Origin of the sequence: Aeromonas sp. QDB03 (assembly GCF_027707985.1) — a bacterium.
GTDB lineage: Bacteria > Pseudomonadota > Gammaproteobacteria > Enterobacterales > Aeromonadaceae > Aeromonas > Aeromonas hydrophila.
This window is the reverse complement of record NZ_JAPCJG010000003.1, coordinates 56006-112016: the sequence shown is the minus strand read 5'-3', so window position 1 is coordinate 112016 and position 56011 is coordinate 56006. Positions and strand designations below refer to the sequence as shown.

The window sequence follows — 56011 nt, the reverse complement described above, 5'->3', positions numbered from 1 at the left end:
TTGCAGTGGCGAGGCCGGGAGCGCAGAATCCGCGCCCATCTTTCGCCCCACCTGATGGAGTCCCTATGATTGCCCTGCTCGGCATCCTGAGCATTCTGGCCGTGGCCACGCTCTGCTCTGATAATCGTCGTCGTATCCCGTTGCGAACAGTGGGTCTCGCCCTCTGCCTGCAGATCCTCTTCGCCGGCCTGGTGCTCTGGCTGCCCGCCGGTCAGCACGTGCTGAACGGGGTGAGCGAAAGCGTCAGCAGCGTGATTGGCTACGGTCAGGAGGGGATCGCCTTCCTGTTCGGCGATCTGGCCAAGTTCAAGCTGGGCTTCATCTTTGCCTTCAACGTGCTGCCGGTCATCATCTTCTTCTCTGCGGTGATCGCCATCCTCTACCACATCGGCCTGATGCCGAAAGTGATCGCCCTGCTCGGTGGCGGCCTGCAGAAGCTGCTGGGCACCGGCCGCGCCGAGAGCCTCTCCGCCACCGCCAATATCTTCGTCGGCATGGTGGAGGCGCCGCTGGTGGTCAAACCCTATCTCTCCAAGATGTCCGATTCCCAGTTCTTCGCGGTGATGAGCTGCGGCCTGGCCTCGGTGGCCGGTGGTACCCTGGTGGGTTACGCCAGTATCGGGGTCGAGCTGAAATACCTGATCGCGGCGGCCTTCATGTCGGCGCCGGCCGGTCTGGCCATGGCCAAGATCCTGGTGCCGCCTGCCGCGGAAGAGCAGGACCATCATCAGGACGTGGTGATCCCGCGTGCCACCAACGTGATTGAAGCGGCCGCCGATGGCGCCATGTCCGGCCTCAACATCGCGGTTGCCGTGGGGGCCACCCTGCTGGCGTTCGTCGGGGTGATCGCCATGCTCAACGGCCTGCTGGGCTGGGCCGGGGACCTGGTAGGGCTGGAGCTGAGCTTCCAGATCATCCTGGGCTGGCTGTTTGCGCCCGTCTCCTGGCTGATCGGCATTCCCTGGGAGCAGGCTCAGGCCGCCGGCGCCCTGATCGGGACCAAGATAGTGGTGAACGAGTTCGTCGCCTTCATCGCCCTGGTGCAGGATCAGACCCTGAGCGAGTCGAGCAAGGCCATCGTCACCTTTGCCCTGTGTGGTTTTGCCAACATCTCCTCCATGGCGATCCTGATCGGCGGCCTGGGCGCCATGGTGCCGGAGCGCAAATCCTTCATCGCCCGTTACGGCATGCGCGCCATCCTGGCGGGGGTGCTGGCGAACCTGATGAGTGCCTCGCTGGCAGGCTTGTTCCTCGCCCTCTGATTGACCCTGAAGCTAGCACCTTCCGGTCAGAGCCCGCTTCGGCGGGCTTTTTTGTGGCCGCTTGCCGGCAAAAAAAAGCGCCTCAGGGAGGCGCGGGGAAAAAGACAGATTGGAAGCGTCACATGGGTGCCACTTGAATGAGGGATGAGCCATGCCATCCAAGTGTGAAGCCATGATGCCTGATGCTGTCTGAAGCCCTTCTGAGGCGATTCTTCATACTATGTTCATTTTGCTAAACGCAATGCGGGCTGGCTGGTCAGGGAGTCAGCACGAAGTCGTCTGCGGTCTGTTGCTCCAGCGCCGGCAGCCAGCGGTGTGAGCGGGATTCCACTGGCTGGTCAGGGGTCAGCACGACATCGTCAGTGGGGCTGCTGGACCGGTGTCTGCGCCCGTGTTGTGAACAGGGTGTCTCTGGTTGGTCAGGGAGTCAGCACAAAGTGATCGGCAGTCTGCTGTTCCAGCGCCAGCAACCAGCGTTTGATGGGAATGCCGCCGGCATAACCGGTCAGCTCGCCGCTGCGGCCGATCACCCGGTGGCAGGGCACTATGATGCTGAGCGGATTGCGCCCGTTGGCTGCACCCACTGCGCGAACTGCCTTGGGATTGCCGATGGCCTGGGCTATCTCGAGGTAGCTGACGGTCTCGCCGTAGGGAATATCGCCCAGGGCGCGCCACACCGATTGCTGAAAAGGGGTGCCCCGGGCGGCAAGCGGCAGATCGAAGCGGCGCAGGCGACCGGCGAAGTAGGCCGCGAACTGTTCGATGAAGGGGGCCAGCGCCTGATCGTCGCGCTGCCATTCATCGGTCGGGGTCACCGGCTGCTCGCCTCGTACGAATTCCACATAGCGCAGCCCGTCCCGGTCGATGGCGATGAGCAGGGGGCCGTGGGCGCTGTCGCAAAAACTGAATTTCATTCTGTCATCCTCGGGCGTTGGGCAAGGGCCCGGCTAGTCCACTACCGGCTTGCCGCGGGTCGATTTTATCTCCCCCTTGCGCTTCTTGGCATCGACCCGCTTGCGCTGGGAGCTGCGGGTCGGCTTGGTGGCGTGGCGGGCCTTGGGGCGCCACGCCGCTTTCTTCAGCAGCTCCACCAGACGGTTCATCGCCTCCTTGCGGTTCATGTCCTGGCTGCGGTGGGTCTCGACCCGGATCATGATGAAACCGTCGTGAACCCGGCTGTCGCTCAGCTTGTCGAGCCCCTCCTTGTAGAGCGGGGTGAGGCTGGGGGAGTTGCGGTAATCGAAGCGCAACCAGACGGCGGAGTCGGTCTTGTTGACGTGCTGGCCACCGTTGCCCTGTGCCCGCATGGTCTGGAATTGCAGTTCATGCCAGGGCAGGGTAACGCTGTTGGAGATGACTAACATACTGCGGTGCTCTTGTTTGGTGCATCGGCTGTGGCTGGCTCAGCTTGGTGCCTCATAATGGGGCGAGATGCGCTCCCTTGGTGATGCCGGGAGAGTCCTGCTCCAGACGTAAATGCTATCTTTTTGAAATTAAACAATAAAAAGACTTGGCACAAGAATTGATTCCCCATTCATGACATACCATGGATTGGGAGCAACCAGATGAAGCTGATTACTGCGATTATCAAACCCTTCAAGTTGGACGACGTGCGCGAAGCCATCGCCAACCTGGGGGTCGAGGGTCTGACCGTGTCCGAGGTCAAAGGGTTTGGCCGCCAGAAGGGGCACACCGAATTATACCGGGGAGCCGAGTATCAGGTCGACTTCCTGCCCAAGGTAAAGCTGGAGATAGCGACGGCCGACGATAACGTCGAAGGGGTGATCGAGGCGATCTGCAAGGCTGCCTATACCGGCAAGATCGGTGACGGCAAGATCTTCGTCTATGACCTGCTGCAGGCCGTGCGCATTCGGACCGGTGAGAGCGACGACGAGGCGCTCTGATCGCGCTGGATGGGGCGAATGATCGGTACGTTGTCGCTGATTGACTCCATGGTGGGGCCGGATAGGATTCTATCCGGCCCCTTTGTTTGAACAGGGTTTAAATATGTGATCCCGCCACATCAGGATTTCTTGATCCGGCTGTCGAGCTCAATGCAAAATGCAAACAGCAATGGTTCTCACTCGATATAGCAACTCAAGGAATGGATGATGAAAATGAAGATGTTGGCACTGGCTTTCTCTGCGTTGGCGGCTCAGTCGGCATTGGCGGCAGGGGAGGTGAATGTCTACTCCAACCGGCAGGATGAGCTGATCAAGCCCATCATCCAGCAGTTCGAGAAGGAATCGGGCATCAAGGTCAACGTGGTGTTCGCCAAAGAGGGGCTGAACGAGCGTCTGGAGCGGGAAGGCAAGCTCTCCCCGGCGGATCTGATGCTGACCGTCGACATCAGCCGGCTGACCGATCTGGTGGACAAGGGGCTGGTGCAGCCGGTGGACAGCAAGATCCTGCAGGAGAACATCCCCGCCATCTATCGCGATCCGGACAACCGCTGGTTCGCGCTGACTACCCGGGTGCGCGCCATCTATTCCAGCAAGGATCGTCTCGGCAAGCTCGATACCATCAGCTACGAAGATCTGGCCAAGCCTGAATTCAAAGGAAAAATCTGCACCCGCAGCGGCAAGCATGAGTACAATGTGGCGCTGGTCTCCTCCATGATCGCCCATCACGGCATGGCCGAGACCAAGAGCTGGCTGGAAGGGGTCAAGGCCAACCTGGCGCGCAAGCCGCAGGGCAATGACCGGGATCAGGTCAAGGCGATCAAGGATGGTATCTGTGACCTGTCGCTCGGCAACAGCTACTACCTGGGCGCCATGTTGAAGGACCCGGCGCAGAAAGCCTGGGCGGATGCCGTCTACATCAACTTCCCGAACCAGGCTGACCGCGGCGCCCACGTCAACGTGAGCGGCGTGGCCATGACCAAGTACGCCAAGAACAAGGCCGAGGCCCAGAAGCTAATGGAGTTCCTCGCTGGTGACACCGCCCAGCACATGTATGCGGACGTGAACGCCGAGTATCCGGTCAAGGCCGGGGTCGAGCCTTCCGCCATGGTCAAGTCCTGGGGCAGCTTCAAGTCTGATGCGCTACCGGTCAGCGATTACGCCAAGCACCGCAAGGACGCCTTGCAGTTGCTGGATGAAGTGAAGTTCGACTTGTAATCAGATGGGGCCAAGGGCCCCATCAATCTCTGTGGTCTCATGAAAAATTTTGGATGGATTACCGGCAGCTGGGCAACAGCCCTGCTGCTGGCTTTGCCGGTGCTTGCTCTGGTCTTCTCCGCCTTGTCGGCCGACGGAGATCTGTTTGGCCACCTCGCCGATACAGTGCTGTTCGACTATCTGGCCAATACCCTGGGGCTGGTGGTCGGTGTCGTGCTGCTCAGCCTGCTGTTCGGGGTGCCTACCGCCTGGCTGGTAGCCATGTGTCAGGTGCCGGGGCGGCGCGCCCTGCAGTGGGCGCTGATGCTGCCGATGGCGATGCCCTCCTATATCGTCGCCTACGTCTATACCGACCTGCTCGACTACTCGGGCCCGCTGCAGGCGGGGCTGCGGCAGCTGTTTGGCTGGAGCGGGCCGGCCGACTACTGGTTCCCGGCCATCCGCTCCCTCGGCGGCGCCGCCTGGGTGCTGGCACTCGTGCTGTTCCCTTACGTCTATCTGCTGACTCGCGCCTCTTTTCTGGAACAGTCGGTCAGCCTCATTCACTCCAGCCGCCTGCTCGGTTGCTCCCCCTGGCAGAGCTTTCGCCGCCTCAGCCTGCCGCTGGCGCGCCCCGCCATCATGGTGGCGGTATCGCTGGTGGCGATGGAGACGTTGGCGGACTTTGCCACCGTCCACTTTTTTGCCATCAATACCCTGACCACGGCGGTGTACGACACCTGGCTCGGTTACGGTAGTCTGGCTACCGCCGCCAAACTCTCCTGCCTGATGCTGCTGGCAGTGGTGCTGCTGATTGCGCTGGAGCGCCGCTCGCGCAGCCGGCAGCAGGTGTTCCAGAAGTCCATGGGTCACGAACAGCCGCTGCGCTACCCGCTCAAGGGGATGAGCCGGGCTCTGGCCGGGCTCTGGTGCTGGGGACTGGTGCTGGCCGGCTTCGGTCTGCCGTTCGTCATCCTGCTGGACTACGGCGTGCGCTACTTCGAATTATCGTGGACGCCGGAGTTCGTCCGCTTTGCCGGCAACAGCTTGGCTATCTCGGCGCTGACCGCCCTGCTGGCCATGGGCATCGCTCTGCTGCTTGGCTTCTGTCGTCGTCTCGATGGCGGAGTCAAGAGCCTGTTGCCGCTGCGCATCGCCGCCATGGGTTACGCCATGCCGGGTACCGTGCTCGCCATCGGCGTGCTGGTACCGCTCACCGCCCTCGATTTTGCCATCAACGATCTGGCCGAGTGGCTGGGGCGTCAGGGGCTGGGGCTGCTGCTGACCGGCACCATCACCGCCATCGTGTTCGGCTATCTGGTGCGCTTCGTGGCCATCGCCATTGGCTCGGTGGAGAGCAGCATGGGCAAGATCTCCCCCAGCCTTGACATGGCGGCCCGCTCCCTGGGGCAGGGGGATGGCGCCATGCTGCGGCGGGTGCACCTGCCGCTGGTGCGGCGCGGCCTGTTTGCCGGCGCCATGCTGGTGTTCATCGAATCCATGAAGGAGCTACCCGCCGCCCTGCTGCTGCGGCCGTTCAACTTCGATACCCTGGCGAGCCACGTCTACCAGTTCGTGTCGGACGAGATGCTGGAGCGCGGCGCGCTGGGGGCCATCGTCATCGTGCTGGTGGGGCTGCTGCCGCTGATCTGGGTCAACCGCAACCTGGATGGGGCGGGGCACTGAGTCGCCACGTCGGCCAATGAAATTGCATGCAGTGTGCTGAGCCGAAAGGCCGCACACCGCCAGAAATGAGAGGAAGTCAGCCTTGTCCTGTTTGCAGGTTGAAAATGTCAGTTGCCGTTACAACGGCCGCAATGTGCTGGAGCAGCTCTCCCTGACGGTGGCAGACAACGAGATCGTCTGCCTGCTGGGAGCGAGCGGCTGCGGCAAGACCACGCTGCTCAAGGCCATCGCCGGCCTGCTGCCGCTGGCGGAGGGCACGATTCGCCTCGGCGATACCCTGCTCGACGGGCCAGATGCCAGCGTGCCGCCCGAGGCGCGCAACATCGGCATGATCTTTCAGGATTACGCCCTCTTTCCCCACCTGACGGTGGCCGACAACGTCGGCTTCGGTCTGACCAGACTCGATCGCCGTGCCCGCCAGCAGCAGGTTGAAGAGGCGCTGGCGCTGGTCAATCTGCAGGGGCTGGGAGATCGCTATCCCCATCAGCTCTCCGGTGGCCAGCAACAGCGGGTGGCCATCGCCCGGGCGCTGGTGTGCAAGCCGAGATTGATGCTGCTGGACGAGCCCTTCTCCAACATCGATACCCAGGTACGGATGAAGTTGATCCTGGAGATCCGCGCCCTGCTCAAGCAGCAGGGGATCGGTGCCATCTTCGTGAGCCACAGCAAGGAAGAGGCCTTTGCCTTCGCCGATCGGCTGGCGCTGTTTCGCGCGGGCCACATCGAACAGGTGGGACAGCCGGAGCAGCTCTATCGCCGCCCGCAGAATCGCTTCGTGGCGGAGTTTCTCGGCGGGGTCAATTACCTGGCGGCCGAGGTGGTGGACAGCCACTGCGTGCGCACGGCGCTCGGGGTCATCTGCGGCAGCGAGCCCCATGGCCGGGCAGTGGGTGAGCTGCTGCAACTGATGCTCAGGCCACAGCAGCTGCTGTTGGAGAGCGCCGCGGATGGCGAGCTCAAGGTGGTGGAGCAGCAGTTCCTCGGCCATCACTGCCGGGTGCTGTTCGAGAGCGGTGAGCTGCGGCTGGAGGCGAGCATCGGCGAGCCGCTGGAGGGAGCGCGGGCGCGGGTCAGGGTGACGCCCCACGCGCTGGTGTTGTTTGACCCTTTACCCTGAACGCGTGATATTGTCGTGAAATCAATGAACTGGAACCGCGCTGGTTTATAATCGCGCAACGCTAACCGCCCATATCGCCAATGTCTGTTCAGGGGAGAGATATATGAAAGCCCAAGCCGGGATCTGTGCCGAGCCCAATCTGCACGCCCTCTATCTGATGTTCAACCGTACCGGTGACGCCGCCGAGCTGGTGGCCCGTCTGGCCAGGTTGCCGGCCCTGTGGGAGGCGGTGGCCGCCGATTTCCCCGCTGCCGGCTTCAGCGGTCTGGTCGCCGTCGGTGCCGATGCCTGGGATGGCCTCTATCCTGCCGCCCGCCCGCCCCAGTTCCGCAGCTTCATGGCGCAATCCGCCAACGGCCAGGAGGCGCCCAATACGCCGTTTGATCTGTTCGTGCAACTGCGCGCCGATCGGGTCGATGTGCTGCACCATGCCGGTCAGCGCGTCATGGCCCTGCTGGCGGGCTTGGTGGCACTGGCGGAAGAGGTGCGCGGTTTTCGCAACCTCGACTGCCGCGATCTGACCGGTTTCGTCGACGGCACCGAGAACCCGCAGGATGAGCACCGCGCCGAAGTGGCGCTGCTGGACGGCGGCGAGTTTGCCGGCGGCTCCTACATCCACGTGCAGCGCTGGGTCCACGCCATGAGCGACTGGGAGAAACTGGCACTGAAGGAGCAGGAAGACATCATAGGTCGCACCAAGGTCGACAACATCGAGTACGAGTCGGCCGACAAGCCGCTGACCGCCCACATCAAGCGAGTCAACCTCAAGACCCCGAAGGGCGAGTCCATGGAGATCCTGCGCCAGAGCATGCCCTGGGGCACCATGACCGAGCAGGGGCTCTACTTCATCTCCTGCAGCCGCACCCCGCAGCACTTCAACGCCATGCTGGCCAGCATGTACAAGGGGGAGGGCAGTCACTTCGATCACCTGCTGCGCTTCACCAAAGCGGTGACCGGCGCAGCCTTCTTCGCCCCTTCAGAAGATTTTCTGATGGCGGAGGGCAAATAAGGCTCGCCCACCCGCAGATAACAAAAATCCCGGCCTTGGCCGGGATTTTGCGTTTTGGCGGGACCGCGATGAGGCGGCGGCAACCATTACGGCGTCTGTTCGAACAGCTCGAGGGCGGAGAGGTAGAGCTCTTCGATGTCGGTGTCGCTGGTCGGGGTGATGAAGATGGTGTCGTCACCGGCGATGGTGCCGAGGATCCCTTCGGCCTTGCCGAGGGAGTCGAGCAGGCGGGCGATCAGCTGGGCCGCACCCGGGCTGGTGTGGATCACCACCAGGGCACCGTTGTGGTCGACATCCAGCACCAGATTCTTGAGCGGGCTGGAGGTGGTGGGCACGCCCAGTTCCACCGGCAGGCAGTAGACCATCTCCATCTTGGCATTGCGGGTGCGAACGGCGCCGAAGCGGCTCAGCATGCGCGATACCTTGGACTGGTTGATGTTTTCGAAGCCCATCTCTTGCAGGGCAGTCACTATCTCTGCCTGGGAGCCAAATCGTTCTTCTTTCAGCAAGGCTTTAAAGGCCTTGGCCAGTTTTTCTTGCTTGTCGTTATGCTTCATCTTGGACTCACGAATGAGGAGGTTTGGCTGCCTGTCACGCTCAGGCGGCAGATATGAACAGCGTGCCCATTTTGCATTCATATGCCTATTTTTGCAAGGAAGCGGCGCTTGTTCTGCATATTGATTCAAATATAGCTTGCATCCACCCATGCCAGCGTTAGAATCAGGACGAAATTTTGAAAACTTATTCAATTGGGCTGTATGGGTATTGAATTAATCGGTATCGAAAAATCCTGGCACAAGGTGCCGGTACTGCAACAGGTCAGCTTTCGGACCGCTCCCGGTGAGACCTTGGTGCTGCTGGGCCCGAGCGGTGCCGGCAAGAGTTCTCTGCTGCGCATGATGAACCTGCTGGACACCCCGGATGCCGGTGTTCTGCGCATCGGTGAAAGTGAATTTTCTTTCCCGTCCAGCCTCTCCACCGCCGAGTTCAATCGCCAGACCCAGGCGCTGCGGCGCAAGGTGGGCATGGTGTTCCAGCAGTACAATCTGTGGCCCCATCTCACCGTGATGGAGAACCTCATCGAGGCGCCGGTCAAGCTGCTCGGCATGAGCAAGGCGGCGGCCATGGAGAAGGGGGGCTATCTGCTGGCCCAGCTGCAACTGGCGGACAAGCGCGACGCCTGGCCGGCGCGGCTGTCCGGTGGTCAGCAGCAACGGGTGGCCATCGCCCGTACCCTGATGATGGACCCCCAGGTGCTGCTGTTTGACGAGCCGACCGCCGCCCTCGACCCCGAGATCACCAAGGAAGTGGCGGAGATCATCCGCAACCTGGGCCAGACCGGCATCACCCAGGTGGTGGTGACCCACGAGGTGGAGTTCGCCCGCAAGGTGGCCAGCCAGGTGATCTATCTGGAGAAGGGGCGGATCATCGAAGCTGGCTCCGCCGCCATTTTCCAAGCCCCGCAAACCAGCCGGTTTGCCGAATTCTTGATGCATTGATATTCAAATCGATAAGGAAGCTGTCATGAAAAAGAGTCTGTTGCTGGTCGCCGCCATGGGCCTGCTGAGCACCTCGGTGCTGGCCAAGGAGATCAAGTTCGCCACCGAGGCCACCTACGCGCCGTTCGAATACCTGGACGACAAGAACGAGTTCCAGGGTTTTGACATCGATCTGGCCCGCGCCATCTGTGAACAGGCCAAGCTGGAGTGCAGCTTCCACAACCAGGCCTTCGACAGCCTGATCCCCAGCCTGAAATTCCGTCGTTATGACGCCGCCATCGCCGCTATGGACGTGACCCCGGAGCGGGCCGCCCAGGTCGATTTCTCCGACATCTATTACCAGAACTCCGCGGTGTTCGTGACCAAGAAGGGCGCCTTCAAGGGGCCGGAAGAGCTGGTGGACAAGACCGTCGGCGTGCAGAACGGCACTTCCCACCAGTCCTATCTGGTGGACAACTGGGTGAGCAAGGGTCTGCTGACCGTGCCCTACGCCAGCTACCAGAGTGCCTTCCTCGACATGATGAACGGCCGCACCGATGGCGTGTTTGCCGATACCGCGGTTGCCGCCGACTGGCTCAAGCAGCACAAGGAGTATGCCGTGATCGGCACGCCGGTGACTGACGCCAAGTACTTCGGTACCGGTTTTGGCATCGCGGTGGCCAAGGGCAATCAGGAGCTGCTGACTCAGCTGAACAAGGGGCTGGCCGACATCAAGGCCAACGGCACCTATCAGAAGATCTACGACAAATATTTCGCGCACTAAGCCATGTTGAGCCTGTTGTTGGATGCAGCCTGGATGACCCTCGGGCTGGCCTTGGCATCCCTGGTCGGGGGCATGGTGCTGGCGCTGGTGTTCAGCGCCGCCGAACTGAGCAAGCAGCGCGCTCTGGTGTGGCCGGTGGCCACCCTCACCACGCTGATCCGCGGGTTGCCCGAGCTGCTGGTGGTGCTGTTCATCTACTTCGGCTCGACCCAGGTGCTGTTCCTCATCACCGGTGAGTACGTGGAGTTCAGCCCGTTCGCCTGCGGCGTACTGGCGCTCTCGCTACTGTTCGCCAGTTACGCCACTCAGACCCTGCGGGCCGCCCTCAATGCGGTGCCCGCCGGGCAGCGGCTGGCGGCGCTGGCGCTGGGTCTTGGCAAGGGGCACATCTTCTTTCGCATCGTGCTGCCCCAGGCGTGGCGGCACGCCCTGCCGGGGCTCGGCAACCAGTGGCTGGTGTTGCTCAAGGACACCGCACTGGTCTCCCTCATCGGGGTGAACGAGATGATGCGCCAGGCCCAGATGGCCTCGGCCAGCACCTATCAACCCTTCACCTGGTATGCCGCGGCGGCCCTCATCTACCTGGCCATCAGCCTGGTGAGTGAGTTCGGCTTGAAGCAGGCGTCCCGTTACACCCGTCGTTACGGAGGCTGATCATGCAGGATTACCTGATGACCCTGCTGGGTGGCCTGGCGATTACCCTGCAACTCACGGCATTCAGCCTGCTGCTCGGGGTGCTGATGGCGGCTGCCATGACCTGGGTGCTGGAGCGTCGCATTCCGGTGGCGACCCAGCTGGTGCAGCTGTGGGTGCTGATCTTCACCGGCACGCCGCTGCTGATCCAGATCTTCCTCATCTACTACGGGCCGGGCCAGTTTGCCTGGCTCAAAGAGGGGCCGCTCTGGCCGCTGCTCAAGCAGCCCTGGTTCTGCGCCGTGCTGGCGCTCGGCTTTAATACCGCCGCCTACTCCACCCGGTTGTTCAAGGGGGCGCTCGATGCCATCTCGGCCGGTGAGGTAGAGGCCTGCCGCGCACTCGGTTTCTCCGCTAGCCAGACTTTGTGGATGAAGGTGCGTCACGCCGCCCGGCGGCTGGTGCCCGCCTATTCCAACGAGGTGATCCTGGTGCTCAAGGGGAGTTCGCTCGCCAGTACCATCACCATCATGGATGTGATGGGGCTGGCTCAGCGCCTCAATGCCCAGACCTATGACACCCTGGCGGTGTTCACCGTGGCCGGTGCCCTCTACCTGACCATGAACGGATTGTTAACAATTGGTTTTCGTTGGTGTGAACGCAGGGCGTTGGCCTTCCAGGGCTGAAGTCGGTAGATCTACCTATTAATGGTGAGGGAAAGTGCAGGAAATCTGTGCTTCCCCTCCAATTTTTTGCATTTCCCCCCATTTTTATTCGCCGCCTGTTTATTGGCTCACAGAACCTGTGATTACAACTGTTATCAGATTGTTTTTTAGGGGGGGATCCTTTAAGGTTGGGCGCACAACAAGAAACAACCTTAAACCTACGCTTAAACATGGAGTTGATCATGAAAGTTGCCGTTCTGGGTGCCGCCGGTGGCATCGGCCAAGCCCTCGCTCTGCTGTTGAAAAACCGTCTGCCTGCTGGTTCCGAATTGAGCCTGTATGACATCGCTCCGGTGACCCCGGGCGTGGCGGTCGATCTGAGCCATATCCCGACTGACGTGAAAGTAAAAGGTTTCTGCGGTGAAGATCCGAGCCCGGCTCTGGTCGGCGCCGATGTCGTGCTGATCTCCGCCGGCGTGGCTCGCAAGCCCGGCATGGATCGTTCCGACCTGTTCAACATCAACGCCGGCATCGTCAAGAACCTGGTGGAAAAGTGCGCGGCCTCCTGCCCGAAAGCGCTGATCGGCATCATCACCAACCCGGTCAACACCACGGTCGCCATCGCGGCCGAAGTGCTGAAGAAAGCCGGTGTCTATGACAAGCGTCGCCTGTTTGGTGTCACCACCCTGGACGTGATCCGTGCCGAGACCTTCGTGGCCGACGCCAAGGGTCTGAACGTCGACAAGGTGCGCGTCAACGTGATCGGTGGCCACAGTGGCGTGACCATTCTGCCGCTGCTCTCCCAGATCGACGGTGCCAGCTTCACCGCCGACGAAGTGGCCGCCATGACCAAGCGTATCCAGAACGCCGGTACCGAAGTGGTGGAAGCCAAGGCCGGTGGCGGTTCCGCTACTCTCTCCATGGGCCAGGCTGCCTGCCGTTTCGGCTTGTCGCTCATCAAGGGTCTGCAGGGTGAAGCCAACGTCATTGAGTGCGCCTACGTGGAAGGCGACGGCAAACACGCCACCTTCTTCGCGCAGCCCATCCTGCTTGGCAAGAACGGTGTCGAAACCGTGCTGGACTACGGCAAGCTGAGCGCCTTCGAACAAGAGGCGATGGATGGCATGCTGGCCACTCTGAAAGCCGATATCCAGCTGGGTGTCGACTTCGTCAAGTAAGGCGTCCGGATGGACAGCAAGGGGAGCTTCGGCTCCCCTTTGTCGTTATGGTGACGGATGCAGGCGGCGCCGGCCTAAGGGGATGCTGCCGGCTGCCGATAACAGGGTGCTGCAGGAGATCCTTATGATGAAACCCATTACCCTTGTCGGCCTTCTCTGTTTGCTGACGCCCCCATTGCTGACGAGCCAGGCGCAGGGGGCCGAGCCTTCCGCCTCTGCCGCCGCCGCGACGAGCGGGGCCGTGGCCGCCTCCGCACCGGCCAGTACGCCGGCGCAACCGGAGGCGGCGGTCCCATCTGCTGCAGCCGCGGTGCCGGCGGCCACGGATACCACGGCTGCGCCATCGACCAGCCCGGCGACGGCCGATGCGCCGGCAGCGGCCCCCATTCCTGCACCTGCCGCCACGGATAGCGGGCGCTCACCCAATAGCCGCCCCATGACCAGCACCCCGAGCAGCAGCAGCGGCCTGAATGTGGACAGTGGCACACTGCAGGCGGTGCCGCTCTATCGCCAGGACGAGCTGCTCAACTGGATTGAACAGGGGCGTCACCTGCAGCAGGTAAAGCAGGACAGGTGCCAGCTTACCCAGGATATCGAGGTGCGGGCCGAGGTGATGAAGGTGCCTGCCTATCAGTTTCTGTGGGGGGACATGCTGGCCTGGGGGGTCTGCATCAAGCCCAACGCGGAGCTGGGGGTCAAATTCATGTGGGAGGCGGCCAATCAGGGATTGGCGCCGGCGCTGGAACAACTGGGCCGTTACTACTGGAAAGGCACGCTGGTGCAAAAGGATCTGCTCAAGGCCGAGACCCTGATGCGGGAGGCCGCCAGCCTGGGCTTCCAGCGGGCACAGATAGAGTGGGTGGAGATGCTGCTGCAGGGAATGGGCAGCCCGCTCGACTATGAAGAGGCCTACCACTGGTTGCACAGCACGGTGATCGGCGACAAGGCGCTGCACCAGAAGGCGACCAGCCTGCTGAGCCGGCTCGGCAACCGGATGCCGGCCAATGCCATCGCCCGCGCCAAGGCGATGCACTGAGCCAAAAAAATGACCCACGGATCTGCATCCGTGGGCCGGGAGGTGCCGGCCGCCGTGCCGTGACAGGCTGGCCCCTCAGCTGGTTATAGTGATCAGATCGCCTTACAGATCTTGGTGGGGACCAAAAACTTCGTAATGGAGCTGGCCGGCCGGAATGTCTGCCGCGATCAGCTGCTGCTTGACTGCCTGCATGAAGCCGACGGGACCACAGAAGTAGTAGTGGGCCTGCGGCGTGATGCGCTCCTTCACTGCAGTCAGGTCCATGGTGCCGGCAAAGTCGTAATCTTCGCCCTGCACATCACTGGCCTGGGGCTCCCGATACCAGACCCGGCTCAGCAGGTTGGCGTTTTGGCGGGATTTTTGCTGAATATCCTCCCTGAAGGCATGTACGGCACCCTGTTCACAGGCGTGCAGCCAGGTGATGTCGGCCTGATGGCCGTTCGCCAGCAACTGGTTGAGCATGCTCATCATCGGCGTGACACCCACACCGGCCGAGAGCAGCACCACCGGGGTATGGCCATCGGCTTTCAGGTAGAAATCGCCGGTGGGGGGCATGACCTCAATCTTGTCACCCGCTTGCAGATGATCGTGCAGCAGGTTGGAAACCTGGCCCTGCGGCTCGCGTTTGACGCTGATGCGGTAGTGCTGGCCGTTGGGGGCATCGGAGAGGGAGTACTGGCGGATCTCCTGATATTCCAGCTCGGGGTGGACCAGCTTGATGCTGAGGTACTGGCCCGGCTTGAAGTCCAGTACCGGCTTGCCATCTACCGGCGCCAGCAGGAAGGAGGTGATGAGCTCGCTTTCGAGCCGCTTCTCCTTGATCAGGAAGGGGCGGGAACCCTGCCAGCCACCTGCCTGGCTCGCCTTCTCCTGATAAATCTCGCTCTCGCGGCCGATGAAGATGCTGGCGAGCACACCATACGCCTTGCCCCAGGCATCCAGCACCTCGTCGGTGACCGCACTTCCACCCAATTCTTTGAGCGTGGCCAAGAGATGACTACCTACAATGTGATATTGTTCTGGCTGGATCAGGAAACCCGTGTGCTTGTGGGCGATACGCTCCACGGCCCCGGCCAGTGCCCCCAGGTTGTCGATGTTCTTGGCATAGGCCGCCACCGCATTGAACAACGCCAGCGGCTGACCGCCGCTGCGCTGGTGCGCCAGGTTGAAAATGTCCTTCAGTTCCGGGTTATGGCTGAACATGCGCTGGTAGAAGTGCTGGGTGAGCGCGGGGCCCGCCGATTCGAGCAAAGGGATGGTGCTTTTGATGACGGCGATGGTGGCTTGGTCTAACATAGGGGGTCCTTGCTAATTGAACATCTAAAATGTCACTTAATAAGCTGCATCCTAGATGTTTATTTGATCTGAATCAATAATCAATTTCCGCGCGATGCGCCACAGGCACTATGAGACTAACTAGCTATACCGATTTTGGATTGAGAGCCCTGCTCTATCTGGCGACCCTGCCGGAGGGCGAATTGTCGAGCGTGGCCAAGGTCTCCGCCTTGTATGACGTCTCCCGCAATCACATGGTGAAGGTGGTGAACCAGCTGGTGAAACTGGGCTATCTGCAGTCCCAGCGCGGCAAGAATGGCGGGATCCGCATGGCTTGTGCGCCGGAGACCGTCAACATCGGTCAGGTGATCCGGGCGCTGGAAGGGAATCTGGACGGGATAGATTGCGGCTCGCCGGCCTGCCACATCGTCTCGGTCTGTCTGCTGAAGAATGCCCTGAAGGAGGCGATGAACGCCTTTCTGGCGGTGATGGACAGCTATACCCTGCAAGACCTGCTGGCCAATCGCGACGAGCTGCAGAAGGTATTTGGCGAATTGATTCCGACTCTGGTGCTGGAGCCGGATGAAGAGAGCGAGTGAGCAAGAAAAAAGGCTGCCAGTGGCAGCCTTTTTTCAATCTTCAAAGCCAGACTCGTTACGGTATAAATCAGGCATGATCCGCGCCATCTTCACCATGTTGTTCTCCACTTCCAGGATCTCGATGGGGTAACCGGCCAGCCGCAGGCTGATGTTGGGCTGGGGAATCTCCTCCAGGTATTCCAGGATGGCGCCATTGAGTGTTCTGGGCCCGTCGATGGGCAGTTGCCAGCTCATCTCCTTGTTCAGCTCACGGATGCTGGCGGAGCCCTCCACCAGGAAGGAGCCGTCCGGCTGGGGGTGAATCTCGTCGCTGGGAGCGGGGGTCATGGAGGTGGTGAAGTCGCCCACTATCTCTTCCAGAATGTCGTCCAGGGTGATCAGTCCCTGAATGTCGCCGTACTCGTCAACGATGAGGCCGATCCGCTCCTTGTTGCGCTGGAACTTGGCCAGCTGCACGTTGAGCGGCGTTCCCTCCGGGATGAAGTAGATCTCGTCCACCTCTCGCAGCAGGCTCGACTTGTTGAACTGATCCCTGGCCATCAGCCTCAGTGCGTCGCGGGCGTGCAGAAAGCCCACCACGTCGTCTATGTTGTCGCGATAAAGCAGGATCTTGGTGTGGGCGCAGTGGGCCAGCTGGCGCAGTATGGTTTTCCAGTCATCGTTGATGTCGATGGCGTAGATCTCGCTGCGCGGCACCATGATGTGCTCCACCGTCATCTTGTCCAGATCCAGAATGCTGAGCAGCATCTCCTGATGGCGCTGGGGGATGAGGCTGCCGGCCTCGTTGACGATGGTACGCAGCTCCTCGGTATTGAGGGCGTCATCCTTGCTGGGGTTGAGCCGCAGCAGCTTGAGCAGGCCGCTGGTGATGCCGTTGATCAGCCAGACCAGCGGCGAGAGCGGCACCATCAGCCCCTTGAGCACCCAGGAGGCCGGGTAGGCAATCTTCTCCGGGAACATGGCCGCCAGGGTCTTGGGGGTCACTTCACCAAACACCAGCACGATCAGGGTCAGGCCGAAGGTGGCGATGGCCACCCCGAGATCGCCGAAGACGCGGATGCAGACGATGGTGGCGATGGCCGAGGCGAGGATGTTGACCAGGTTGTTGCCGATCAGGATCAGCCCCAGCAGGCGATCCGGGCGAGAGAGCAGCTTTTCTACCCGGCGGGCGGCCTTGTGTTTGGTCTGGGCCAGATGCCGCAACTTGTAGCGGTTGAGGGACATCATGCCGGTTTCGGAACTGGAGAAAAAAGCAGACAAGAGGATCAAGATAACGAGAACAATCAGCAATGTACTCGTTGAGATACTGTCCAAGAAGGGCTCCTGTGGGAGTGGGTGATAAAAAGGGTAGCGGTCAGCTCAACAAGACTTCTTTGACGAACCGGCTGCCAAAATAGGCCAGGGTCAGAATGAAGCTGCCGATCAGGCTCAGGGTGATGACCTTGCGACCGCGCCAGCCACGGGTATGGTGGCCCCACAGCAGCAGCACGTAGACGCACCAGGCCAGGATCGAGAGGATGGCCTTGTGGGATTTGCCCTGGGCGAACATGTCTTCGAGGAAGAACAGGCCGGAGGCAATGGAGAGAGTCAGCAGGAACAGACCCGCCGAGATGAGCTGGAACAGCCGCTTCTCCACCGTCATCAGAGGCGGCATGGCGGGCAGCTGGCTGATCTTGCGCGATTTGAGCTGCCGGTCCAGACAGGCGAGCTGCAGTGCAAACAGGCAGGCGATCATCAATACCGAGTAGGCCATCAGCGCCAGACCAATGTGCAACAGCAGCTGGGGATGGGCCTCCAGATGGGTGATGTAGCGACCGGGAATGAGGGCGCTGGCGGCCAGCAGCAGGGCCGAGAAGCTGTAGACCACCGGCAGCAGGATCCAGCCGTTGAAGCGGCGGGTGACGCAGGTCATGAAGCAGCTGATGATGAGGCTGACCAGCGAGGCCACGTTGAGCATGCTCAGGTTCTGGCCGGAGTGAGTCACCAGCACTTCGCCGGCCACGGCGGTGCCATGGGCGATCAGGGCCAGTCCGATACAGGCAAACAGGGGGGCTTGTCCCACTGGTTTGGCACTGAGCAGCAGGTGCAGAGAGGCAATGATGGCCAGCAAATAGAACGCCAGGGCCAGAACAGAGATCACGATCATAACCGGGTCGTTGTCGAGCAAGCGATTGGGAATAGGAAGGGCAGTATACCTTGCACAAGATGTGCTCGCCAGTTGTGCAGCCGCCGATCCGCCCATATATAGGCAGCAGTCTGCCGCAGCGACGCGCACCAGAAGGCGCGCCGGCACCGGCCGAAATACCAGCCTGGGTTCATTGTGCCTGCCCTTTTGAGGGCAGGTCACCGTCGTGTGCGGCGAATAATCGTCCTCATTGCGCCGGCTGAGGTATAATGCCCCCATTTGTTACGCCAAGAACCGGAATGCGTCATGTTTGAGAATTTGACTGAACGACTCTCGCGCACCCTGCGCAATGTCAGCGGCCGTGGTCGTCTGACCGAAGAGAACATCAAAGAGACCCTGCGCGAAGTTCGCATGGCGCTGCTCGAGGCGGACGTCGCCCTGCCGGTGGTGCGTGACTTCGTGGCTCGCGTCAAGGAGCGGGCGGTTGGCCAGGAAGTGGCCAAGTCGCTGAGCCCGGGCCAGGCCTTCATCAAGATTGTGCATGGCGAACTGGTTTCCGTGATGGGGGAGGCCAACGAGCAGCTCAACTTGGCAGCCCAGCCACCGGCCATCATCCTGATGGCGGGTCTGCAGGGTGCCGGTAAAACCACCACGGTTGGCAAGCTGGCCAAGCTGCTCAAAGAGCGCAGCAAGAAAAAGGTGCTGGTAGTCAGTGCCGACGTCTATCGTCCGGCGGCGATCAAACAGCTGGAAACCCTGGCCAATGACATCGGTGTGGACTTCTTCCCGAGCGATGCCAGCCAGAAGCCGGTCGACATTGCCAATGCGGCCATCGATCAGGCGCGCAAGAAGTTCTATGACGTGGTGATCGTCGATACCGCCGGCCGCCTGCACGTCGACAGCGACATGATGGACGAGATCAAACATCTCCACGCTACCATCAAGCCAGTCGAGACCCTGTTCGTGGTGGATGCCATGACCGGTCAGGATGCCGCCAACACCGCCAAGGCCTTCAACGAGGCGCTGCCGCTCACCGGCGTGATCCTCACCAAGGCGGACGGTGATGCCCGCGGTGGTGCCGCCCTGTCGGTGCGCCACATCACCGGCAAGCCGGTCAAGTTCATCGGTATGGGCGAGAAGACCGATGCGCTGGAGCCGTTCCACCCGGATCGTCTGGCCTCCCGCATCCTCGGCATGGGCGACGTGCTCTCTCTCATCGAAGAGGTGGAGCGCAACGTCGATAAAGAGAAGGCGGCCAAGCTGGCCAGCAAGGTCAAGAGCGGCAAGGGCTTCGATCTGGAAGATTTCCGCGAGCAGCTGGCCCAGATGCGCAACATGGGCGGCATGATGGGCATGCTCGACAAGCTGCCGGGCATGTCCGGCCTGCCGGACAACATCAAGGATCAGATGGATGACAAGCTCACTGTGCGGATGGAGGCCATCATCAGCTCCATGACGCCCAAGGAGCGTGCCCATCCCGACCTCATCAAGGGCTCTCGCAAGCGTCGTATCGCTGCAGGCTCGGGCATGCAGGTGCAGGATGTGAACAAGCTGCTCAAGCAGTTCACCGAGATGCAGCGGATGATGAAGAAGATGTCCGGCAAGGGTGGCATGCGCAAGATGATGGGGCAGATGAAGAACATGCTGCCGCCGGGATTCGGTGGTGGCCGCGGCCCCTTCTGATTGCCGGGTCGTCATGCACACGTCAAGGGCTCACCATGGGTGGGCCCTTTTCATGGGGCCGCTTGTGCAAAAAATGGCTGGCTTGGTTGCAATTATTACGAATCCAAGTAGAATTACGCGGCTTATTTTAAGCTAGGGTCCGCGTGTTTGCGGGCCTTGTTCATTAGATGTTAATGAGGACGATATGGTAACCATTCGTTTACAACGTGGTGGCGCGAAAAAGCGTCCGTTCTACCAGGTAGTAGTTGCTGACAGCCGTAACGCCCGTGACGGTCGTTTCATCGAGCGCGTTGGTTTCTTCAACCCGGTTGCTTCTGGTAACGCTGAAAAGCTGAACCTGGACCTGGCTCGCATCGAGCATTGGGTTGGTACTGGTGCCGCTGTTTCTGACCGCGTTGCCAAGCTGATCAAAGACGCTGCCAAAGCTGCTTAATCAGCCAAACGGTAAGGAGTTAAGGTGGAAAAACCTGTAGTTCTGGGCACCCTGGGTACCGTTTACGGCATCAAGGGCTGGCTTAAAGTGAACTCCTTCACCGATGTTGCCGAAGCGATTTTCGATTACAACCCCTGGCTGATCAATCAGAACGGGGTGTGGCGTGAAATTCAGGTTTCATCCTGGAAGCGTCACAACAAGGGTCTGATCTGCAAACTCGATGGTATCGACGTGCGCGAGGATGCCCTGGCATTGACCAATGTCGAGATTGGCGTAGCCGCCGATCTGTTGCCTGCGTTGCCTGAGGGCGAGTTCTACTGGCGTGACCTGATTGGTTGCTCGGTAGTGACCACCAAGGGATACGACCTGGGCAAGGTGACCGAATTGATGGAAACCGGCTCCAACGATGTGTTGGTGGTTGAGGCCAATGTAAAAGATGCCTTTGGTGCGAAGGAGCGGTTGATTCCGTTCCTGGAAGAGCAGGTGATCAAGAACATTGATCTGACTGCTCGAACAATCGAAGTTGATTGGGATCCTGGTTTCTAGTTTCCCGCGCTAACACGGGTGCCGGAGGTTTCTTATGTGGATTGGGGTGATTAGCCTCTTCCCTGAAATGTTCCGAGCCATTACCGAGCACGGGGTAACGGGTCGGGCCGTCAAGAGTGGCCTGCTGCAGATTGAGTGCTGGAACCCCCGGGACTTTACCCACGACAAACACCGTACGGTCGATGATCGTCCTTATGGTGGTGGGCCCGGCATGTTAATGATGGTTCAGCCGCTGCGTGACGCGATTCATGCAGCCAAGCAAGCGGCGGGAGACGGAGCGAAAGTCATCTATCTCTCTCCTCAGGGACGCAAGCTGACTCAAGCGGGCGTGACCGAGTTGGCGACGAATCAGAAACTGATTCTGGTCGCCGGTCGATACGAAGGTATCGATGAACGCGTGATACAAACCGAAGTCGACGAAGAGTGGTCTATCGGGGATTACGTGTTAAGTGGTGGCGAGTTGCCTGCCATGACCCTGATCGATGCGGTTTCGCGTCTGGTCCCTGGGGTTTTGGGCGATCAGGCCAGTGCCGAGCAGGACTCCTTCACGGATGGCCTGCTGGATCATCCCCACTACACTCGGCCGGAGTTGTTGGATGGATTGGCGGTGCCAGAGGCGCTGACAAGCGGCAATCACGAAGTGATTCGGCGCTGGCGGCTCAAGCAATCGCTCGGACGAACCTGGCAGAGAAGGCCGGAACTTATTAACAACCTAGCTCTGACTGACGAGCAAGAATCACTTCTTGCCGAGTATGTCCGCGAAGTGCGTGACAGCGTTAAGTAGAGTTTTCAGTTTATCCTAGGTAAGGAAAGACAATGAGCAAGATTATTCAGCAGCTTGAACAAGAGCAACTGCGTACCGACATCCCGGCTTTTGCCCAGGGCGACACCGTACGTGTTCAAGTTCGTGTTAAAGAAGGTGGTAAAGAGCGTCTGCAGGCTTTCGAAGGCATCGTTATTGCCAAGCGTAACCGCGGTCTGCACTCTGCTTTCACCGTTCGCAAGATCTCCAACGGCGAAGGTGTTGAGCGTGTATTCCAGACTCACTCTCCGCTGATCCACAGTGTAGAACTGAAGCGTCGTGGTGATGTTCGCCGCGCCAAACTGTACTACCTGCGCAACCTGTCCGGCAAAGCTGCTCGTATCAAAGAGAAGCTCAACTAATCCGATTCGAATTGGTGTCGGTATGTCGGCGAAAAGCTCGACAGGTAGTGAAAAGGCTCGCCAATGGCGAGCCTTTTTTGTATCCGCTTCGGGTGTGTCGGCTCAACCTGGCTGGCTGACCCGCACCACCGAGTTGTCCCGTCCGAAGGGGCCGGGCACGTAGTCATCCGCCGCCCAGTCGTTGTCGTAGTGGGTCTCCCCGTTGGGTTGCACCAGCTGGTAGCAGTACTCGAAATGAGCGGGACCGTCGGTCGGCAGATTGAGGGTGGTCTTGAACTCACCGCTCTTCATCCGCTTGAGCTCGATGGGTTGCCACTGGCTGAACTCCCCCAGCAACAGCACCTGCTCGGCCTCTCCTGCGGCCTCTTTTTCCACAGCAAAGGTCACCTTGACCTCGGGGCGGGACTTGAGAAATTGCTTGTTGATCGGCATGACGCCTCCTTGTCCTGATTGCGAAGAAATAGCTTCTGGCTATTTTTATATCACTTTATGACAAGGATGTTGATAACCGAGATCAAGCGGGCAGGGCAAAGTGGCGCTGCAGCAGCCCGTGGGTAAAGCCTATCTTGAGGTAAAAGCCGCGCGGTAGGGTCATGATCGGCTGGCCATTGCGGCCGATGGCCCGGGTCAGAGCCTTGTTGTTGGCCGCCTTGGGGCGCAGTTGCAGCACCTGGCCGTGGCGGGCGCTGATCTGCTCCACCTCTCCCAGCACTATCATGTCCATCAGCTCTTCCCAGTCCTGGCGCAGCAGCCGCTCCTCCTCTTCATTCGGACTCCACAACAGCGGCATGCCGATCCGGCGCTCACCGATGGGGATCTCGCGGCTGCCCTCCACCGGGATCCAGAGCACGCGGGATAGCTTGTTGCGCACATTGGACTGTTCCCACTGCTGGCCGCTGACACCGATCAGCGGTGCCACGCAGACGAAGGTGGTCTCCAGCGGTTTGCCCTGAGGATCGATGGGGATCGTCTTGAGTTCGATGCCGAGATCCGGGAAGTCCTGTTCGGGCTTGCTGCCGGCGCTGGCCCCCAGCTGCCACTCGATCAGCTGACCAACCCAGCCCTTGTCACGACGCAGATCCGCCGGCACGGCGATGCCGGCCGTGGCGGCCAGCTGGGCCAGCGTGAAGCCCGCCATGGCATAGGCGCGGGCCAGCAATTCCTGCTCGGACTGGGGGTTGGTGGGCATGGGTCACTCCTGCAAAGGGGAATTATTCTAGCAACTCTGATCCTCGCTGAGGATCGCTGTTTTTATAACCGATCCTGGCAGGGGTATGCACAGGGGGGGCTGTTTTGTGAGTAAGTACTTATCATAATGATTTTAAACAAATTTGTCTCTATGCCGTCGGTCATTGACCGGCAGGATCCAGGCTCAAAATAGTTGTCCAAGGGTTTGCTCGCGCTGTTGCACACAGTTATCCACAGAAATCTTGGATAACTGCCGGCAAGTGCTAATAGTTGGCTCATTGTTACAAAAAAATGTGAAACAGCACCGATTTCAACGGCGATTCCAGCGCAGATAGTGTGCCACCCCTGTGGATAAAATAGCCGTGGTGGATCTTTGAACAGTCGAACTTGTTCACAATCGAGATCCCGGATCGCCGGCCGTGAAAGACATGGATCTTGATCCAGCATTGATTGTTTAACATCATGTATTTAAATACATATTCTGTTTTTATCAACATGGGGTATGCTGTCGCTTGGTTTGGAACAGATAAATGAAACTACTGTATATACCTGCTTGCTCACAGGCTTATGCACAGTCTGGGTGGGCAACTTGGTCCAGTTGATCCTTGGATTTGTTTATAAGTCGGCTTGAAATTGAAAGTTATTCATGAGTGGGGGATCGCAGTCCCTGTTTGCTGCCACGAGGTGAATGTGGAACAATCCCCTTATAGATTCAGCCTTTATAAGGTGATCACGTGATAGATGGCGACGGGTTTCGTCCCAATGTCGGAATCGTGATCTGTAACCGTGACGGACAAGTATTGTGGGCTAAGCGCTATGGGCAGCACTCCTGGCAGTTTCCGCAGGGAGGGGTTGATGATGGTGAGACGCCGGAGCAGGCCATGTATCGTGAGCTGTATGAGGAGATAGGCCTCAAGCCCGAAGATGTGACCATCATGGCCACCAGTCGCAACTGGCTGAAGTACCGCTTGCCCAAACGCCTCGTTCGTTGGGACAGTTCACCGGTCTGTATTGGCCAAAAACAAAAATGGTTCTTGCTGCAGTTGGATTCGGGCAGGGAGTCCAGGATCCAGTTCGGCTGTCATGGTCATCCCGAGTTTGATGACTGGCGTTGGGTCAGCTTCTGGTATCCGGTCCGTCAGGTCGTCTCCTTCAAGCGGGAAGTCTATCGACGGGTAATGAAGGAGTTTGCCCCGCTGGCGATGCCGGTGCCGGCAGTTCAGGTCAACAAGAAGGATGGGCGGCGCAATCGCCCCCGTTAAGGAGCACAGATTAGTTGTTAACGGAACTCAGACGCATCGTCGAAAGCATGGCCGAGGCCAATACCCTCGAGCTGGCCTTGCAGGCACTGGTCAGCCAGACCCGGCTGGCCATGATGGTGGACTGCTGTTCCGTTTATGTCTCAGAACCCGAGATGCGCCGCTACCGGCTAGCCGCGACCGATGGTCTGGCCGAGTCGGCGGTGGGCAAGGCCACCCTGCCGTTCGAGCAGGGCATCGTCGGTCTGGTGGGTCAGCGGGAAGAGCTGATCAACCTGGCCGATGCCCCCTCCCATCCCAGCTTCAAGTTCCTGCCCGATGTGGCCGAAGAGGCGTTTCGCTCCTTCCTCGGCGCCCCCATCATGCATCAGCGTCAGGTGGTGGGCATTCTGGTGGTGCAGCAGAAGGAGAGCCGCCTCTTCGATGAGGGGGAAGAGTCCTTCATGGTGACCCTGGCGGCCCAGCTGGCGGCCCGGATCGCCCAGGCCCAGGCCAAGGGCTGGTTGCAGAAGACCGACTGGAGCAAGCCGCTGCGCGGTATTGCCGGTGCCAGCGGCATCGCCATGGCCAAGGCCTGGGTGTGGCGGCCGCGCAAGGAGCTCAACTCCATCACCCCGCGCAAGGATGAGGATCACGCCAGACAGCTGGAACGGCTGAATGTGGCGGTGGAGGAGGTACGCCACGATCTGGAGAGCCTGGCACTGCGGTTTCGCGAGAGCTACAGCCAGGACTCGGTCGCCATCTTCGACATCTACCTGCATCTGCTGAACGATCCGGGCTACATCAAGCCCATTCGCAACAAGGTGAGCAAGGAGCACTGGACGGCGGTATCGGCGGTCAAGCTCATCAGTGACCGGCTGATCGATCAGTTCAAGGGGATGAAGGATCCCTACCTGCAGGAGCGCTCCACCGATGTGAAGGACATTGCCCAGCGGCTCATCAGCCGGCTGGTGCAAAACGAGCCAGAGCATATCGCCATCGGCGAGCCGGTGGTGCTGGTCGCCGACGAGGTGACCGCCACCATCCTGGCCGAAGTTCCCCGCGAGTTTCTGACCGGGGTGGTGTCGCTCAAGGGGGGCACCAACTCCCACGCCGCCATTCTGGCTCGCGCCATGGGGGTGGCGGCCATCATGGGGGTGGATCTGCCGCTCGGCGACATCGGCGGTCGCATGCTGGTGGTCGATGGCTACAGCGGTGATCTCTTCATCGAACCCAATCAGGTGATCCTGACCGAGTACCGCCAGCTGCTGAGCGAGGAGCGGGCGCTCGATACTCTGGTGCGCAGCGTCGACAACCAGCCCTCCGAGACGGCCGACGGCGTGCCTGTCTCCCTGCTGCTCAACGCCGGGCTCAGTGCCGACACCGAAATATCCCTCAATCAGCTGGCGGACGGGGTCGGCCTCTATCGCACCGAAATTCCCTTCATGCTGCAGGACAGCTTCCCCTCCGAGTGGGAGCAGACCGCCCGTTATCGCGGCATTCTGGAGACCTACCGCAATCGGCCGGTCTGCATGCGCACCCTGGACGTGGGCGGCGACAAGCAGCTGCCCTATTTCCCCATCGTCGAGGAAAATCCCTTCCTTGGCTGGCGGGGGATCCGGCTTACCCTGGATCACCCCGAACTGTTCCTGGTGCAGCTCAAGGCGATGCTGCGGGCCAGCGAAGGGCTGGACAATCTGGCCATCATGCTGCCAATGATCAGCAGCGTCAGCGAAATCAAGGCCTCCCGCCGCCTGCTGGATCAGGCCTGGCGGGAAGTGTCGGAAGAGGCGGCCAGCCGTGAGGCGGTGATCCGCTATCCTAGCCTGGGGGTGATGATCGAGGTGCCCTCCGCACTCTACATCCTGCCCGAAATGGCGCCGCTCATCGATTTCTGGTCGGTGGGCAGCAACGATCTGACCCAGTACCTGCTGGCGGTAGATCGCAACAACGCCAGGGTCGCCAACATCTACGATGCCTTCCATCCGGCGGTGATCCGCGCCCTGCAACTGCTGGTCGATGCCTCCCATCGTTACCAGAAGCCGGTGTCGGTGTGTGGCGAGCTGGCCGGTGATCCGGTCGGGGTGCTGCTGTTGCTGGCCATGGGCTATCGCCGCTTCAGCATGAACACACACAACATTGCCCGCATCAAGTACGTGCTGCGTCAGTCCACCCTGAGCGAACTGACGGTACTGCTGACGGATGGCCTCAAGCACGACAACCCGCACGTGCTGCGCGGCCTGTTTGCCCGCTATCTGGAAGAGCACGGCCTGGGCGGTTTGCTGCGCGCCGGTCACAAAACGAAACAGACTGATTGATAATCATGCCTTGTCCCTGCTGACGAATGATCGGAAAATGCGGCTTTTCTTATGACTGGGGCCGCATATGCAGCACGATGGATATTGGGTTTTCTCGCAGATTGATCCCGTAGCATTCAGTTTGGGACCACTATCGGTACGCTGGTATGGTCTCATGTACCTGTTTGGTTTCGCCTTTGCCATGTGGCTGGCGGGGCGCCGCGCGGATGCGCCGAACAGTGGCTGGACCCGCAACGAGGTCTCGGACCTGCTGTTTTACGGCTTCCTCGGGGTGATCCTGGGTGGCCGGGTCGGTTACGTGCTGTTCTACAACTTCGACATGTTCCTGGCCGATCCCCTCTACCTGTTCAAGATCTGGACCGGTGGCATGTCGTTCCACGGCGGCCTGATCGGGGTCATCACCGCCATGGTCTGGTTTGCCCACAAGACCAACCGCCACTTCTTCACCGTGGCTGACTTCGTGGCACCGCTCATTCCGTTCGGCCTCGGCGTCGGTCGCATCGGCAACTTCCTCAACGGTGAGCTGTGGGGCCGGGTCACCGATGTGCCCTGGGCCATCATCTTCCCGGAGGCAGGTCCTGAGCCACGCCACCCATCCCAGCTCTATCAGTTCGCGCTGGAAGGGGTGGTGCTGTTCATCATCCTCAACCTGTTCTGGCGCAAGAACCCACCCCGTGGCGCCATCTCCGGCATGTTCCTGCTGTTCTACGGCCTGTTCCGCTTCCTGGTGGAGTTCGTGCGCCAGCCGGACAGCCAGCTCGGTCTCTACTTCCAGGAGATCAGCATGGGCCAGATCCTCTCCACCCCGATGATCATCATCGGTGCCCTGATGATCTGGGTTGCCTACAAGCGACCGCAGCTGTTCGGTAACCGCGTCAAGGAGGCAAAGCAATGAGAGCCTATCTCGACCTGATGCAGAAGATCCTCGATGAAGGGACCGTCAAATCCGACCGTACCGGTACCGGCACCGTCTCCCTGTTCGGCCATCAGATGCGCTTCAATCTGGCGGAAGGCTTCCCGCTGGTCACCACCAAGAAGTGCCACCTGCGCTCCATCATTCACGAGCTGCTGTGGTTCCTCAATGGCGATACCAACACCGCCTACCTGAAAGAGCACGGCGTCAGCATCTGGGACGAGTGGGCCGACGAGAACGGCGATCTGGGGCCGGTATATGGCGCCCAGTGGCGCTCCTGGCCGGCGGCTGACGGGTCTGTCATCGATCAGATCCAGAAGGCGGTGGACGACATCAAGCACAATCCGGATTCGCGCCGCATCATCGTCTCCGCCTGGAACGTGGGCGAACTGGACAAGATGGCGCTGGCCCCCTGCCACGCCTTCTTCCAGTTCTATGTGGCCGACGGCAAGCTCTCCTGCCAGCTCTACCAGCGCAGCTGTGACGTGTTCCTCGGCCTGCCGTTCAACATCGCCAGCTACGCCCTGCTGACCCACATGATGGCCCATCAGTGTGACCTGGACGTGGGCGACTTCGTCTGGACCGGTGGTGACGTGCACCTCTACTCCAACCACATGGAGCAGACCGCACTGCAGCTCTCTCGCGAGCCGCGCCCGCTGCCGACCCTGGTGATCAAGCGCAAGCCGGACTCCATCTTCGATTACAAGTTCGAGGATTTCGAGATAGAGGGTTACGACCCCCATCCCGGCATCAAGGCGCCCGTCGCCATCTGATGTGAAAGGCGCCCATGAGGCGCCTTTTTTATGCATAAAAACCACAGGATATTCATTCTGATGACTGGGCTTCGAGTGATATCCGTATGGGAGAAAACCTGCTTATAGCAGACATGTTTGATTTTGCCTTCGGTTTTCTCGTTGTATTTCGCAGTAAGAAACGATTTTCCATTAATTGTTATGGGATATAGACTCAAAACAAAGTAATACTGTGGATAATTTAACCATGAGCGACGTAATCAAAAAGTTCCTCAAGCTGGAGGCTGCCTCCGGAATAATTCTGATCATGGCGGCCATGCTGGCGATGATCCTGGCCAACAGCGGCCTGGCCGGCAGCTATCAGGCCTTCCTCGATACCCAGGTGCAGGTGCGCATCGCCGCCCTCGACATCAACAAGCCGCTGCTGCTCTGGATCAACGATGGCTTCATGGCCATCTTCTTCCTGCTGGTCGGCCTCGAGGTGAAGCGCGAGATGCTGGAAGGGGCCCTCTCTTCCCGGGTGCAGGCCACCTTCCCGGCCATCGCTGCGGTGGGCGGCATGCTGGCACCCGCGCTCATCTATGCCTTCTTCAACTACTCGGATGAAGTGGCGCGCGCCGGCTGGGCCATTCCCGCCGCCACCGACATTGCCTTCGCCCTCGGGGTGATGGCGCTGCTGGGCAAGCGGGTGCCGGTCAGCCTCAAGGTGTTCCTGCTGGCGCTGGCCATCATGGATGACCTGGGCGTCATCATCATCATCGCGCTGTTCTACACCCAGCAGCTGTCGCTGACGGCGCTGGCGATCGGCATCCTGGCGACCCTGACCCTGCTGTGGATGAACCGCCGCGGCGAGGATCGGATCAGCCTCTACATGCTGGTGGGGCTGGTGCTCTGGGTAGCGGTGCTGAAGTCAGGCGTCCATGCGACCCTGGCCGGGGTCATCGTGGGCTTCATGATCCCGCTCAACGGCAAGCGCTATGCCTCGCCGCTCAAGCAACTGGAGCATGCCCTGCACCCCTGGAGTGCCTACCTGATCCTGCCGCTGTTCGCCTTTGCCAATGCCGGGGTGTCGCTGGAGGGGATCGGTCTTTCCGCCCTGCTGAGCCCGGTGCCGCTCGGCATCATGCTGGGGCTGTTCATCGGCAAGCCGCTCGGGGTGTTCACCATCAGCTGGCTGGCGGTGAAGCTCGGCATTGCCCAATTGCCCAACGGGGTCAATTTCAAACAGATCTTCGCGGTCAGCATCCTGTGCGGCATCGGCTTTACCATGTCGATGTTCATCGCCTCGCTGGCCTTCGAGCACGGAGGGTTGGATTACGGCAGCTATTCGCGCCTCGGGATCCTGGTGGGATCGACCCTGGCGGCGATCGTCGGTTATCTCGCCCTGCGCATGGCGCTCCCGAACCGGGAGGCCGACCAAAGCACGGAGGGGTTATGAAAAGACTAGGATGGCTGGCCTTGCTGGTGCTGAGCCAGACGGCCTGGGCTGGCAGTCTGCAGGATTGCCAGCAGGATGCGGCCTCGGCCGGCTGCTCGGCCTACCTCAACGGGGTGGTCGACAGCGCCCTGATGCTGGGGGACAAGCAGGCCAAGGCCCAATTTGGCGAGACCTTCGCCGAGCGGGCGCTGAGCAGCCGGGCCGGCGAGCGGGTCAAACAGTCCAACAAGCGTTACTGCGGGGAGCGGATGCCGGATCCGGCCCGCCTCAAGGCCCATCTGCAGGCTCAGTTCGACGCGAACAAGGTTGACTCGATCAGCGACATGTATGACATTCTGGCGGCTGAACTCAGTTGCTACCGGAGTCCGCGCAGCGCGGGAACCCCATCGGATGTCACACCTTAACTACAATCACCTCTACTATTTTTGGATGACTCAGAAGAAGGGCTCCGTCACGCAAGCGGCGGAAGCCCTCTTCTTGACCCCGCAGACCGTCACCGGCCAGATCAAGCTGCTGGAGCAGCGCCTGGGCGGCAAGCTGTTGATGCGTAAAGGGCGCTCCCTCGAGGCTACCGAGCTGGGTCAGCTGGTGTTTCGCTATGCCGACAAGATGTTCAGCCTCTCCTACGAGATGCTGGATATCGTGAACTACCGCAAGGAGAGCCAGATCCTGTTCGACGTCGGCATCGCCGATGCGCTCTCCAAACGCCTTGCAAGCCGGGTACTGCTCTCCGTCATCCCCAACGACGGCTCCATCCACCTGCGCTGCTTCGAATCGACACATGAGCTGCTGCTGGAGCAGCTGAGCGAGCACAAGCTCGACATGATCCTGTCGGACTGCCCGGTGGACTCCAGCCAGCACGCCGGCCTGCTCTCCAAGCGGCTCGGTGGCTGCGGGGTCAGCTTCTTCTGCAAGGCGCCACTGCCGTCGCTCCCTTTTCCCGCCTGTCTGGAGGAACGCAAGCTGCTGATCCCGGGCCGGCGCACCGCCATGGGCCGCCAGCTGACCCAGTGGTTCGAGCAGCAGGGCGTATCGCCCAGCATCCTCGGCGAGTTTGACGATGCGGCCCTGATGAAGGCATTCGGCTTCTTCAACCAGGGCATCTTCATGGCTCCTACCATCTATCGGGAGGAGATCCTGGAAGGGGAGGAGGTGATGCTGCTGGGGGAGACCCAGGATCTGATGGAGGAGTACTACGTCATCTTCGCTGAACGGATGATCCAGCATCCGGCGGTAAAACGGGTATGCGAGAGCGATTTCTCCTTTCTGTTTGCCGGTCAGGAGGATTTCACCACGATTCAACCGGCAACCCTGTCATTTTAAATCGACGGGCCACAGAGTATGATTCTTGCCTCGAACGAGAGGGAATGAGATGCAACTGGAAGAGATGGAGGCAAATGCAAGCCGGGCGGTCGCTCTGCTCAAGGCGCTGGCCAACGAGCGGCGCTTGTTTATCCTGTGTCAGCTGCTGGAGCGGGAGCTGTCGGTGGGCGAGCTCAACGAGCGGCTGGGCTTGAGCCAGTCGGCGTTGTCACAGCATCTGGCTGTGTTGCGGCGGGATGAACTGGTGGAGACGCGTAAGGAGGCCCAGACGGTCTACTATTCGCTGCGCAGCCACGAGGTGCGCGAGATGATAGGATTGCTGCACAAGTTGTACTGCAGCGAACAGAAATAAAAAACCGGCACGAAGGCCGGTTTTTTTAGCTTTGTTCAGCAGATGCTGAATTAAGCCATAGCTTTGATCTGGGCAGACAGGCGGCTCTTGTGACGAGCAGCTTTGTTCTTGTGGATCAGGCCTTTGGTCGCCATACGATCCATGATCGGCTGAGCAACAGCGAAAGCGGCAGTCGCGGCAGCCTTGTCGCCGGAGGCGATGGCAGCGATGACTTTCTTCAGGTAGGTACGGGTCATGGAACGACGGCTGGCGTTGTGCTGACGACGTTTCTCTGACTGAAGAGCGCGCTTCTTAGCAGATTTGATGTTAGCCAAGGTAAAACTCCTAAAACTGTCTTAGCGAGTGTATTGAAAAGGCCCGGAAATATGCCTTCTCAACCACATATTGTCAAATGATTTGTGCAAATAAACACCGCCCCCCGGTGGTGTGTCAGATGGGAGACGGTTAAACTGTCGGCCGATTCTAACAGCATTCTTTTCTTTCCGACAGTTCCAGAGGCCTCGTCTTGAGTAAGAAATTGATCAAATCCGGCATGATAGTGTCCGGAATGACGTTGGCGTCCCGCGTGATGGGCTTGGTGCGCGATGTGGTCATCGCAAATCTGCTCGGTGCCGGGGTGGCCGCAGACGTCTTCTTCTTTGCCAACCGCATTCCCAACTTTCTGCGTCGTCTGTTCGCCGAAGGTGCCTTCAACCAGGCCTTTGTTCCCGTGATGACGGAGTACAAGAAAAAGGGCGACGAGAGCGAGGTGCGCGAGTTGCTGGCCGCAGTGGCGGGCACCCTAGGGGGGATCGTCACCGTGGTCACCCTGCTCGGGGTGCTGGGTTCCGGGGTGCTGACCGCCCTGTTCGGTTGGGGCTGGTTCTGGGACTGGTTGCACGGCGGGCCGGCGGCCGAGAAGTTCGAGATGGCGAGCCTGATGCTCAAGATCACCTTCCCCTATCTCTGGTTCATCACCTTTACCGCCATGGCGGGGGCCATCCTCAATACCTTCGGCCGCTTCGGGGTCTCCTCCTTCACGCCGATCTTTCTCAACATCACCATGATCGCCGCCGCCTGGTGGATTTCGCCCTGGCTGGACGACCCCGAGCTGGCGCTGGCCATCGGTGTTTTCCTCGGCGGTCTGGTGCAGTTCCTGTTCCAGTTCCCGTTCCTGCGCCAGATCAACATGCTGGTGTGGCCCAAGTGGGGTTGGCACCATCCCGGGGTGGTGAAGATCCGCACCCTGATGATCCCGGCGCTGTTCGGGGTGTCGGTCAGCCAGATCAACCTGCTGGTCAACACCATGCTCGCCTCGTTCCTCGCGACCGGCGCCATCAGCTATCTCTATTACTCGGACCGACTGCTGGAGTTCCCGCTCGGCATGTTCGGTGTCGCCATCAGTACCGTCATTCTTCCGGCATTGGCCAAGAAGCACGTGGATGCCGATCCGGCCGACTTCTCCCGCACCATGGACTGGGGGGTACGGATGGTGATGCTGCTCGGCCTGCCCGCCATGGTGGGGATTGCCGTGCTGCGCGAACCCATTCTGCGAGTGCTGTTCATGCGCGGTGAGTTCGGCTTGCATGAGGTGAGCATGTCCAGCGCGAGCCTGCTGGCATCCACCACGGGCCTGCTGTCGCTGATGCTGATCAAGGTGCTGGCCCCCGGCTACTACGCTCGCCAGGATACCCGCACCCCGGTGCGGATCGGGATGATGTCGATGGCGGCCAACATGGCCTGCAACCTCATCTTCATTTATCCGCTCGGTTACGTGGGGCTGGCGCTCTCGACTGCCTGCTCGGGCACGCTGAACGCGGCCCTGCTGTTCAAAGGGCTCCATCAGCAGAACGTCTACCGGCCCTCCCGCCACACCGGGGTATTTTGCCTCAAGCTGTTGACCGCAAGTCTGCTGATGGGGGGCGTGCTCCTTTACCTCTCGCCGGATCTGGCCCAATGGGGCGCCTGGCACATGGGCAAGGCGAGCATGCAGCTGACCATGCTGCTGGTGCTGGGGGGCGCCATCTATGCCGGTGTCCTGCTGGCGCTGGGCATTCGGCCAAAAGATCTGAGAGCGGGGCGGGATGACTGAGTCGGCCCGCCATGGCTGAAGTCCCACCTGAACCAGCAATCAGGGCGGGATGGCTGAAATCGGGTCAGCAACAGGGCTGACCCAGAGTGCCACCTGATATATAATCCGGCGATTTTCATAGCAGCGACGCACAAGGCATTGATGGAGCTTATCCGCGGTATTCACAATATCAAGCCCCGTCACCGGGGGTGTGTATTGACCATTGGCAACTTTGATGGGGTTCATCAGGGTCATCATGCCGTGCTGTCCCGCCTGCAGGAAAAAGCAGCCCAGCTGGGCCTGCCGGCCTGCGTCATGCTGTTTGAACCGCAGCCGCTGGAGCTGTTTGCCGGGGCCGCGGCGCCGGCCCGCCTTAGCCGCCTGAGGGAGAAGTATGAAGCGCTCAAGGGGATGCAGATCGATCGCATGCTCTGCGTGCGTTTCAATCATCGCTTCGCCGAGCAGTCCGCCACCACCTTCATCGAGCAACTGCTGGTGGAGAAACTCGGCGTGCACTATCTGGTGGTGGGCGACGATTTTCGTTTCGGCAAGGGGCGGGAAGGGGACTTCCACCTGCTGGAAGAGGCCGGCCGGCGCTTCGGTTTCGAGGTGATCAGCACCCAGAGCTTCCAGTTGTCCCGTCAGCGGGTCAGCAGCACGCTGGTGCGCGAGGCCCTCGCGGCCGGCCGCATGGCGGAGGTGGAGCTGATGCTCGGCCGCCCCTATACCATCAGCGGCCGGGTGGCTCACGGCGACAAGCTGGGCCGCACCATAGGTTTTCCCACCGCCAATCTGGCCCTCAAGCGCCAGGTGATCCCGGTCGGTGGCGTGTTCGCGGTGGAAGTGTTATGTTCCGGCAAGACCTTCCCCGGTGTCGCCAATGTGGGTGTACGGCCGACCTTGAGCGGTACACAAGCCAGATTGGAAGTACATCTATTTGATTTTTCTGGCGACCTATATGGTCAACAGGTCAAGGTGCTGCTTCGCCACAAGCTGCGCGAAGAGCAGAAGTTTGCCTCTTTCACCGCCTTGAAAGAGCAGATCGAACGAGATGCCCTGGCGGCCCGAGCCTGGTTCGGGCTGCCACTACTCCATTTACCCAGCACTCTTTTAGAAAAGAAGGGAACCCAGGACTGATGAGCGACTATAAACACACCCTGAATCTTCCGGAAACCGAGTTTCCGATGCGTGGCGATCTGGCCAAGCGCGAACCCAACATGCTGAAACGTTGGTACGATCAGGATCTTTACGGCGCCATTCGCCGCGCCAAAGCGGGCAAGCCTTCGTTCATTCTGCACGATGGCCCCCCCTATGCGAACGGCAGCATTCACATCGGTCACTCGGTCAACAAGATCCTCAAAGACATCATCATCAAGTCCAAGGGCCTCTCCGGTTTCGACTCCCCCTACGTGCCGGGCTGGGATTGCCACGGTCTGCCCATCGAACTGAAAGTAGAAGGCATGGTCGGCAAGCCGGGCGAGAAGGTCTCCGCCGCCGAGTTCCGCGCCGAGTGCCGCAAATACGCCAAGACCCAGATCGAAGCGCAGAAGACCGACTTCATCCGGCTGGGCGTGCTGGGTGACTGGGAACACCCCTACCTGACCATGGATTTTGGCACCGAAGCCAACATCATTCGCTCCATGGCCAAGATCGTTGAAAACGGCCACCTGCACAAAGGTTCCAAGCCGGTGCACTGGTGTACCGACTGTGGCTCCGCCCTGGCGGAAGCCGAAGTGGAGTACTACGACAAGAACTCCCCCTCCATCGATGTGCGCTTCAAGGCCGTCGACGAGGCGGGTGTTGCCGCCAAGTTTGACTGCGCCGAAGGCCACACCGGCAAGGGCCCGATCTCTGCCGTGATCTGGACCACCACCCCCTGGACTCTGCCCGCCAACCGCGGCATCGCCATGCACGCCGATCTGGACTATGCGCTGGTGCAGGTGGAAGGGGAGCATCCCGAGCGCCTGATCCTGGCCGCCGAGCTGGTCAAGGACGTGATGGATCGCGCCGGTATCGAGCAGTTCCACAACCTGGGCTACGCCAAGGGCGCCGCACTCGAGCTGCTGCGCTTCAACCATCCCTTCTACAGCTTCGACGTGCCGGTGGTGCTGGGTGACCACGTCACCCTGGATGCCGGTACCGGTGCCGTACACACCGCACCTGGCCATGGTCAGGAAGACTTCGTGGTCGGTCAGAAGTACGGTCTGGAAGTCGCCAACCCGGTTGGCAGCAACGGCGTGTACCTGCCGGATACCGAACTGTTTGCCGGCCAGCACGTGTTCAAGGCCAACGCCTCCGTGGTCGAGGTGTTGACCGAGCGCGGCGCCCTGCTGCACCACAAGGTGTTCAACCACTCCTACCCGCACTGCTGGCGTCACAAGACCCCGATTATCTTCCGTGCCACCCCGCAGTGGTTCATCAGCATGGAGCAGAAGGGTCTGCGCAAACGCGCGCTGGAGGAGATCGAGCGCATCGAGCAAGACGGCATCCAACAGCACGGCCAGAGTGGCTGGGTGCCGGCCTGGGGTAAAAACCGTATCCAGGCGATGGTCGAGAACCGTCCTGACTGGTGTATCTCCCGTCAGCGTACCTGGGGCGTGCCCATCTCCCTGTTCGTCCACAAGGAGACCCAGGAACTGCACCCGGAATCCGTGCGCCTGATGCACGAAGTCGCCAAGCGGGTCGAACAGTCCGGCATTCAGGCCTGGTGGGATCTGGACAAGGCCGAACTGCTGGGCAGCGACGCCGACCTGTACGACAAGGTGCCCGATACCCTGGACGTCTGGTTTGACTCAGGTTCGACCCACTCCTCCGTGGTCGACGCCCGTCCCGAGTTCAACGGCAACCCGGCCGACATGTATCTGGAAGGCTCTGACCAGCATCGCGGCTGGTTCATGTCCTCCCTGATGATCGGCGTGGCGATGAAAGACAAGGCTCCCTACAACCAGGTGCTGACTCACGGCTTCACCGTGGATGGCCAGGGTCGCAAGATGTCCAAGTCCATCGGCAACGTGGTGAGCCCGCAGGACGTGATGAACAAGCTGGGTGCCGACATCCTGCGTCTGTGGGTCGCCAGCACCGACTACACCGGCGAGATGACCGTCTCCGACGAGATCCTCAAGCGCTCTGCCGACGCCTATCGCCGTATCCGCAACACTGCCCGCTTCCTACTGGCCAACCTGAACGGCTTCAATCCGGCGACCGACATGGTGGCGCCTGCCGACATGGTGGTGGTGGATCGCTGGGCCGTGGGTCGTGCCAAAGCGGTACAGGCTGAGATCATGGCGGCGTTCGACGAGTACAACTTCCACGGTGTGACCCAGAAGCTGATGCAGTTCTGCTCCATCGAGATGGGCTCCTTCTACCTGGACGTCATCAAGGACCGTCAGTACACCGCCAAGGCTGACAGCCTGGCCCGTCGCTCCTGCCAGACCGCCCTGTATCACATCGCCGAGGCCATGGTGCGCTGGATGGCGCCGATCATGAGCTTCACCGCCGACGAGATCTGGGCGCTGCTGCCGGGTGAGCGCGGCGAGTTCGTGTTCACCGAGGAGTGGTATGACGGCCTGTTCGGGCTGGAAGCGGGTGAAACCCTCAACGACGATTTCTGGGCCGAGATCCTCACCGTGCGCGGTGAAGTGAACAAGGCGCTGGAAGTGGCTCGTGGCGAGAAGCGCATCGGTGGCTCCCTGCAGGCTGAGCTGACCCTGTTCGCCAAGCCGGCACTGGCTGCGCGTCTTAACGCCCTGGCCGATGAGCTTCGCTTCGTGTTGCTCACCTCCAAGGCCAAGGTTGTCAGCGTCGATGCCGCCCCGGCAGACGCCGTGGCGACCGAGCGCGATGACCTGTGGCTGAGCGTGGCCCAGTCTGCCGCCGCCAAGTGCGACCGCTGCTGGCACCATGTGGAAGACGTGGGCACCATCGCTGGTCACGAAGAGATCTGTGGCCGCTGCGTCACCAACGTCGAGGGTGACGGCGAAACTCGTCAATTTGCCTGATGAACATGACTCACCATAAAAGCGGCCTGCGTTGGCTGTGGCTGGCAGTGCTGGCATTTGTACTGGACCAGGGGAGCAAGCTCGCTGTGGTCAAGCTGCTGCCATTTGGCTACCCGGGGGTGGAGATCACCCCCTTCTTCAACTTGGTCCATGTCTACAACAAGGGGGCGGCTTTCAGCTTCCTGGCTGATCAGGGCGGCTGGCAGCGCTGGTTCTTCGCGGTGCTGGCGTTTGCCATCTGCGGCTTGCTGATCCACTGGCTGCGCAAGCAGTCCGTCGCTCAGCGCTGGAGCGGCATCGCCTACTCGCTGATCATCGGCGGGGCGCTCGGCAACGTGTTTGACCGGCTGGTGCTGGGTCACGTGGTCGATTTCCTTGATTTCTACTGGCAGCGCGCCCACTGGCCGGCGTTCAACTTGGCCGACAGCTTCATCTTCATCGGCGCCGCCATGATAGTGCTGGACGGTTTTCGCAGTGAGAAGAAGAAGGACGTGACGCCATGAGCCAGCCGATTGCGGCAGACAGCAGCGTGCTGTTCCACTTCGCCATCAAGCTGGAAGATGGCTCGGTGGCCGACAGCACTGCGCTGCAAGGCAAGCCTGCCCGCCTGCGGATGGGCGATGGCAGCCTGACCTCCAGTTTCGAGCAGTGCCTGCTGGGGCTGCGCGAAGGGGAGAACAAGAGCTTCACGCTGGCACCGGAAGAGGCCTTCGGCCTCTCCAATCCCGACAATATCTACCATCTGGACCGCGCCAAGTTCGGTGCCGATGTAGAGCCCAAGGTCGGCACCATCATCCTGTTCGACCAGCCCAACGGCAGCGAGCTGCCGGGTATCATCCGGGCGGTGGCAGGGATGTCGGTGACGGTCGATTTCAACCATCCCCTGGCCGGTCACACCGTCACGTTCGAGGTGGAGATCCTGGGGGTTGATGACGAGGAAGCGGTTCACTGATGAATATTCTTCTGGCCAATCCCCGTGGTTTCTGTGCCGGTGTCGACCGGGCGATCAGCATCGTCGAGAGCGCGCTGGAGAAGTTTGGCGCCCCCATCTATGTCCGTCACGAGGTGGTGCACAACCGCTACGTGGTGAACAAGCTCAAGGAGGCGGGCGCCGTCTTCGTCGAAGAGCTGGATGAGGTGCCGGACGACAGCATCGTCATCTTCTCCGCTCACGGCGTCTCCAAGGCGGTGCGCGAGATGGCCAAGTCCCGAGCCCTCAAGGTGTTCGATGCCACTTGCCCGCTGGTGACCAAGGTGCACATGGAGGTCCATCGCGCCAGCCGCAAGGGCTCCGAGGCCGTGCTCATCGGTCATGCTGGCCACCCCGAGGTGATCGGCACCATGGGTCAGTACGAGAATCGCGAGGGGGGCATGTATCTGGTGGAGACGCCGGAAGACGTGGCTAAGCTCAAGGTGAAGAACCCGGATGACCTCTGCTTCGTCACCCAGACCACCCTCAGCGTGGACGAGACCTCGGACGTCATCGATGCCTTGCGTGTCCACTTCCCCAAGATCCAGGGGCCGCGCAAGGACGACATCTGCTACGCCACCCAGAACCGCCAGGATGCGGTGCGGGAGATGGCGGGGCTGGTGGACGCCATGCTGGTGGTGGGGTCGCGCAACTCCTCCAACTCCAACCGCTTGCGGGAGCTGGCCGAGAAGGTGGGTGCCAAAGCCTATCTCATCGACGATGCCTCCATGATCGAGCCCGACTGGCTGGCGGGAGTAGAGGCGATCGGTGTCACCGCCGGCGCTTCCGCCCCCGAGGTGCTGGTGCAGTCGGTCATCACGCGCTTGCGCGAGCTGGGCGGCAAGGTGGTGGCCGAGCATCCCGGTCGTGAAGAGAACGTGGTGTTTGAGGTGCCGCCGGAGCTGCGCATCCTTTGAGTCAGCCATCCCGTGCGGGATAGTGCCACGAGTGCCTGAGCCACCTCCTGTGAGGTGGCTTTTTCATGGGCGATTCTTATGACTCTTGTTGTCCGGTTTGTGGCGAGATTGCCGCGAAATTTGATGATGTATGTCCAAGATCTGAGTAGATTGAATTGCAAGCGAAGGTCTGCGGTCTAGACTGCTGATGATCTTCTCATCTGGCTTGATGGCACATGGATATGCGAACGAGCCTCCCCGACAAAATCAGAGCGAAACAGGATGTTTTTGCGTTCAGGTTTTAGCCTCATCGAGCTGATGGTCACCGTTGCGCTCATCTCTATCCTGCTGACGTTGGGAGTTCCCTCCTTTAGCGCGATATTGCGCAACATGACGCTGACCAGCCAGGCCAACAACTTTGTGGCCGCCATCAACCTCGCCCGCTCCGAAGCCATTCGCCGCAATACCGCGGTCACGCTCTCCGCAACCGCCAGCAACCTGACCCAGAACCACTGGGAATCGGGCTGGCAGATCTGGGTCGACCGCAACGGCAATGGCACCCTCGACAACGGCGAATTGCTGCGGCTCTTTCCCGACATGGGTGCCGGCACCCTGGTCAGCAATACGTCGCTGGTACGCTTCAGTGGCAATGGCTTTCTCGACGGGCGTCAGCAGGTGGCGCTGGTGTTCTCTCTGCAGCCGCCGGAGTGTGCCCAAGAGGCCTCGCGCGACATCACGATCACCCCGGCCGGGCGCCCATCCATCGTGGAGACCAGCTGCATATGAAACGACATCAGGGGGTATCTCTGCTTGAGATCATGATCGCCGTGCTGGTGCTGTCGATCGGCATTCTCGGCATGGCAACCCTGCAGTTACAGGCGCTCAAGAGCAATCAATCGGCGCTCACCCGCACAGAAGCGACCCAGTTCGGCTACATGATCACTGACATGATGCGGGCCAATCGCAGCGCGGCCCTGCTCGGCCAATACAATGTCGGGCTGGGAGAGGCTGTCTCCGGCAGCTCGATGGCGATACAGGATGTGCAGTACTGGAAACAGGCGCTGACCGGCCTGCCGGGCGGTGACGGCGCCATTGCCGTCAGTGCCGGGCAGGCGACCATCACCATCCAGTGGGATGCCAGCCGGCTGGCTACCGAGCCTGCGCTGCGCAGCATGACCCTGAGGACGGATCTGTGAGCGGGCGGCGCACCTTGTTGCGTCAGGCCGGCGTCGGTCTGGTGGAGGTGATGATCGCCCTGCTGCTGTCACTGCTGACGGTCGGGGTCATCATTCAGGTGCTGCTTGGCAACCACAAAACCTATCTGACCGGCGAGGCCATCGCCCGGGTTCAGGAGGACAGCCGGTTTGCCGTCAATTTGCTGCAGCAGGAGCTGCGGATGGTGGGCTACCAGGGTTGCCTCAGCAAGCAGGGGGTCAATATCACCAACACCCTTAACGGTGGTACGGCGCTGCCCTACAACTTCACCGTCCATCTGCGCGGCTATGACAATGTCACTGCGACGCTGCCCACGGCGTTGTCGGCCCTGTTTACCGCTGCCGAGCCCAAACCCAAACCGGGAACCGACGTGCTGCTGGTGCAGGGGCCGACCGGCGCCGGGGTGCCGGTCACTCGCAACAACAGCGCCGCCCAGCTGTTCGTGCAGCAACTCTCCAGCAAGGCCAACTACTGCGGTACCGGCAAGCAGGGCTACAGCGACCTGTGCGAGGGGGACATCGTCATGGTGTCCGACTGTCAGAAGGCGCGGATCTTCCAGATCACCCAGACCCAGGTGGTGGGTGGCGGCAGTGAGATCAACATCGGCCACTCCAACGACAACAAATATACCCCTGGCAATGCCGTCAGCTCCTGGGGAGGTGCCAGCAGCCCGGTCGAAGAGCGCTTCGGTGCCGGCTCGGTATTGAGCCGGATGGAGACCCGGATCTATTACATTGCCCGCCCCTCTGCCAATGCGCCCTATGCCCTGTATCGCAAGAGCGGTCTGGCTGCGGGCATGCTGCTGGTGGACGGGGTCACCGATGTTCAGCTGACCTTCGGCGAGGATCAGAACCGGGATCGGGCGGCGGATCGCTATGTGAGCGCCGCCAGCAACCCGAACTGGGACAACGTGCTGGGGATCGGCGTTCAGCTGTTGATGCGCAGCGGTCAGGGCAATGTGGTATCGGATCCGCAGGCCATCAGCTTTGCCGGCGCCACCTTCCAGGCTGTCGACAATCACTGGTACTGGGTGGCCGAAACCACGGTCGCTCTGCGCAACCGGCTGCCATGAGGAAGGAGGCATGATGGCTCGACAAGGGGGAATGGCGTTGGTGATCAGCCTGATTTTTCTTGCTGTGGTGAGCCTGCTGGCAATGGCCAGCATGCAGAGCGCCCTGCTGCAGGAGAAGATGGCGGGCAACCAGAAGGAGTCACAGCAGGCGCTGCAGGCGGCGGAGGCGGCGCTGCGTGCTGCCGAGCGCTATCTGGAGGCGGGCAGTTCAGGCCCCTACGACAACAGTGCCGGCCTCTATGAGTTCGTCAGCGTGGCGGTGGATCCCGCCTCTCCCTCCACGGCCTGGCGCACCTATGCCAATAGCGGCCTGACCGGACGGGCCCCCGAATATTTTATCGAGCGGTTGCCCTATACCCAGGGCAGCAACGAGAGTCTGGCGGTTGACGAGCCCATCAGCGAGCGCCGCCTCTATCGCATCACGGCAAGGGGATTCGGACTCTCGGACGAGAGCCGGGTGCTGTTGCAATCGACCTACAGCCGCTAGGAGAACAACCCATGCGTGCATCTGGCTACGGACTCTCGGCCCTGCTGCTCTGCTCCCAGGTGCAGGCAGCCCTCGACATTGCCCAGGTTCCCCTCTATCTCGGAACCCGGGCCGAACCCAACATCATGTTCAGTCTCGATGACTCAGGTTCGATGCACTTCGAGTTGATGCCGGAGGGGTTGATCGAGAACAGCGCTCGCTACGTCTATCCCAGAGCCGACAATGTCTATGGCAGCGAGGATTATGACAACCGGACCGTGACCTTCACCAGCAGCAACGACCGCAACGCCTATACCCGCTCAAGCAACAACAACAAACTCTACTACAACCCGCAGCAGAGCTATCGGCCCTGGGCCAAGGCAGACGGCACCCTGATGGCGAATGCCAGCGTCAGCTGTGCACCGCACAACCCCTTCAATACCACGGCCGGCTGTCGAGATCTGACCAAGAACAACCGCTCCAAGTCCCTGCGTTACTACACCGGGTTCTCCTCCACTGACTACAACGACGATGAAACCTTCTGGCCTGCCGTCTACTTTGCCTACAAGGGCAGTGGCGACGTGAAGAAGGTGGGCAGCTATACCCGGGTGGAGATAAAGTCCGGCAGTACCTATGGCGGACGCCCCAATCGCAGCGATTGCAAAAGCGCCCCCGTTTGTACCTATGACGAGGAGATCCAGAATTTCGCCAACTGGTACACCTACTACCGCTCCCGGATCCTGGCGGCTCGTGCCGGGGTCGGCCGTGCTTTTGCAAGCCAGGGGCAGGCCCTGCGGGTGGGGTTTGCCACCATCAATGCCAGCGGCAGCGTGATCCGCGGGGTTGCACCTTTTTCCGGCACCGATCGCAGCGCCTTTTTCAGCGACCTCTACAGCCGCGATATTCCGGCCGCCGGCACACCGCTGCGCACCAGCCTGAAAGATGTGGGGGAGTACTTCTCCCGCACCGACAACAACGGCCCCTGGGCGGCCAGTGCCGGCAGCACCTTGCCCCACCTCACCTGCCGGCAGAGTTACAACATCCTGATGACCGATGGCTACTGGAACGGGGATACCCCCTCGGTAGGGGATCTGGACAAGGATGGTTACAGCAATACCCTGGCCGACGTGGCCTACAAATACTGGAAAACCGACCTGCGTGCCGATCTGGCCGACAAGGTGCCGACCAGCACGGCGGATCCCGCCAACTGGCAGCATCTGGTCAATTTTACCGTTGGACTCGGGGTCAACGGGTCGCTCAATCCGGCCAACGGCATCCCGAACAGCTGGCCCAATCCCCATGATCCGGATGACAAGGAGTACAAGAACGCGACCTACATTCCGGAGTACAAGATCGATGACCTGTGGCACGCGGCACTCAACAGCAAGGGCAGCTTTTTCAGCGCGGGCGACCCCGACATCTTTGCCGCAGCCCTGAGCAGCACCCTGGCCCAGATCGCGGCCCGCAACAGCTCCGCCAGCTCGGTGACCGCCAACGCCACCCGGCTGGACAGCAATACCCACATCTACCAGGCCCGCTACAACAGCGGCGACTGGTCGGGGCAACTTATCTCCATCCCCCTCAACAGCGATGGGTCGCTGGGCAACATGGCCTGGGATGCCGCAACCCTGATCCCGGCACACACCTCCCGCAGCATCTTTACTCGACAAAACGGGGTCGGCATTCCCTTCACCTGGGCCGATCTCAATGCCACCAACCGTGCCCTGTTCAACCTTGCCGGCGACAGCCAGGGGGAAAACCGGGTTGCCTACTTGCGCGGCGATCGCAGTCGCGAGCAGAGCAATGGCGGTCTGTTTCGCAGCCGCAGCGATCTGCTGGGGGACATCATCAACTCGGATCCCGTCTATGTCGGCAGCCGGGATTACGGCTACGGCAGCGCCACCGGCCTGACCCAGGCGGAGCGGGACGGTTATCTGAGTTTCCTCGGTTCGACGGCTATTCGCAGCCGCACCCCCATGCTCTACGTGGGGGCCAATGACGGCATGCTGCACGGTTTCAGGGTTGCCAACGGGGTGGAGACCCTGGCCTACATCCCTGCCAGCCTGTTGGGGGATTTGAATCTGCTCACCAAGCCGGACTACAGCCATCGTTACTATGTCGATGGCACGGCCAAGGTAGGCGATGCCTATCTTGGCAGCAGCTGGAAAACCGTGCTGCTGGGATCGACCGGTGCCGGTGGCAAGGCCGTGTTTGCCATCGACGTGACGGCGCCGGACAGCTTCACCGCTGACAAGATGCTGTGGGAGTTTACCAATGCCGAGATGGGGGTGGCGCTGGCAGCGCCGACCCTGGTTCGGGTCAAATCCGGCAACAAATGGGTGGCGCTGGTGGCCAACGGCTACAACAGCACCAGCCAAACGGCGCGCCTGTTCGTGCTGGATCTGGCGACCGGCGCGGTGATCAAGGAGATAGACACCCAGGTGGGCTCGGCCAGCGAGCCCAATGGTCTCTCATCCCCCTTGCCGGTAGACGAGGATGGCGACCGGGTGGCGGACTATGTCTACGCCGGCGATCTGCAGGGCAATCTGTGGAAATTCGATTTGACCGACAACAACAGCGCCCAGTGGGGGAGTGCCTTCAAGACCGGCAACAAGCCAAAACCGCTGTTTCAGGCGTGCAACGGAACCTGCTCCGCCAGCACGCGTCAACCCGTCACCATGCGCCCGCTGGCCATCCGTCATCCCAAAGGGGGCATCATGGTGCTGATGGGAACGGGCAGCTATTTCACCAATGACGACAAGTTGCTGCCGGCGACCCCTAGGCTGGAAGCCGTCTACGGCATCTGGGATACGGGGGCTAGCGTACTCAGCAGCCAGCTGTTGCAGCAGAGCATTACCCACGAATACTCCGCCAATGGCACTACCATCAAGTTCAACGTGAGGGTGGTGTCCAACACGGCGGTCAACTACACCAGCCAGAAAGGGTGGTATCTGGTGCTCAAATCCCCTGCGCTGAGCAAGGGGGTGGGGGAGCGAGCCGTGTCAGAAATGCTTTATCGCAACAAGCGGCTGATCTTCAACACCCTGATCCCCTCGGCGGACGCCTGTGACTTCGGTGGGCGCTCCTGGTTGATGGAGCTGGATCCTGTCTCGGGAGCGCGTCTGACCTACTCGGTGTTCGACGTCAATGGCGATGGCGCGGTCAACGATGACGACTATGTAGGGATCAAGGACAGTGGCGGCAACGACATCAAGGTGCCGGTCAGCGGCAAGCAGTTTGACGAGCTCACCACGACGCCAAGCGTGGTGGAAGATGCCGACATGGAGCGCAAGTACATCAGTGGCTCCAGCGGCAACATATCGGTCACGCTGGAAGAGGGGGCGGGTGATCTGGGTGGTCGCCAATCCTGGTTGCAACTGGAGTAGAGGTGGAGATGGAACGTGGATTTTCCCTGATGGAGCTGATGATTGCGGTAGCCGTGATGGCCATTCTGACCGTGATCGCCTATCCCAGTTACAACAGCTACATGGCCTCTGCCAAACGGGCCGAAGCCAAGGCCGCCCTGCTGGAGGCGGCGCAATACATGGAGCGACAGTTTACCGCCGACGGCAACTATGATGGTGGCAACCTGGCCTCCGCCGGGCTGGCTACCTTGCCCAGGGATGGCGGGACTGCCTATTACAATCTGGCACTCAATGCCAGCGGCGCCAGCTATACCCTGACGGCGATCCCGACCGGGGTGATGAACGGCGATCCTTGCGGCCTGCTGACCCTTGATCAGGGCGGACAGCAGGGGGTATCGATGGCCAGCATGACGGCAGCCGAGTGCTGGTAGTCTGTCACCAGCAGGCAGCAGGAGTCTTGGTATCGGCCTTGTTGAGGGTCAGGGTATCGCAGGCGGTGCTGCCACTCTTGTCGCCTACCTGTGCCCCCTTGCTGGTGGCGATCAGGGTATAGCCGGTTGCGGTGGCACCTGAAATGGAGAAGTCATAGTAGCTGCTGGTGGGGTTGCCCACTTGGGATGGGGTGGCGCTGTAACTGGTATTGGAAACCCGGAACTCTTCCTGTTTCAGCTGCATGCTGAGCAAGCCCTTGAGCGCTTCGGCCCGGCGGGATTTGCGCAAGCCATCGGTGAAGCTGGGATAGGCAACAGACGCTATGATGGCGACGATGGCGACCACGACGATCAGTTCAAGCAAGGTGATTCCGGACTGTTTGATTCTCATGGGGCGGCATGCTTCGTGAAACAGGTTGATACTATAGGATAGTACTGACAGTAGACCCTACTGGCACGTGCAAAAAGAAAGGAGTCTTGAGCTGATGGAAGGCAGAAAGGGCAGATCCGCCGGTTTTACCCTGATAGAGCTGATGGTTGCCCTGTCCTTGGTCGCCCTGTTGCTGACCGTGGCCATCCCCAGTTATCAATCCCTGCGCCAGGATCAGATGGTCAAGGCGGCCACCCAGGCGGTCTACACCGACATGATGCTGCTCAAGTCCGAAGCGCTCAAACGCAACAGCAATTTGCAAATGATCCTGTTCAACAGCGGCACCGACAGCTGGTGCTATCGCATCAGCATCGATGGCAGTTGCGCCAGTTGCAGCGACACCTGTTCCAGCATCGAGGGACGCAAAGGCGCTGATGCCAGTGAATTTCCTGGGATCATTCTGACGGGCACCTACACGGAGTCCTCAAGCCAGATACGTCCCATCAGCTTCTCCCCCCGGCGCGGTACCTTGCCAAGCGGCAGCATCACGGTGAGCTCCTCGGCCGCCAGTATGAAGGTTGTCACCAACAACCTTGGGCGGGTACGTACCTGTGCCGTCAGCAACCTGGTGGGAGAGGTGGCATGCAACTGAAAATGTGGGGTTTCAACCTGGTTGAGTTGATGGTGGCCATGGTAGCGGGCTTGCTGCTGGTGGCTGCAGTCATTTCGCTGTTTGCCACCATTCTCAAGGCCAATTACACCGCCATGCAGACCAGCCGCCTGAATCAGGAAGTTCAGTTGCTGACGGACATGATGGCACGAGATATCCAGCGAGCGGGGTATGACGCCAACGCCACCCAGTTTCTTGCCGCCCCTTCTGGCAGCCGATCCAGTTTCTATTTCGATGCGGCAGCGGATCTGATGAGTGAAACCGCGACGGGCTCTGGCCTGTATACCTGTATCAGGGTGCGCTATGACAACGATGAAAATGGGGTACTGAGCAGTGATGACACCCTGGTTTACAGCTACAGCAGTGCTGACAAGGGGATCAAGCAGGGGACCGGGACTACTACCTGTGGCAATGGCAGTCTGATCTCCAGCGACGATACCGTAGAAATCACCGCCATGACGTTCAGGCTCCTGCCAAGCAGTCAGGTCAGCGGGGCGAGGGCGCTGCAATTGATGGTGAGCGGGCGGTTCAAGGCCACGCCGGCACTGACGCTGAATCTGCAGCGGGATATCAAACTGCGCAATGATGGGTACTGACATGAGCCGACAAGCCGGTTTTACCACCTTCACCATCACTTTGTTGCTGGTGCTGATCTTGCTGGGCATTTCACTGCTGGTTGGCAAGATGCTGGTGGCCGATCGGCGAGTGACCCTCAACGAGGTGCTCTATCGTCAGGCCATGGCAATGGCGGAAGTGGGTCTGGCCGATGGACTGGGACGGTTGACGCTGGACCCGAGCTGGAGGACCAGCGGGGCCACGACTACCTTGACCACGGGCAGCTATACCCTGTCATCTTCTGACGATACTGCCATCACGGTGGGGTCGGTGGTCGTGACGCCGGTAAGGGTTCGTTCCCAGGCGACTCTCAGCAACAGCCAGGCCCAGGCGGCAGTCGAAACCAAGGTTGTACGTTTCAGCGTACTGGCCGGCTCTCCTGCCGCGCCTCTGACCGTGGCTGGCGGCATGGCGGTCGGCGGCAACTTTACCATAGTGGCCAATCCCAATGGTGGCGGGCTGGGGGTACCACTGTCGGTCTGGACCAGCGGCAACGTCGATCTAATAACGGGGACCGGACAGACTTGTCATCAGGGGGACTACGACGGCGGCTGTTCGGCCAACATCAGCCAGAAGGGGGACAAGCAGCCGGATATCAAGGATAACGATACTGCCTTCCCGACCGATCTGGTCTGGTATCTGTTCAATGAAAAGGATGATGCCAACGGCTGGGCCAATCTGGAGGCCAGGGCGACCCAGAAGCTGACGGACTGCAGCTCGCTTGGTCCAGCCTCAACCGGCCTCATCATTGTGGATGGGGACTGCAAGCCCTCCTCCAACGTCGGCTCCGCAACGGCGCCTGTGATTCTCATCGTGCGCAATGGCAATCTGGCGGTCAACGGCAATACGGTGCTGTATGGTTTGGTATTTGCCTACTCATCCAACCCTGCTGCTGCCGGGACGGACGTGAAGCTGACCGGTGGGGCCATCGTGTATGGCGCCATGGTTTCCAACTATCAACTGGGCAACGCCAACGGTACCTACGATGCCAAGTATGATGCCAGTGTCCTGAGCAACATCTCGAATGGTGCCGCATTCCAGATTGTCAATCAGGTGCCCGGCAGCTGGCGAGACTGGTAAGGGGATATGGAGATGAAAGGGCAAAAAGGATTTGGCCTGCTGGAGATCCTGATCACGCTGGTGGTGCTGGGAGTCGGCATTGTCGGCCTGGTCGCCATGTCCAAGTCGGCGCTGACGGTTTCGCAGGATGGCCGGCGTTATGAGACGGCGATGCGACTGGCTGAGTCCAAGCTGGATGAGTTTCGCAATTTCAATGGCGTGGTGAGTGCAACCGCGCCGCTGACGGCCTACAACCAGATAGCCTCGGCCAGTGCGGCCGTGACTCTGTCGGGTGAGGCCTACTCGGTGGGATGGACGGTGACCAATCAGTATCTGAATGGCTCAACCTGGCAGAACGTGGCACCGGCGGGCTATCGCCTGAGTTACCCGGGCCGCAAGGCGATCGCGGTCAACGTCGGGTGGACGGACAGCGAAGGGCAGGCTCAGGCGCTGCAACTGGCCGGCAATGTTTCACCCATCGAATCCTTGAGCTCCGATCAGCTGGATGGCGGTTTGAATACGGCGAGGCAGGGCCCCAAGGTCAACTACACACCCGGGGTGGCACCTGACGTCATCTCGGTGGAACTGGGGGATGGCAACAAACAGGAGACCAGCAAGCCACTGCCGACCGTCACATCCAGAGATGGTCTGGTGGGCAAGCTGGTCCAGTTCGAGACGGTGACTTATAAACCCGCTGCGGGCGGCAACACCCAGCAGGTGCTGCAGGACATGGCATCTGTCTCCTGCTCCTGCAGTTATGGCTCCAGCCTGAGCGCCTATCTGCCGGGTCAGGCCTACAGTTCAGCCAGCAACCAGCTCTATTGGAAATCAGGCTCGCTGCAGACCAAGACCACGGGGACGCTCGACAGCAGCGTCAATGGCCAGCCTGCGCTCTGTACCAGCTGCTGCAAGGATCACTTCGATGGCAGTGGCTCCAGCTTCACCAACTTCTATGCTCCGCTCAACACCAGCCGGGTACGCTACAGCAGCAGCCTCAGCACGGCGAACAGCGGCAAGTACGTGGATGCCTGCCGTTTCGTCCGGTTGGATGGCTATTATCGCCCGCTGCCTGACTGGAACCTGGTCAAGGTAGTGGTGACCACGGCCGATTTCCTGGCCAAACCAGCGAACCAGGCCAGTTATCAGAAATACATCAAGTATGTGGTCAAGACCTACATCGACTGGCAGAAGTCGACCCTGAACTGGACCCAGGGGGCCTCCGCCACCTTGCCGACCATCACCGATTTTTCAGCTTGGCTGGCTACCAACGCGGAAGCCGGGGGCGATACCACGACCGGGATCACCGTCAATACGGGTACGGCGCAGCTCATCGCCCGCGGCATCTATGTGGATGTGCTAGACCCTGTCTATCTGGTGGGGATTGATACCAGCGCGGTGGACTATCTGACCAAGGTGCCGTTTCAGGATATCAACCTGACCATGCTGGCAGAGTGGGCCATGGCCCCGCAGAACTTGCTGACGGGCAATGCCACCGACTATGCCGCCGTCACTAACGAGACGGTCAAGACGGTGGTGGATCTCAACAACTACTATTTCGGCAGTTACAGCCGCGGCTACATGACGGCGAAGAAATCGACCAAGGACAGCAACCAGGTGCTGCAGAGCGTCACCGTGCGTGTCACTGCCTATCAGGGGAATTCCGGCATCACGGCTTCGCTCATTTCGCCACGGGACCAGTCGCTGGCGCAGACGGCGGACATGCTGGTCAAAATCGATGTGGGGCAGCAGACGGTGCCAACAATGAAGGTTAGCGGCCGTATTCAATGTCTTGAACGCGGGAAAGGGAACAATAATCCACCGCCTGAGGCATGTAGTAAAAATGCTTTCAACAACCTGAATATCAGTACCCCAAATTCTGGCGCTACCTGCCGCATCGACAAGCCACAGGCCAACAATCAACCGGCATCTTATCTATGTGAAGCTCCGGAGAACTCGACCTTGGCCATCAATCTTTCTTACTCCAACCAGGGCAGCACCACCTATATGTTGCAGCCACCCTCCTTCAGCGTGCAGATGACGCAACAGTCCAACAATCAGGTGTTGAGCGGCCCCTGTTCACTGCTGGTGGACAACGGAGTGACCAACGCGACCAGCCTGACTTGCACCCCTTGAGCCTTGGGCGCTGGCACAGCCAGCGCCTTTTCTTTATCATTCCCCATCATTTTCGAATTCAAGATGCATCGCCATGGCAAAAGCCCTCTCTCTGATGCTTGCCCAGTTGAATCTGACGGTAGGCGCCATCGAAGATAACTGTGACAAGGTGCTGGCGGCAGCCGCCGAGGCCGATCGGCAAGGCGCCGATCTGCTGGTCTGCTCCGAACTGGCTCTGACCGGCTATCCGCCGGAAGATCTGCTGCTGCGCGCCGATCTGATGATCCGGGTGGAGGCCGCCCTGGCCCGCATCGCGGCATGGCAGGGGGCTTGCGCCATTCTGGTGGGTCACCCCTGGCGCGACGAGGAGGCACTCTACAACGCCGCCTCCCTCTACGAGCAAGGCAAGCTGGTCGCACGCTACTTCAAGCAGGATCTGCCCAACTACGGGGTATTCGACGAGAAGCGCTACTTCACTGCGGCAACCGAGACCTGCGTGGTCCTCTTCCGTGGTCATCAGCTGGGGTTGCTCATCTGTGAAGACCTCTGGCAGCCGGGTCCGGCGCTGGCCGCCAAGGCCGCGGGGGCCGAGCTGCTGCTCACCATCAATGCCTCGCCCTATGATCAGGAGAAACCCTGGATCCGCCGCGAGCTGATGATGGAGCGCTGCGATCAGACCGGTCTGCCGCTGGTCTACCTCAATCAGGTATGTGGTCAGGACGAGCTGATCTTCGACGGTTGCTCCAAGGTGTTCAACAGCCAGGGTGAGCTGACCCACAAGCTGGCCCCCTTTGCCGAAGAGCTGGCGCTGGTGCGCTTTGCCGATGGCCAGCCGGTGAAAGAGCGGGAACCGGCTGCCCCGCTCGATCCTTTGGCCGAGACCTATCAGGCGCTGGTGCTGGCGGTGCGCGACTATGTCACCAAGAACGGCTTCCACGGCGCCGTGCTGGGCCTCTCCGGCGGCATCGACTCGGCACTGACCCTGGCCATCGCGGCTGATGCCATCGGTGCTGACAAGGTGCAGGCGGTGATGATGCCGTTCCGCTACACCGCCCAGATGAGTGTGGAAGATGCCAAGGAGCAGGCCGAGCGGATGGGGGTGGAGTTCAATATCATCTCCATCGAGCCCATGTTCGAAGGGTTTATGGCCCAGCTGGCACCATTGTTTGAAGGGACCGCCCGCGACACTACCGAAGAGAACCTGCAGGCCCGCTGCCGTGGCGTGCTGTTGATGGCGCTCTCCAACAAGCGTCGTCGCATCGTGCTGACCACCGGCAACAAGAGTGAGATGGCGGTCGGCTATGCCACTCTGTACGGCGACATGGCCGGCGGCTTCGACGTGCTGAAAGATGTCCCCAAGACGCTGGTCTTCAAATTGTGCGAATACCGCAATTCCGTCGATTATGTGATCCCGCAGCGGGTTATCGATCGCCCGCCTTCGGCAGAATTGGCGCCGGACCAGGTGGATCAGGACAGCCTGCCCCCCTACGACATCCTGGATGCCATCCTCAAGCGCTACGTGGAAGAAGATGCCTCCGTGGCCGACATGGTGGCTGAGGGCTTTGAAGAGGCGGTGGTGCGCAAGGTGATCCGGCTGGTGGATCTCAACGAATACAAGCGCCGTCAGGCGGCGGTCGGGCCCCGCATCACGGCCCGCAACTTTGGTAAGGATCGCCGTTACCCCATCACGTCCGGGTTTGGCAAACAGAACTGGTAAGGAGTCACCATGAAGAAGATTGAAGCCATCATCAAACCGTTCAAGCTGGACGATGTGCGCGAGGCCCTGGCCGAGATCGGCATCAACGGCATGACAGTGTCCGAGGTCAAGGGCTTCGGCCGTCAGAAGGGCCACACCGAGCTCTATCGCGGCGCCGAGTACATGGTCGACTTCCTGCCCAAGGTGAAGGTGGAGCTGGTGGTGCAGGACGAGGATCTCGATGCCTGCCTGGAAGCGATCCAGAACACCGCCCGCACCGGCAAGATTGGTGACGGCAAGATCTTCGTCTGTGAGGTGGAGCGCGTCATTCGTATCCGTACCGGCGAAGAGAACGAAGACGCCATCTGATGAGATGGCAGAGCCTCGTGATGAGCCAACGAATGGAGACTCGATCCCGCTGATGTCCTGGATGCGCCTCGTTGCGGTGGCCGGCCTGCTGGCCGGTCTGACCGCCTGCAGTACCCGGCCGCCGGCCCAGCCGGAAAACCTGTGCCAGATCTTTCGCGAGAAACCGGACTGGCACAAGGCGGCACTGAAGATGAACGAGAAGTGGGGAACCCCGATCCAGGTGGTGATGGCCATGATGTATCAGGAGTCCTCCTTCGTGCACGACGCCCAGCCGCCGATGCAATATTTCCTCTTCATCCCGACCGGGCGGGCCAGCTCCGCCTACGGCTATGCCCAGGTCAAGGATGAAACCTGGGCCGACTACCAGCGGGAAACCGGCAATGGCTGGAGCGATCGCGACGACTTTGCCGACGCCATCGACTTCATGGGCTGGTACACTCACAAGGCCCAGCGGCTGAACGGCACCTCCAAGTGGGATGCGTATGGCCAGTATCTCAACTATCACGAAGGGTGGGGTGGCTATCGGCGTGGCAGCTACCGCAGCAAGGGGTGGCTGATGAAGACATCCCGCAAGGTGGAAGCCCGCGCCCAGCGCTACGGCGCCCAGTATCGACAATGCAAGGATCAGCTCTCCAGCGGGGGCTGGTTCTGGTAACCAAATCAGGAGTCAGAAATGCCGTTATTGGACAGTTTTACCGTTGACCACACCCGTATGGCTGCGCCGGCGGTGCGTGTGGCCAAGACCATGCAGACCCCGAACAAGGACACCATCACAGTGTTCGATCTGCGTTTCTGCGTGCCGAACCAGGAGATCCTCTCCGAGCGCGGCATCCACACCCTCGAGCACCTGTTTGCCGGCTTCATGCGTGATCACCTGAACGGCAACGGGGTGGAGATCATCGACATCTCCCCCATGGGCTGCCGGACCGGCTTCTACATGAGCTTGATCGGTGCGCCGGACGAAGCCCGGGTTGGCGCCGCCTGGCAGGCCGCCATGAGCGATGTGCTGACCGTGCAGGAGCAGGGCAAGATCCCCGAGCTGAACGAATACCAGTGTGGTACCTACAGCATGCACTCACTGGAAGAGGCCCATGCCATCGCCCGCCACGTGCTGGAGCGCGGCATCGGCGTCAACCGCAATGACGAGCTGGCCCTGCCGGAAGAGAAGCTGAAAAGCCTCTGATTCCTGGGGTAGTAAACATGAAAAAGGCCGGTCATTGACCGGCCTTTTTGTGTGCTGGCAGAATCAGGATGGCAGCGGCATCACCCGGTTGCGACCCAGCTCCTTGGCCTTATAGAGCAGCTTGTCGGTGCGTTCGACCAGGCTGTCGCCGGTCTCCTGGCCGCTGTATTCACCCACCCCGAACGAGGCGGTGATGTGGTCGATACGCCGGCCTGACTTGCGATCCAGGATCGACATCTTTTCGATGGCCCGGCGCAGGCTCTCCGCCATCTGGCGGCTCAGCGCCAGACTGCGCATGGGGACCAGCAGGGCAAACTCTTCGCCGCCGAGGCGGTAGGCGGTGACGCCCTCCTTGCAGGTTTCCCGCAGCCGCTTGCTGAAGGCTCGCAGCACCTGGTCTCCCAACAGGTGGCCATATTCATCGTTGAAACTCTTGAAGCGGTCAATGTCCGACAGGATCAGGGAGAAGGGCTGCTTGCTGCGGATCAGGCTCTCTATCTCCAGATCGAAGGCACGCCGGTTGAGCAGGCTGGTGAGCGCATCCTCGTTGGCCAGTTTGCGAGTCTCGTTGAGCGCCTCGCGCAGCTCCTTGATCTCCTTCTCGGCGCTGCTGAGCTGGTTGCGAAAGTGCATGGTGGACATGCGCACGTCCCGCGACTCGCGCACCAGATCCCGCAGGATCCCCATGGTGTCTTCCAGGCTCAGCCCCTCGTCGTCGATGAGGCTCAGCCGGTCGAAGCTCTTGTCGAGCATGTCCTGAAACATGCCGGTGTCGGAGAGGGCATCCTGCATGGTGTGACCAAGCTCATTGGCCATGGCGGCCAGGTTGAGCTTCATGGTTTCCATCTGCTGCTCATCTTGCGCGGCGAGGTGCTGGTGATAGAGGCGTTCACAGGTGGTGAGAGAGCAGGTTCCCTGCAGCTTGATGGCCTGATCGATGGCCTGATTGAGCTCGGGCATGCTGGCCGCCACGTAGTTATACCAAAGGGTGTAATTATCCGGCGTGGTGGGGATTTGATACTTGATCATCAGGGGAACCGCCTGCTTGAGATAGGCGGCGGATTGGGCGAACGAGTCCTTGCTCATGAGTTCCATGTCTCATCATGCCTGCAAACTGTGCATAGTATGACAGAGAGATTGGCCAAAAGGCAGTCGATGGATGCCATTCGCCCCCCCCTCCGATATAATGGCACCGTTACCACCTACCCTAAGGCCTGCTTATGTCTCAAAAAGATCCTTTCCTCGAACGCGAGGCCGAAAAATACGAGAACCCCATCGCCAGTCGCGAGATGATCCTCGACCTCATCAAGGGCCATGAAAAGCCCATGTCCCGTGAAGAGCTGGCAAAGGTCCTCAAGCTGACCGAAGAAGAGCCGCTGGAAGCCCTGCGCCGTCGTCTGCGCGCCATGGAGCGTGATGGTCAGCTGGTATTCACTCGCAACCAGTGTTACGCCCTGCCGGATCGTCTGAATCTGGTGAAAGGCTACGTGCTCGGCCACAAAGATGGCTTCGGTTTTCTGCGCCCCGAGGGTGGTGGCCCGGATCTGTTCCTGAACAACCGCGAGATGCAGCGCCTGATGCACGGCGACTACGCCCTGGTGCAGCCTACCGAGATCGACCGCAAGGGGCGCCAGGAGGCGCGTCTGGTACGTCTGCTCAAATCCCGTGAAGCGGACATCGTCGGCCGCTACTTCGTCGAGAACGGCGTCGGCTTCGTGGTGCCGGATGACAGCCGCATCGGCCAGGACATCATCATCCCGGAAGGGGAGAACAAGGGGGCTCGCCAGAGCCAGGTCGTGGTCGTGCGCATCAATCAGCGCGCCACCGCCCGCTTCAATGCGGTCGGTACCGTGCTGGAAGTGCTGGGTGAAAACATGGCGCCCGGCATGGAGATCGAGATCGCCCTGCGTACCCACGGCATTCCGCACACCTGGCCGGAAGAGGTGACCAAAGAGGTTGCCGGTCTGGGCGAGCAGGTGCCGGAGAAGGCCAAAGAGGGCCGCATCGACCTGCGCGCCCTGCCGCTGGTCACCATCGACGGGGAAGATGCCCGTGACTTCGATGACGCCGTCTTCTGTGAAGCCAAGCGCGGCGGCGGCTGGCGCCTGTGGGTTGCCATTGCCGACGTCTCAGCCTACGTGAAGCCGGGCACCGCCCTCGACACCGAAGCCTACCAGCGCG

General features: G+C 60.6%; 59 protein-coding genes (1 of these 59 only partly in view). 47 read left to right on the top strand and 12 right to left on the bottom strand.

Annotation, left to right across the window (positions count from 1 at the left end):
- Positions 1–65 precede the first annotated feature (65 nt).
- On the top strand, positions 66–1262 hold the full coding sequence (locus PG900_RS09670; RefSeq protein WP_011704612.1) for a NupC/NupG family nucleoside CNT transporter: 1197 nt from the start codon (positions 66–68) through the stop codon (positions 1260–1262).
- Between the two features lie 419 nt (positions 1263–1681).
- Here PG900_RS09670 and PG900_RS09665 read toward each other — a convergent pair whose 3' ends face one another.
- Positions 1682–2176 (bottom strand): methylated-DNA--[protein]-cysteine S-methyltransferase, encoded by a 495-nt coding sequence (locus PG900_RS09665; protein WP_270831351.1) that lies wholly within the window; start codon positions 2174–2176, stop codon positions 1682–1684.
- A 33-nt stretch (positions 2177–2209) separates the two neighbouring features.
- Positions 2210–2626 carry an alternative ribosome rescue aminoacyl-tRNA hydrolase ArfB gene (arfB, locus tag PG900_RS09660; RefSeq protein ID WP_011704614.1) on the bottom strand — a complete coding sequence of 139 codons (417 nt, stop codon included), beginning with the start codon at positions 2624–2626 and terminating at the stop codon, positions 2210–2212.
- A 201-nt stretch (positions 2627–2827) separates the two neighbouring features.
- On the opposite strand from arfB, the gene glnK reads away from it, so the two are divergent.
- From glnK to PG900_RS09635, 5 genes are all read left to right on the top strand, one after another.
- Entirely contained in the window at positions 2828–3166 is a 339-nt protein-coding gene (gene glnK, locus PG900_RS09655; RefSeq protein WP_011704615.1) for a P-II family nitrogen regulator, read from the top strand.
- A 207-nt stretch (positions 3167–3373) separates the two neighbouring features.
- Positions 3374–4381 (top strand): Fe(3+) ABC transporter substrate-binding protein, encoded by a 1008-nt coding sequence (locus tag PG900_RS09650; RefSeq protein WP_103827826.1) that lies wholly within the window; start codon positions 3374–3376, stop codon positions 4379–4381.
- 39 nt (positions 4382–4420) lie between these two features.
- Positions 4421–6046 carry an ABC transporter permease gene (locus tag PG900_RS09645; protein ID WP_270831350.1) on the top strand — a complete coding sequence of 542 codons (1626 nt, stop codon included), beginning with the start codon at positions 4421–4423 and terminating at the stop codon, positions 6044–6046.
- Between the two features lie 82 nt (positions 6047–6128).
- Positions 6129–7163 carry an ABC transporter ATP-binding protein gene (locus tag PG900_RS09640; protein ID WP_270831349.1) on the top strand — a complete coding sequence of 345 codons (1035 nt, stop codon included), beginning with the start codon at positions 6129–6131 and terminating at the stop codon, positions 7161–7163.
- A gap of 103 nt (positions 7164–7266) precedes the next feature.
- Positions 7267–8172: a Dyp-type peroxidase gene (locus PG900_RS09635; protein WP_270831348.1), complete on the top strand. Its 906-nt coding sequence runs from the start codon at positions 7267–7269 to the stop codon at positions 8170–8172.
- A gap of 86 nt (positions 8173–8258) precedes the next feature.
- Here the strand turns inward: PG900_RS09635 and argR are convergent, their stop codons facing one another.
- A complete protein-coding gene (gene argR / locus PG900_RS09630; protein ID WP_005308670.1) occupies positions 8259–8729 on the bottom strand; it encodes a transcriptional regulator ArgR in 471 nt (156 codons plus the stop codon).
- Between the two features lie 201 nt (positions 8730–8930).
- Here argR and PG900_RS09625 point away from each other — a divergent pair, with 201 nt between their 5' ends.
- From PG900_RS09625 to PG900_RS09600, 6 genes are all read left to right on the top strand, one after another.
- On the top strand, positions 8931–9671 hold the full coding sequence (locus tag PG900_RS09625) for an ATP-binding cassette domain-containing protein (RefSeq protein ID WP_005308671.1): 741 nt from the start codon (positions 8931–8933) through the stop codon (positions 9669–9671).
- 25 nt (positions 9672–9696) lie between these two features.
- Positions 9697–10434 (top strand): transporter substrate-binding domain-containing protein, encoded by a 738-nt coding sequence (locus PG900_RS09620; protein WP_011704620.1) that lies wholly within the window; start codon positions 9697–9699, stop codon positions 10432–10434.
- Between the two features lie 3 nt (positions 10435–10437).
- On the top strand, positions 10438–11088 hold the full coding sequence (artQ, locus tag PG900_RS09615; protein WP_270831347.1) for an arginine ABC transporter permease ArtQ: 651 nt from the start codon (positions 10438–10440) through the stop codon (positions 11086–11088).
- 2 nt (positions 11089–11090) lie between these two features.
- On the top strand, positions 11091–11753 hold the full coding sequence (gene artM, locus PG900_RS09610) for an arginine ABC transporter permease ArtM (protein ID WP_077095889.1): 663 nt from the start codon (positions 11091–11093) through the stop codon (positions 11751–11753).
- A 221-nt stretch (positions 11754–11974) separates the two neighbouring features.
- Positions 11975–12910, top strand: coding sequence for a malate dehydrogenase (mdh, locus tag PG900_RS09605; protein WP_029301952.1), 936 nt, complete (start codon positions 11975–11977; stop codon positions 12908–12910).
- Between the two features lie 436 nt (positions 12911–13346).
- Positions 13347–13946: a tetratricopeptide repeat protein gene (locus tag PG900_RS09600; protein ID WP_016349413.1), complete on the top strand. Its 600-nt coding sequence runs from the start codon at positions 13347–13349 to the stop codon at positions 13944–13946.
- 102 nt (positions 13947–14048) lie between these two features.
- Here PG900_RS09600 and hmpA read toward each other — a convergent pair whose 3' ends face one another.
- Complete coding sequence (hmpA, locus tag PG900_RS09595) at positions 14049–15242, bottom strand: NO-inducible flavohemoprotein (protein WP_139703241.1); 1194 nt, start codon at positions 15240–15242, stop codon at positions 14049–14051.
- A gap of 110 nt (positions 15243–15352) precedes the next feature.
- Here hmpA and PG900_RS09590 point away from each other — a divergent pair, with 110 nt between their 5' ends.
- Positions 15353–15820, top strand: a complete 468-nt coding sequence (locus PG900_RS09590; protein WP_011704626.1) for an Rrf2 family transcriptional regulator — start codon at positions 15353–15355, stop codon at positions 15818–15820.
- 33 nt (positions 15821–15853) lie between these two features.
- On the opposite strand, the gene PG900_RS09585 is transcribed toward PG900_RS09590, so the two are convergent.
- Positions 15854–17134, bottom strand: a complete 1281-nt coding sequence (locus PG900_RS09585; protein WP_011704627.1) for an HlyC/CorC family transporter — start codon at positions 17132–17134, stop codon at positions 15854–15856.
- 40 nt (positions 17135–17174) lie between these two features.
- Positions 17175–17966, bottom strand: coding sequence for a cytochrome C assembly family protein (locus PG900_RS09580; protein ID WP_011704628.1), 792 nt, complete (start codon positions 17964–17966; stop codon positions 17175–17177).
- Positions 17967–18251: 285 nt separating this feature from the next.
- Between PG900_RS09580 and ffh the strand changes: the two genes are divergently transcribed.
- The 5 genes from ffh (at position 18252) to rplS (ending at position 21771) form a co-directional block, all read left to right on the top strand.
- The gene (gene ffh, locus PG900_RS09575; RefSeq protein ID WP_011704629.1) at positions 18252–19628 is read left to right on the top strand and encodes a signal recognition particle protein; all 1377 of its coding nucleotides are present in this window, start codon (positions 18252–18254) and stop codon (positions 19626–19628) included.
- A 184-nt stretch (positions 19629–19812) separates the two neighbouring features.
- Complete coding sequence (gene rpsP / locus PG900_RS09570; protein ID WP_005341383.1) at positions 19813–20061, top strand: 30S ribosomal protein S16; 249 nt, start codon at positions 19813–19815, stop codon at positions 20059–20061.
- A gap of 24 nt (positions 20062–20085) precedes the next feature.
- Positions 20086–20607 carry a ribosome maturation factor RimM gene (gene rimM, locus PG900_RS09565; RefSeq protein ID WP_011704630.1) on the top strand — a complete coding sequence of 174 codons (522 nt, stop codon included), beginning with the start codon at positions 20086–20088 and terminating at the stop codon, positions 20605–20607.
- Between the two features lie 34 nt (positions 20608–20641).
- The gene (gene trmD / locus PG900_RS09560) at positions 20642–21391 is read left to right on the top strand and encodes a tRNA (guanosine(37)-N1)-methyltransferase TrmD (RefSeq protein ID WP_011704631.1); all 750 of its coding nucleotides are present in this window, start codon (positions 20642–20644) and stop codon (positions 21389–21391) included.
- Positions 21392–21423: 32 nt separating this feature from the next.
- Positions 21424–21771, top strand: a complete 348-nt coding sequence (rplS, locus tag PG900_RS09555; RefSeq protein ID WP_005313505.1) for a 50S ribosomal protein L19 — start codon at positions 21424–21426, stop codon at positions 21769–21771.
- Positions 21772–21873: 102 nt separating this feature from the next.
- On the opposite strand, the gene PG900_RS09550 is transcribed toward rplS, so the two are convergent.
- Together PG900_RS09550 and mutH are read right to left on the bottom strand one after the other, a co-directional pair.
- Complete coding sequence (locus tag PG900_RS09550; RefSeq protein WP_011704632.1) at positions 21874–22203, bottom strand: isoamylase early set domain-containing protein; 330 nt, start codon at positions 22201–22203, stop codon at positions 21874–21876.
- Positions 22204–22285: 82 nt separating this feature from the next.
- Entirely contained in the window at positions 22286–22960 is a 675-nt protein-coding gene (gene mutH, locus PG900_RS09545; RefSeq protein WP_016349416.1) for a DNA mismatch repair endonuclease MutH, read from the bottom strand.
- A 733-nt stretch (positions 22961–23693) separates the two neighbouring features.
- Between mutH and rppH the strand changes: the two genes are divergently transcribed.
- The 8 genes from rppH to PG900_RS09505 all read left to right on the top strand — a co-directional run bounded on the left by rppH (position 23694) and on the right by PG900_RS09505 (position 31293).
- A complete protein-coding gene (rppH, locus tag PG900_RS09540) occupies positions 23694–24221 on the top strand; it encodes an RNA pyrophosphohydrolase (RefSeq protein WP_270798080.1) in 528 nt (175 codons plus the stop codon).
- A gap of 14 nt (positions 24222–24235) precedes the next feature.
- Positions 24236–26515 (top strand): phosphoenolpyruvate--protein phosphotransferase, encoded by a 2280-nt coding sequence (gene ptsP, locus PG900_RS09535; RefSeq protein WP_024944576.1) that lies wholly within the window; start codon positions 24236–24238, stop codon positions 26513–26515.
- A gap of 67 nt (positions 26516–26582) precedes the next feature.
- Positions 26583–27410, top strand: a complete 828-nt coding sequence (gene lgt / locus PG900_RS09530; RefSeq protein WP_270798079.1) for a prolipoprotein diacylglyceryl transferase — start codon at positions 26583–26585, stop codon at positions 27408–27410.
- Entirely contained in the window at positions 27407–28201 is a 795-nt protein-coding gene (thyA, locus tag PG900_RS09525) for a thymidylate synthase (RefSeq protein WP_270798078.1), read from the top strand. The genes lgt and thyA overlap by 4 nt, the downstream gene beginning before the upstream one ends.
- A 226-nt stretch (positions 28202–28427) precedes the next feature.
- Positions 28428–29618, top strand: a complete 1191-nt coding sequence (gene nhaA / locus PG900_RS09520) for a Na+/H+ antiporter NhaA (RefSeq protein ID WP_101614740.1) — start codon at positions 28428–28430, stop codon at positions 29616–29618.
- Entirely contained in the window at positions 29615–30022 is a 408-nt protein-coding gene (locus PG900_RS09515; protein WP_219255201.1) for a hypothetical protein, read from the top strand. The genes nhaA and PG900_RS09515 overlap by 4 nt, the downstream gene beginning before the upstream one ends.
- Positions 30009–30941, top strand: coding sequence for a transcriptional activator NhaR (nhaR, locus tag PG900_RS09510; protein WP_017409027.1), 933 nt, complete (start codon positions 30009–30011; stop codon positions 30939–30941). Before PG900_RS09515 ends, nhaR begins: the two co-directional genes overlap by 14 nt.
- Before the next feature lie 49 nt (positions 30942–30990).
- The gene (locus PG900_RS09505; protein ID WP_016349423.1) at positions 30991–31293 is read left to right on the top strand and encodes an ArsR/SmtB family transcription factor; all 303 of its coding nucleotides are present in this window, start codon (positions 30991–30993) and stop codon (positions 31291–31293) included.
- A 50-nt stretch (positions 31294–31343) separates the two neighbouring features.
- Here PG900_RS09505 and rpsT read toward each other — a convergent pair whose 3' ends face one another.
- Complete coding sequence (gene rpsT / locus PG900_RS09500; RefSeq protein WP_005308808.1) at positions 31344–31607, bottom strand: 30S ribosomal protein S20; 264 nt, start codon at positions 31605–31607, stop codon at positions 31344–31346.
- A 191-nt stretch (positions 31608–31798) separates the two neighbouring features.
- Here rpsT and murJ point away from each other — a divergent pair, with 191 nt between their 5' ends.
- Complete coding sequence (gene murJ / locus PG900_RS09495; protein ID WP_270798077.1) at positions 31799–33364, top strand: murein biosynthesis integral membrane protein MurJ; 1566 nt, start codon at positions 31799–31801, stop codon at positions 33362–33364.
- 39 nt (positions 33365–33403) lie between these two features.
- On the opposite strand, the gene PG900_RS09490 is transcribed toward murJ, so the two are convergent.
- Complete coding sequence (locus tag PG900_RS09490; RefSeq protein WP_270798284.1) at positions 33404–33601, bottom strand: hypothetical protein; 198 nt, start codon at positions 33599–33601, stop codon at positions 33404–33406.
- On the opposite strand from PG900_RS09490, the gene ribF reads away from it, so the two are divergent.
- The 11 genes from ribF (at position 33506) to tppA (ending at position 45756) form a co-directional block, all read left to right on the top strand.
- On the top strand, positions 33506–34480 hold the full coding sequence (gene ribF, locus PG900_RS09485; protein WP_017409028.1) for a bifunctional riboflavin kinase/FAD synthetase: 975 nt from the start codon (positions 33506–33508) through the stop codon (positions 34478–34480). The two genes, PG900_RS09490 and ribF, sit on opposite strands and share 96 nt — an antisense overlap.
- Positions 34480–37341 carry an isoleucine--tRNA ligase gene (ileS, locus tag PG900_RS09480; RefSeq protein ID WP_270831346.1) on the top strand — a complete coding sequence of 954 codons (2862 nt, stop codon included), beginning with the start codon at positions 34480–34482 and terminating at the stop codon, positions 37339–37341. The genes ribF and ileS overlap by 1 nt, the downstream gene beginning before the upstream one ends.
- Complete coding sequence (lspA, locus tag PG900_RS09475; RefSeq protein ID WP_270798075.1) at positions 37341–37844, top strand: signal peptidase II; 504 nt, start codon at positions 37341–37343, stop codon at positions 37842–37844. The genes ileS and lspA overlap by 1 nt, the downstream gene beginning before the upstream one ends.
- Positions 37841–38293, top strand: a complete 453-nt coding sequence (gene fkpB / locus PG900_RS09470; protein WP_270798074.1) for an FKBP-type peptidyl-prolyl cis-trans isomerase — start codon at positions 37841–37843, stop codon at positions 38291–38293. Before lspA ends, fkpB begins: the two co-directional genes overlap by 4 nt.
- Positions 38293–39228 carry a 4-hydroxy-3-methylbut-2-enyl diphosphate reductase gene (gene ispH, locus PG900_RS09465; RefSeq protein ID WP_017409030.1) on the top strand — a complete coding sequence of 312 codons (936 nt, stop codon included), beginning with the start codon at positions 38293–38295 and terminating at the stop codon, positions 39226–39228. The genes fkpB and ispH overlap by 1 nt, the downstream gene beginning before the upstream one ends.
- A gap of 261 nt (positions 39229–39489) precedes the next feature.
- A complete protein-coding gene (gene tppE, locus PG900_RS09460; RefSeq protein WP_011704647.1) occupies positions 39490–39993 on the top strand; it encodes a type IVa pilus pseudopilin TppE in 504 nt (167 codons plus the stop codon).
- On the top strand, positions 39990–40403 hold the full coding sequence (gene tppB / locus PG900_RS09455; RefSeq protein ID WP_016349429.1) for a type IVa pilus pseudopilin TppB: 414 nt from the start codon (positions 39990–39992) through the stop codon (positions 40401–40403). Before tppE ends, tppB begins: the two co-directional genes overlap by 4 nt.
- Positions 40400–41494: a PilW family protein gene (locus PG900_RS09450; RefSeq protein WP_270798073.1), complete on the top strand. Its 1095-nt coding sequence runs from the start codon at positions 40400–40402 to the stop codon at positions 41492–41494. Before tppB ends, PG900_RS09450 begins: the two co-directional genes overlap by 4 nt.
- Before the next feature lie 13 nt (positions 41495–41507).
- On the top strand, positions 41508–41981 hold the full coding sequence (locus PG900_RS09445) for a pilus assembly PilX family protein (protein ID WP_230581672.1): 474 nt from the start codon (positions 41508–41510) through the stop codon (positions 41979–41981).
- Between the two features lie 11 nt (positions 41982–41992).
- Positions 41993–45346: a pilus assembly protein gene (locus PG900_RS09440; RefSeq protein ID WP_270798072.1), complete on the top strand. Its 3354-nt coding sequence runs from the start codon at positions 41993–41995 to the stop codon at positions 45344–45346.
- Positions 45347–45354: 8 nt separating this feature from the next.
- A complete protein-coding gene (gene tppA / locus PG900_RS09435) occupies positions 45355–45756 on the top strand; it encodes a type IVa pilus pseudopilin TppA (RefSeq protein WP_024944566.1) in 402 nt (133 codons plus the stop codon).
- A 4-nt stretch (positions 45757–45760) separates the two neighbouring features.
- On the opposite strand, the gene PG900_RS09430 is transcribed toward tppA, so the two are convergent.
- On the bottom strand, positions 45761–46147 hold the full coding sequence (locus PG900_RS09430) for a type IV pilin protein (protein WP_016349434.1): 387 nt from the start codon (positions 46145–46147) through the stop codon (positions 45761–45763).
- 94 nt (positions 46148–46241) lie between these two features.
- Between PG900_RS09430 and PG900_RS09425 the strand changes: the two genes are divergently transcribed.
- From PG900_RS09425 to luxS, 8 genes are all read left to right on the top strand, one after another.
- The gene (locus PG900_RS09425; protein WP_118881922.1) at positions 46242–46778 is read left to right on the top strand and encodes a GspH/FimT family pseudopilin; all 537 of its coding nucleotides are present in this window, start codon (positions 46242–46244) and stop codon (positions 46776–46778) included.
- Entirely contained in the window at positions 46769–47392 is a 624-nt protein-coding gene (locus PG900_RS09420; protein WP_270798071.1) for a PilW family protein, read from the top strand. Before PG900_RS09425 ends, PG900_RS09420 begins: the two co-directional genes overlap by 10 nt.
- Before the next feature lies 1 nt (position 47393).
- The gene (locus PG900_RS09415) at positions 47394–48491 is read left to right on the top strand and encodes a PilX N-terminal domain-containing pilus assembly protein (RefSeq protein WP_045529160.1); all 1098 of its coding nucleotides are present in this window, start codon (positions 47394–47396) and stop codon (positions 48489–48491) included.
- Between the two features lie 12 nt (positions 48492–48503).
- A complete protein-coding gene (locus PG900_RS09410; protein WP_270798070.1) occupies positions 48504–50603 on the top strand; it encodes a type IV pilus modification PilV family protein in 2100 nt (699 codons plus the stop codon).
- Positions 50604–50676: 73 nt separating this feature from the next.
- Positions 50677–52299: an NAD+ synthase gene (locus PG900_RS09405; protein WP_270798069.1), complete on the top strand. Its 1623-nt coding sequence runs from the start codon at positions 50677–50679 to the stop codon at positions 52297–52299.
- A gap of 9 nt (positions 52300–52308) precedes the next feature.
- On the top strand, positions 52309–52647 hold the full coding sequence (gene glnB / locus PG900_RS09400; RefSeq protein WP_005308848.1) for a nitrogen regulatory protein P-II: 339 nt from the start codon (positions 52309–52311) through the stop codon (positions 52645–52647).
- 61 nt (positions 52648–52708) lie between these two features.
- Positions 52709–53302 (top strand): transglycosylase SLT domain-containing protein, encoded by a 594-nt coding sequence (locus tag PG900_RS09395; protein ID WP_274382240.1) that lies wholly within the window; start codon positions 52709–52711, stop codon positions 53300–53302.
- 18 nt (positions 53303–53320) lie between these two features.
- Positions 53321–53830, top strand: coding sequence for an S-ribosylhomocysteine lyase (gene luxS / locus PG900_RS09390; RefSeq protein ID WP_011704660.1), 510 nt, complete (start codon positions 53321–53323; stop codon positions 53828–53830).
- A 63-nt stretch (positions 53831–53893) separates the two neighbouring features.
- Here the strand turns inward: luxS and PG900_RS09385 are convergent, their stop codons facing one another.
- Positions 53894–54916, bottom strand: a complete 1023-nt coding sequence (locus PG900_RS09385) for a GGDEF domain-containing protein (RefSeq protein WP_024944559.1) — start codon at positions 54914–54916, stop codon at positions 53894–53896.
- A 134-nt stretch (positions 54917–55050) separates the two neighbouring features.
- Here PG900_RS09385 and rnr point away from each other — a divergent pair, with 134 nt between their 5' ends.
- Positions 55051–56011 carry the 5' portion of a ribonuclease R gene (rnr, locus tag PG900_RS09380; protein WP_270798068.1) on the top strand. 1433 nt of this gene lie beyond the right edge of the window, so 961 of the gene's 2394 nt are visible here — the first part of the coding sequence; it begins with the start codon at positions 55051–55053; the stop codon falls past the right edge of the window.

Bases quoted from the DNA above. Each gene is read 5' to 3' on its own strand.
- PG900_RS09580 (WP_011704628.1), bottom strand. From the start codon at position 17,966: ATGATCGTGATCTCTGTTCTGGCCCTGGCGTTCTATTTGCTGGCCATC.
- nhaA (WP_101614740.1), top strand. From the start codon at position 28,428: ATGAGCGACGTAATCAAAAAGTTCCTCAAGCTGGAGGCTGCCTCCGGA.
- PG900_RS09505 (WP_016349423.1), top strand. From the start codon at position 30,991: ATGCAACTGGAAGAGATGGAGGCAAATGCAAGCCGGGCGGTCGCTCTG.
- PG900_RS09415 (WP_045529160.1), top strand. From the start codon at position 47,394: ATGAGCCGACAAGCCGGTTTTACCACCTTCACCATCACTTTGTTGCTG.
- artM (WP_077095889.1), top strand. From the start codon at position 11,091: ATGCAGGATTACCTGATGACCCTGCTGGGTGGCCTGGCGATTACCCTG.
- PG900_RS09550 (WP_011704632.1), bottom strand. From the start codon at position 22,203: ATGCCGATCAACAAGCAATTTCTCAAGTCCCGCCCCGAGGTCAAGGTG.
- PG900_RS09405 (WP_270798069.1), top strand. From the start codon at position 50,677: ATGGCAAAAGCCCTCTCTCTGATGCTTGCCCAGTTGAATCTGACGGTA.
- rpsP (WP_005341383.1), top strand. From the start codon at position 19,813: ATGGTAACCATTCGTTTACAACGTGGTGGCGCGAAAAAGCGTCCGTTC.
- PG900_RS09645 (WP_270831350.1), top strand. From the start codon at position 4,421: ATGAAAAATTTTGGATGGATTACCGGCAGCTGGGCAACAGCCCTGCTG.
- lspA (WP_270798075.1), top strand. From the start codon at position 37,341: ATGAACATGACTCACCATAAAAGCGGCCTGCGTTGGCTGTGGCTGGCA.
- mdh (WP_029301952.1), top strand. From the start codon at position 11,975: ATGAAAGTTGCCGTTCTGGGTGCCGCCGGTGGCATCGGCCAAGCCCTC.
- ffh (WP_011704629.1), top strand. From the start codon at position 18,252: ATGTTTGAGAATTTGACTGAACGACTCTCGCGCACCCTGCGCAATGTC.
- PG900_RS09515 (WP_219255201.1), top strand. From the start codon at position 29,615: ATGAAAAGACTAGGATGGCTGGCCTTGCTGGTGCTGAGCCAGACGGCC.
- argR (WP_005308670.1), bottom strand. From the start codon at position 8,729: ATGAAGCATAACGACAAGCAAGAAAAACTGGCCAAGGCCTTTAAAGCC.
- glnK (WP_011704615.1), top strand. From the start codon at position 2,828: ATGAAGCTGATTACTGCGATTATCAAACCCTTCAAGTTGGACGACGTG.
- PG900_RS09490 (WP_270798284.1), bottom strand. From the start codon at position 33,601: ATGATGACCCTGATGAACCCCATCAAAGTTGCCAATGGTCAATACACA.
- arfB (WP_011704614.1), bottom strand. From the start codon at position 2,626: ATGTTAGTCATCTCCAACAGCGTTACCCTGCCCTGGCATGAACTGCAA.
- hmpA (WP_139703241.1), bottom strand. From the start codon at position 15,242: ATGTTAGACCAAGCCACCATCGCCGTCATCAAAAGCACCATCCCTTTG.
- luxS (WP_011704660.1), top strand. From the start codon at position 53,321: ATGCCGTTATTGGACAGTTTTACCGTTGACCACACCCGTATGGCTGCG.
- nhaR (WP_017409027.1), top strand. From the start codon at position 30,009: ATGTCACACCTTAACTACAATCACCTCTACTATTTTTGGATGACTCAG.
- PG900_RS09635 (WP_270831348.1), top strand. From the start codon at position 7,267: ATGAAAGCCCAAGCCGGGATCTGTGCCGAGCCCAATCTGCACGCCCTC.
- PG900_RS09650 (WP_103827826.1), top strand. From the start codon at position 3,374: ATGAAAATGAAGATGTTGGCACTGGCTTTCTCTGCGTTGGCGGCTCAG.
- PG900_RS09425 (WP_118881922.1), top strand. From the start codon at position 46,242: ATGGAAGGCAGAAAGGGCAGATCCGCCGGTTTTACCCTGATAGAGCTG.
- PG900_RS09590 (WP_011704626.1), top strand. From the start codon at position 15,353: ATGAGACTAACTAGCTATACCGATTTTGGATTGAGAGCCCTGCTCTAT.
- ileS (WP_270831346.1), top strand. From the start codon at position 34,480: ATGAGCGACTATAAACACACCCTGAATCTTCCGGAAACCGAGTTTCCG.
- PG900_RS09670 (WP_011704612.1), top strand. From the start codon at position 66: ATGATTGCCCTGCTCGGCATCCTGAGCATTCTGGCCGTGGCCACGCTC.
- PG900_RS09420 (WP_270798071.1), top strand. From the start codon at position 46,769: ATGCAACTGAAAATGTGGGGTTTCAACCTGGTTGAGTTGATGGTGGCC.
- PG900_RS09395 (WP_274382240.1), top strand. From the start codon at position 52,709: ATGCGCCTCGTTGCGGTGGCCGGCCTGCTGGCCGGTCTGACCGCCTGC.
- thyA (WP_270798078.1), top strand. From the start codon at position 27,407: ATGAGAGCCTATCTCGACCTGATGCAGAAGATCCTCGATGAAGGGACC.
- PG900_RS09600 (WP_016349413.1), top strand. From the start codon at position 13,347: ATGACCAGCACCCCGAGCAGCAGCAGCGGCCTGAATGTGGACAGTGGC.
- lgt (WP_270798079.1), top strand. From the start codon at position 26,583: ATGCAGCACGATGGATATTGGGTTTTCTCGCAGATTGATCCCGTAGCA.
- glnB (WP_005308848.1), top strand. From the start codon at position 52,309: ATGAAGAAGATTGAAGCCATCATCAAACCGTTCAAGCTGGACGATGTG.
- trmD (WP_011704631.1), top strand. From the start codon at position 20,642: ATGTGGATTGGGGTGATTAGCCTCTTCCCTGAAATGTTCCGAGCCATT.
- tppA (WP_024944566.1), top strand. From the start codon at position 45,355: ATGGAACGTGGATTTTCCCTGATGGAGCTGATGATTGCGGTAGCCGTG.
- PG900_RS09665 (WP_270831351.1), bottom strand. From the start codon at position 2,176: ATGAAATTCAGTTTTTGCGACAGCGCCCACGGCCCCCTGCTCATCGCC.
- fkpB (WP_270798074.1), top strand. From the start codon at position 37,841: ATGAGCCAGCCGATTGCGGCAGACAGCAGCGTGCTGTTCCACTTCGCC.
- PG900_RS09385 (WP_024944559.1), bottom strand. From the start codon at position 54,916: ATGAGCAAGGACTCGTTCGCCCAATCCGCCGCCTATCTCAAGCAGGCG.
- PG900_RS09440 (WP_270798072.1), top strand. From the start codon at position 41,993: ATGCGTGCATCTGGCTACGGACTCTCGGCCCTGCTGCTCTGCTCCCAG.
- tppB (WP_016349429.1), top strand. From the start codon at position 39,990: ATGAAACGACATCAGGGGGTATCTCTGCTTGAGATCATGATCGCCGTG.
- PG900_RS09625 (WP_005308671.1), top strand. From the start codon at position 8,931: ATGGGTATTGAATTAATCGGTATCGAAAAATCCTGGCACAAGGTGCCG.
- tppE (WP_011704647.1), top strand. From the start codon at position 39,490: ATGTTTTTGCGTTCAGGTTTTAGCCTCATCGAGCTGATGGTCACCGTT.
- ispH (WP_017409030.1), top strand. From the start codon at position 38,293: ATGAATATTCTTCTGGCCAATCCCCGTGGTTTCTGTGCCGGTGTCGAC.
- ribF (WP_017409028.1), top strand. From the start codon at position 33,506: ATGGAGCTTATCCGCGGTATTCACAATATCAAGCCCCGTCACCGGGGG.
- PG900_RS09410 (WP_270798070.1), top strand. From the start codon at position 48,504: ATGAAAGGGCAAAAAGGATTTGGCCTGCTGGAGATCCTGATCACGCTG.
- mutH (WP_016349416.1), bottom strand. From the start codon at position 22,960: ATGCCCACCAACCCCCAGTCCGAGCAGGAATTGCTGGCCCGCGCCTAT.
- PG900_RS09430 (WP_016349434.1), bottom strand. From the start codon at position 46,147: ATGAGAATCAAACAGTCCGGAATCACCTTGCTTGAACTGATCGTCGTG.
- PG900_RS09620 (WP_011704620.1), top strand. From the start codon at position 9,697: ATGAAAAAGAGTCTGTTGCTGGTCGCCGCCATGGGCCTGCTGAGCACC.
- PG900_RS09445 (WP_230581672.1), top strand. From the start codon at position 41,508: ATGGCTCGACAAGGGGGAATGGCGTTGGTGATCAGCCTGATTTTTCTT.
- artQ (WP_270831347.1), top strand. From the start codon at position 10,438: ATGTTGAGCCTGTTGTTGGATGCAGCCTGGATGACCCTCGGGCTGGCC.
- rplS (WP_005313505.1), top strand. From the start codon at position 21,424: ATGAGCAAGATTATTCAGCAGCTTGAACAAGAGCAACTGCGTACCGAC.